Genomic DNA, 55099 nt, shown 5'->3' on the forward strand with positions numbered 1-55099 from the left:
CCTGCTCACCATTGCCGCAGCTGTCATGTGGGCCTGCGGCAACATCGTGACCCGCGCAGTGGGCCGTTACGGCCCCATGAATCAGCTGGCCTTTGTGGTTTGGGCCAGTCTGGTGCCACCGGTGCCGTTTCTGGCACTGTCCGCTTGGCTGGAAGGTACCGATGCGATGCTGCAAGCGCTGCAGCACATCAACCTCGCCGCCGTTGCCTCCATTGCCTATCTGGCCTGGGCGGCCACGCTACTCGGTTATGGCCTGTGGACGCACCTGATGTCGCGCTACCCCACCAACAAGGTGGCGCCATTCACGCTGCTGGTTCCTGTGGTGGGTCTCAGTACGGGCTGGCTGGTGTTTGGCGAGGCACTGCGCCCCATCCACTTTGCGGGTGGCGCGCTACTCATGGCCGGGCTGCTGGTGAATGTGTTTGGCGCCTCACTCTTTGCCCGCCTGAAGGGGGTGGCATGGAAGACCTGACGCTCTCCGTCTACCTGGTCCTGACCCCCAATGTGCTGATGCTGGACTACGCCGGTCCGGCAGAAGCCTTGCGCATGGCGCGTGACATGGGGGCGCCCATTGCGTTGCATGCCTGCGGGCCGCAGTCGGACATCCATACGTCCTTGGGTACCGGCCTCACCGGGCTGGAACCACTGCCCGCGCAACTGCCTCCCCGCAGTCTGGTGCTGATTGTGGGCAACAGCAATGAGGCGGAAGACTACGCCACAGACATGGCGCATCAGGTTGTGCATTGGCTGCGCAATGCCCCGCGCGAGGACACGCGCCTGGCCAGCATCTGCTCCGGCGCGCTTCTGCTGGCGCAGGCAGGTTGCCTGGATGGGCGCCACTGCACCACCCACCACACGCTAATCGCCGACCTGCAGGCCCATGCGCCCACGGCACAGGTAGCCACAGACCGTATCTTTGTAGATGACGGAAGGGTGTTGACCAGTGCCGGCATCACGACTGGCATCGACCTTGCGCTCTACATCGTGGAGCAGACCGCCGGCCCCGAGCTGGCCTCCCGTGTGGCGCGCCGCCTGGTGATGTACCAGCGCCGCAGCGCACACGATCCGCAGATGTCCCCCTGGCTGGCGCACCGCAACCACATGCACCCGGCAGTGCACCGTGCGCAAGACGCAGTGGCGCGTGAACCCGAGCGCAGCTGGACGCTGGAGGCCCTGGCTGCGGTGGCCTGTGTGAGTCCGCGCCATCTGAGCCGCCTGTTTGTGCAGCACACCGGCATCAGCGTGGTTGTGTACCAGCAGCAGCTGCGCATTGCGCGGGCACGGGAGATGTTGACGCACAACCCGACGCTGTCACAAGAACGCCTGGCGCAGGCTTGTGGCTTTGGATCAGCGCGGGACTTCCGGCGGGTATGGCAGCGCTGCGCGCCAGCTGCGGCTACGAACCGAGGTTCTGCGCGATGAGCTTGGGAATTTCGCCGCGTGTGTAGCCGCGTTTGATGACCTGGTTGAACTGTTCCAGCCAGGGCTTCATCTGCAAATTCTTGGGAAAGGCCAGGAAGTTCGGATCGCTGCGCAGTGGCACCGGCAGCACCACCAGCGTCTCGCGCTGGGCTTCTGGCACGCGGTTGCTGCGCAGGGTTTCCTCAAAGCCGGCCTTGCCTGCGTTGAACAGCGCGCAGTCGATGCGGTCCAGCAAGAGCTTGTTGAGGCGCTCCATCGCACCGCCATCCCCGTCCACATTGAACAGATTGGCCTCGCGCGCTTTTTCAAACGCTTCGCCGTAGCTGCCGCCGCGCCCTATGCCCACGCGCTTGCCATGCAGGTCTGCCAGCTCCTTGAAGGCGAACTCCCGGCCCTTGCGTACCACGATGACGACTTCATCCATGTAGATGGGTTCGGAGTAATCAAACAGGGTAGAGCGCTCTTGCGTCCACGACAGCCCCACAATGCCGCCCGCGCCACCGGTGGCCAAGCGGTAGGCGCGCGCCCAGGGATACAACTCGACCTTGAGCTCGTCGCTGCGCAACTCCTGGTCGGCGTACTTGAGGATGTCGATCAGGATGCCGCGGTTCCTGCCTTCCTGCAGAAACATCTTGGGCGGTGAACTGTCGCCACCGAAGATGGTCAGGTCCGCAGACCAGACCGACAGGGCGCAGCCCAAACCCAGCAAGGCGGAGATGATGCGTTTCATTCCATTCTTTTTGTAGTGGCGGGTTTCCAAACGGTATGCAGTATGCAACCTTTTTTACCATTTGTGCGATCGCCACCTACACGCTCCGGCCTGCTCAGGAGCGAAGGTTCTGGGCAATGATTTTGGGAATGTCGCCGCGGGCGTAGCCCCGTTTGATGATTTGGTTGAACTTGGCCAGCCAGGGTTTCATTTGCATGCTCTTGGGAAACGCCAGGAAATTCGGGTCGCTACGCAATGCAACGGGTAGCACCACCAGCGAGTCCCTGTAAGGCATGAACTCCTTGTGGATGCGCAGCGTCTCCTCAAAGCCGGCTTTGCCCACATTGAATAGTGCGCAGTCAATGCGTCCGGCCACCAGTTTTTGCAAGCGCTGTTGCGCACCGTTGTCGCCATCAGCGACAAACAACTTGGCATTCTGTGCGCGCTCAAACGCTTCGCCGTAGCTCGCATCGCGTACCAGCCCTACACGCTTGCCACGCAGGTCGCTCAGTGTTCGAAAGGGAAACTCGCTGCCACGCCGGACCACGACCACCACTTCATCAAAAAAAAGTGGCTCCGAGTAGTCAAAAATTTCGTCTCGCCGCTGCGTCCACGACAGCCCCAGAATGCCGCCATCCCCCGATGAGGCCTGCATGTAGGCGCGTGCCCAAGGGTAGAGCGCCAAGTGCAGACGATCATCCTGCAAGTGCCGCTCGGCGTAGCGCAGGATATCGATCAGGATGCCGCGCTCCTGTCCCTGTTGCAAATACATCTTGGGCGGCGACCCATCGCCGCTAAAGACGGAAATTTCAGCGGCAGCCGCAGAGGCCGCCATCCACAAACCCAGCAACACAAGCATCAGCGGCTTCACACACATCCCTTTGTTCGGTAGGCAAACAAAGCATAACCCGCAAATCTTTCTGTGCACCCCGGTCCGTGTTTCAATAGCCCACTGCACTTGCTTCCTATCTCTGCATGAACCCCGACGCCCTCAAACTCTGGCGCGCCCCGCAATGGGCGTTTTCCATCCTGCTGGCCCTCCTGGGCATGTTGGGCCCGTTCTCCATTGACACCTACATCCCCGCCTTTGCCGGCATCAGCCAGTCGCTGGGCGCCACACCGGTGCAGATGCAGCAAACGCTGTCGGCCTACCTGTTTGGCTTCGCCTTCATGGCGCTGTTCCACGGCTCGTTTTCGGACAGCTTTGGCCGCCGTCCCGTGGTGCTGTGGGGGCTGGCTGCTTTCACCATCGCCTCCATCGGCTGTGCGCTGGCGCAAAGCATTGGGCAGCTCATCTTCTTCCGCGCCATGCAGGGCCTGTCCACCGGCGCGGGCATTGTGGTCTCGCGCGCCGTCATCCGCGATGTGTATCCGCCCTCACAGGCGCAAAAGGTCATGAGCCAGGTCACCATCTTCTTTGGTGTGGCGCCAGCCATTGCGCCCATGGTGGGCGGCTGGCTGCTGGTGCATGCCAGCTGGCACGGCATCTTCTGGTTCCTGACCGGCGTGGGCGTGTTCCTCTGGGTCGCCAATTACTTCCTGCTGCCCGAGACATTGCACGTCTCGCAGCGCCAGCAGTTCCACATCAAGAACCTCATGGCCGGCTACTGGAAGCTGGGCTCCGACCCGCGCTTTGTCTTGTTGGCGCTGGCCAGTGGCATTCCGTTCAATGGCATGTTTCTCTACGTGCTGAGTGCGCCCGTCTTTCTGGGGGACCACTTGGGCTTGCAGCCGCAGCAGTTCTTTTGGTTCTTCATCCTCACCATCAGCGGCATCATGGGCGGCGCCTTTGTCAGCGGCCGCGTGGCCGGCAAGATCAGTCCCAAGCGCCAGATCCGCAACGGGTTTCTCATCATGCTCATCATCGGTCTGCTCAACCTGGCCGCCAACCTCGTCTTCAAGGCGCATGTGAGCTGGGCCCTGTTCCCCATCGCCATCTTCGCGTTTGGCTGGGCCATGATGGTCCCGGTGGTCACCCTGCTGGTGCTGGACCTGCACCCCGACCGCCGCGGCATGGCGTCGAGCCTGCAGATGTTTGTGGGGTCGACGGCCAACGGTCTGGTGGCCGGCGTGGTGTCCCCGCTGGTCATGCACTCCACCGTGGCGCTGGCTGCATCATCGGTGCTGATGATGTGCCTGGGCCTGTGCTCCTGGGTATTTATTCGGCGGAAGTGGCCCGAGATCGGGCAGAAGGTGGACGCGCTGTGAAAGGGCTGGTGTTGCGAAGGGCAAGTCGTGTGTTCTCTCATGCCGGTGCCGCACTCATGGCGGGCGCATTGCTCGTATTGGCCGGCTGTTCATCGGTACCGCTGGAGCCTGCACCGCCGGCACCGCCGCCCCAGCAAGTGGGCCGCCTGACGGTGGATCAGGCCAACGACGTCACCGTCATGGCCATCGGCCTGGTAGGCACGCCGTACCGCTACGGCGGCAACACGCCCGTCAGCGGCTTCGACTGCAGCGGCCTCATCGGCTATGTGTACCAGCAACGTGCTGGTGTCCAGGCGCCGCGCACGACGGGTGCATTGATCGATTGGGGAACCCGCATTGACGCGCAGGCCCTGCGCACGGGCGATCTGGTCGTCTTCACCCAAAGCGGCCGCGCCACGCATGCGGGCATCTATGTGGGGCAGGGGCGCTTTGTACATGCGCCTTCTACGGGCGGCACGGTGCGGCTGGACAGCTTGCAGTCGGCGTATTGGGCGAAGCAGGTGGTGAGTTATCGGAGGCCGTGATGATGGGAGTGTCTAGCAACTGATTTGCTATTTCTCTGATGTTCTCGTTGTGAGATCTGGGCGGCTTCGAATGTGGATGCTGCTGTGATCGAAAAAACTTTTGCAGCGTTGCATTAAGTTGTAGTCAAGAAGAGTCGCTTTTCCCGAACTGCATTTCATCAACATTATCAATTCGGCAAGATCAAACACGTGAAAGTAATCCCCGGTTTCTTGCATTGACTCAACGAGTTTCAGTTCAATATCTTTCCAATCGCCATCGTGCATCAACTCCGTTAGCAGAACAATGCAATGCAGTGGTTTGTCGCGGACTGGGTTAATCGGTTCTCCTTTTGAGTCAAAGATCATCGCGCCGTTCTTGATGTTCTTCGATGCACCGACTAGTTGGCCTATTGCCTTGATAGCTTGCTTTTGAACTCCTGCTGTCCGTCGTTGTTGAAGTCGTTGGTAGCCCGCCTGTAGAACTGAAAGATCTTTTGCTTCAATCAAAAATGCTCCAAATTCATGCCACGCCAAAATGTCAGAAAGTTCTCGTAGTTTTCCCCCAGCTCTGATTTGAGGGGCTTTATATAGGTTTTTTAAAAAAGCCGATTCAAGAGAACCCCAAATTGCCCTCTCCAGCATTTCTCCTTCATTGGTATCTGTCAATTGCAGTGTGTGGTACTCATGCTCTCCGATGAAAGAAATGTGATTGCTGATCCAAGTGTCATATGTAGGGTGAATTTCTAGCAATGGGATCTTTTCGACGTTATCCAAGACCTGTGTGTTATCGCTTGTATAGCAGAAGCAGTCGAGACAGTGGCTTGCTTCTTTCGAGAAATCGCCTACGTATAGTTGTCCAAACTGTCCGATGAAGGTGGATGCGTCTTGTGCAGTTTGCTCTGTGAGATTCAAGTTTGCCCAGGCAACACATACATCCATTTCGTTGAAGAAAAAAGTAGGGGATGTGCGGCGTAGAAGTAATTCCTTTAGTGCCTCATGCTCCTCTGCATAACGTTGGACACCAGAAATAAACAGTGGGTGTTCTGGGACATCAAATATACGGGCTGCCGTGCAAAGAAAGTTGTCGTGCAATCCAAAGACCAACGCCATATCGCAGCCTGCAAGTACTGCTTTGATACTTGTTGTTGGTGCCTTAATAAGTAAAGCGATTTCTGTTCCTTCGTTAGCTGGAACGAACCAAATGCTTGCGGGTTCCGAGCGCATTTCGCGCAACACTCTCTCACTAGGTATATGCATGCTGCGTGATAAAAATTCGCGGGCTGTATTTGCAGTTTGACGATTCTGCTCAGCGGTGGCTATCCCCCATTGGAGTGAATTTCCAAAATTGCGCTCGTGGAATTTCTGTTTTCACTCCACCTTCACCCCCTCCCCAATCACATAAAACTGCCCACCCGCCACATAGTGCAAGGTTCGCAGTTCATCCGGCGCCTTGTCAAACTCCCAGTGCCCGTTGATGAACACGCGGCTGTCCGCCCAGGCCTGGGTGACTTCGCCGATGAAGAGGTCGTAGGTTTGTTGGTTGTGGGGTTCGGGCACCAGCTTGCAAAGCAGCCAGCCGACGCAGCCTTGCACCAGTGGCACTGCGCTGCCGTCCACGGCAAAGGTTTCCATGCCGTGGCGTTGCAGTTTGTCGGGCGTGTCGGTGGCGCTGTCGCTGCCGACGCCCAGCGTGGCTTGGGCCAAGGCGCGGGCCGGGACGTTGAGGGCAAACCAGCCGCCGCCTTCCACCAGCGCACGCGTGCGCGTGGCCTTGTCGATCACCACCGTCACCTTGGGCGGGCTGAAGTCCAGCGGCATGGACCAGGCGGCGGCCATGACGTTGTGCTGGCCCGCGTGGGCGGATGACACCAGCACCGTGGGGCCGTGGTTGAGCAGGCGGTAGGCCTTGTCCAGAGGGACGGGGGTGCAGAAGTCGGGCAGGGTGGCCATAGTGTTTAAAAAGAGAGCTCCCTTCATGCCAAAGGGAGTTCCGTCTGTAGTGCTTTGCTATGGTGGTCATGCAGCTTGATGACGGACTGCAAATCAGGATGTACCTGCCCGGAGCCCAACGACTCTACGAACTGGCAAGCGGCAAAGCCGATGGCATGTTTTTCGTATTGGTTAACCCATGTGTCACGCAAGTGTTGGCGTGATGCATCAATCGGCCAAATTCCGGGCCTTGGTCGCATGTGGTCTGGGATGCCTATGCGCCAGGGTTTGGCAGTAAGCCTTGCGCGGAAACAGTGCTGGTTCAAACACATGCGAATGTAAAGCGGGTCCGTTCCTACTAGATGGAAAAACTTCTGTACGTCTTCAGCGCTTGGGTCGAATGGTCGATGGGTTGCGAGGAGTCGCAGACCTCCGGGCGTTTTGTATATCCGCAAGTTCCAATCTGGATGTTGTTCTAGGTAGGCAAGAACCCGTTGCCGAGCCAAGTGCATAGCACCTCCGCGAGCTGCCACGAGCCCTCGTCGGCACCACAATGCAACAGGCCCAGACAGGAAGAGGGAGATGAACAGCAGTCCCAATGCCCAACCCCAGCGTTGGTACTGAAAGCCAATGCTTGCGCATGCCACCAGCAGTACGCCGAATACAAAGAATGCCTGTTTGCCATTGCTGGGCGAATGGAAGTCAATATCGGCAAACAGTGCGCGTGGCGTGTTTAGGCAATGCGCGCCGTAGCCATTGCGGGTAATCGCCTCCTCTCCGTGGCGCGATAAAACCTCTTCCCGAATGGGAACGCCAACGGCGCCGTTGTAGGCGGTTTTCCGTTCGCGCTTGTCGATTTTTTCTCCCGAAAGTATCCGCTTCAAGGCTTCTGACGCTCTGGATTCGGCCATCTTCTGCGCATCGGACACGCTGTCATTGGACCAACCGAATCGGCGAACGGTGATCTGGCGCTTGCCCTCGCGGTGTTGTTGACGGGCTTCTGCCCAGAAGTCTGGAACGATCATGTGATGTACTTTTGAGACTGCAAGCTGGTTTCACTTAAGCCACCGCCCGTGCCAGATTTTTCCGCGCGCGGGCTTCCAGGGCAGCGTGGAAGTGGTCAGTACCGTAGATACGCGGCCGGGCTGCGAAGGACTGCAGCACTTCCTTGCGTTTGGTGCGAAACACATCCTCGGGCACGAATGCGTATTCCTCGCGGATCTGTTGCTCGTATTGTGCAAAGCGCTGCGCGTCGGCGCCCAGGATCGAGAGGTCGATGTCCACCAGCAGCTGCGCATCGCCAGCGGCGGGCGGGCTGGTGTGGCGGGTGGCCATGACCAGATCAAAGACGCGTTCTGCCACCTCGGCCTGCGCACCGGCAGTGGTGAGCGCCTGCCGGGCCCATGCGGCGCTTTGGGCCTCGTTGTCGTGGCGGTGCACGTCATACACCGCGTCGTGGAACCAGAGCGCCAGCGCCACTTCGGCAGGCCACTGCGCCAGGTGGCGTACTGCTTCGAAGCCGTGCAAACACTCAGCCAGATGCTGGGTGCTGTGGTAGTGCCGCTGCGGCTCGGCGTAGGCCGCCAGCAGCGCGTCGCATAGCGCGGTTCCGTCGGCGTGTGCCCCGGTATCGCGCCAGGCCGATGCAAACAGGGGCTTCAGGGTGGCTATGGAGAGGGCGTTTTGCATGGCTGAATTCTCGCCCACGTGCCCTGGGCTATGCCAATGGGGCGAGGTCTCGTTCTGCAAAAACCTCTTTGGCGGCAAACAGGCCATTGAGTGCCGCAGGAAAGCCCGCATACACCGCCATTTGCATCATCACTTCTACCAGCTCCTCGCGGGTGCAGCCGACATTGAGCGCGCCGTGGATGTGGACCTTGAGCTGGGGTGTGGCGTTGCCCAGGGCCGTCAGGGCTGCAACAACGCTGATTTCCCGGCTCTTGAGGTCGAGCTGGGGCCGGGAGTAAATGTCACCGAACGGAAATTCGATGAGGTACCGGGCGAAGTCGGGGGCAATGTCGGCCAGCGCATCGATGACGCGTTCGCCGGCGTGGCCATCGATCTCGCGCAGCTTTTTCCAACCACGGGAATAGCGGGACGATTCAGAAGTGTTTTGGGCTTGGTTCATGGGGCGGTCTGGGTAGCAGGCGCCGGTGGCTTGGCAAGCATCTGTTGGTAGGTGCGCATTTTTTCGTCAAGCGCACTGGCGCAGGTGGAAAGCTCTTCGAGCTTGCGGCTCAAGTGTTCGCGATGGAGCTTGAGCATCGCCAACCGTGGTTCCAACGTCGCCTCGCCCTGGGCGCGCAGCGCTGCGTACTGCCGGATCTCGGCCAGCGGCATGCCGGTGCGCTTGAGCCTGAGTACGAATTCAAGCCAAAGAACGTCGCCAGGCGGGTAGTACCGATGGCCGCTGGCATTTCGGCCGGCAGCTTGCAGGATGCCCTGCGCCTCATAGAAACGAAGGGTGTGTGTGGAAAGCCCGCTATGGCGCGAGAGTTCCCCAATGGAGAGGGCGTTGTGGGTCACGGTGTGCATGGTGGGAGTTCGAGTGCACTCTAAGTCAAGAGAAACTTTCTGCAGAAAGCCATCCTGGTGCAGCCCTTGTGGGGCGTGTGCCTGTTGTTCTCGATTTTGATAGCAGGGGCGATTTCCATATACTGTTTATAAATACAGTTAACTGGGAAATCCCTTGCTATGGCTAGCGCTGCGCGCATTTCTCCAGGTTCGCCGGACCCACAGGACATCCACGCCGATGTCTGGCACGCGCACGCCTTGGCGGGTAGCCCGCAGGCCGTGCAGCCCACGGGCGAGGCGCTGCTGGACGCGCAGCTGCCCGGTGGCGGCTGGCCCGTGGGCGCGCTGGTGGAGCTGCTGCAGCCTGCCGGGGTGCACAGCGAATGGCGGCTGCTATTGCCCGCGCTGGCGCGTTGCGGGCAGGGGCCGGTGGTGCTGGTGGGGGCGCCCTTTTTGCCGTTTGCGCCGACCTTGGCTGCGCTGGGCCTGCGTGCCAGCCGCTTGCTGGCGGTCGGGGCAATGGGCGCGGCGCAGGACGGCCGGCTCTGGGCTGCCGAGCAGCTGCTGCGCTGCGCCGAGGTGGACGCGGTGTTGGCCTGGCTGCCGCAGGCGCGCAGCGACCAGCTACGCCGCTTGCAGATGGCTGCGGCCGAGCACCACAAGCTGCTGTTCGTGATGCGGCCCGCATCGTTGCAGACCGAGGCCTCGCCCGCAGCCCTGCGGCTGGTGCTGCAGCCCCGCCCGCCCGAGCCGGGCCCCGCTACCGACGCACCGCTGGCGGTGCACATCGTCAAACGCCGCGGCCCGCCGCTGGCCCAGCCGCTGCCCTTGCAGGCCCGTGCGGCACGGCTGGCCACCCTGCTGGCGGCAGGAGCTGCCCATGCACTGGCTGGCGCTGCGGCCCACGCCTGATGCCGCCCCCGCGCCCGAACCCGCCCTGGCCGATGTGCACACCGCGCTGGCCTGGTGGGCGCTGCGCTTCACGCCCCTGGTGGCGCGGGTGGAGGACGCGCTGGTGCTGGAACTCTCGGCCAGCGCACGCCTGTTTGGCGGGCAGGCGGCGTTGGTTCAACAGGTTCTTGATCAAAATTGGCTTCCAGCCCCCGTGGAATGTGCGCAAGGCGCTACGTCTTTGATAGCGCTTGGGCGTTTGTGGGGCGGCCGTGATGTGCCGCCCGAGGCTCTGTCTGCCCACACACTGGCCGCTGCCCGGCCGCACCTGCCCACGCTGGCGCGCCTGGGAGTGCGCAACTGGGGGCAGTTGCGGGCGCTGCCACGCGGGGGGCTGGTGCGGCGCTTTGGCGCAGAGCTGGTGGACGCGTTGGACCGCGCCTGGGGCCAGCGCCCCGAGGTCTACCCCTGGCTCACGCTGCCCGAGGTGTTTGACGCCCCGCTGGAGCTGGCCGCCAGCGTGGACTCGGCCCCGGCGCTGCTGTTTGGCGCGCGCCGCCTGCTGGCGCAGCTGCTGGTGTGGCTGCGTGCGCGCCAGCGCGGTGCGCTGGCGCTGGAGTTGCGCTGGGACCTGGACGCGCGCCGGTCCAACACGCTGCATGTAGACGCCCACCACACGGGCGGCCAGCAGGGCCGGCTGGAGTTGCGCACGGCCCACGCCACGCAAGACATGGCCCACCTGCAGCGCCTGCTGGGCGAGCAGTTGGCTCGCGTGACCCTGCCCGCGCCTGTTCTTTACCTGCGCCTGCGCAGCCTGCAGACGCAGCCGCTGGCCGGCGAAAGCCACAGCCTCTTGCCCGATGACCTGCGCAAGGGCGACAGCCTGCACCAGACCCTGGAACGCCTGGCCGCCCGCCTGGGCGCTGCGCAGGTGCAGTGCGTGCGCCCCCAGGCCGACCACCGGCCCGAGCGCATGCAGCAGTGGGTGCCGTGGCAGGCGGTGGATGGCGCGCAGGTTGCTACCAAAACAGGAGCTGCTCGCGCACTATCCATGGGGGCTGGAGGTATAAAAGACGCTGAATTGCACCCGCAGGCCAGCGTCTGGCCCACCTGGTTGCTGCCTGTGCCGCAGCGCCTGCCGGTGCGCGATGCGTGCCCGCAGTACCAAGGGGCGCTGGCGCTGCTGGTGGGGCCGCAGCGGCTGGAGGTGGGCTGGCTCGACGGCCCGCCCGCGCTGCGCGATTACTACATCGCCCGCAGCCCGCAGGCCGGGCTGGTGTGGGTCTACCGCGAGCGCTTGGGCAGCGGGGGGCGGGATGCGGAGGAGGGCGCGACCTGGTACTTGCATGGGCTCTATGGCTGAGCCTGCGCGCTACGCTGCCTCTAGCGCAGCCTGAACTTGAGCTGCACCACCAGCGCCCCGTCCACCCGGTCCACCGTGGGGATCAGCCCCAGGTTCACGCCAAAGCGCGCGCCCTCGTAGCTGGCCATGGGCAGCGCGGCCAGAAAGGCGCCGCCGTTCTCGATGCCGGGGTAGCCGTTCATCACCCCGGCCACCAGACCCAGCTTCCAGCTGCCCAGCGACAGGGGCAGCCAGTTCACGGCCGCATAGTTGGTGGTCTGGCGCACGCTGTTGTTGAAGGTGCCGGCCATCAGCGCCACGTCGGGCTGCAGCTGGTATTCCAGGCCCAGGCCGACGTTGTTCTCGTTGTAGTCCTTGTCCCGGTTCGCATGGCTGGAGAAGCCACCCAGATTACCCCAGAGCGCGCCGGGTTGCGGTGCCTCTGCCAGCGCCGCACCGGCCCCCAAGGCCGCGCTTGCCAGCAGCAGATACCCGGGCCGGTTCATGCAGGCGGCCCGGCGGGTGGGTACACATGCCAGCCGTCCCAGTCCGCCTTGCCCAGAGGCACGCCCTGCTGGCGCAGGATGGCGTAGACCATGCCGAGGTGGAAGAAGAAGTTGGGCAGCGCGTACTGCTGCAGAAAGGTGGCGCCGTCCAGCGTGACAGTGGTGTTGCCTGCGGGGTCGCTGATCTGGCGCTGCGCGGCCTGCGCAAAGTCGGTCGGGGTGAGCGTGTCCAGATAGGCCAGGCCTTGGGTCACGCGCGCCTGCAGCGTGGCAAAGCTGGCGCGGTGTTCGCCATGCAGCGGCACGGGCTGGCCCGCCAGCGGCGCGCAGGCGCGGAACACAAAGTTCACCGCCACTTCCACTTGCACGGCCAGCGGCAGCATCCCGGGCGCGAGCCGGGCCTGCAGCAGGGCGGCGTGCCCGGCTTCTGGCATATGCTGCGCGCCCTTGTGCAACAGGCCCTGCAACTGCACCAAGTAGCGGCGGAACACGGGAACGCTGGCGTCGAACAGGGGGACATGCATGCGCCCAATATAGCGGGCTTGGTGCTGTGGATTGGTGAAACTCTTACACTTCGCCCCATGAACCTGCCCACCCACCAACTCAGCATGACCGTGCTGATGTCGCCCGACATGGCCAACTTCTCCGGCAATGTCCACGGCGGCGCCATCCTCAAGTTGCTCGACCAGGTGGCCTACGCCTGCGCCAGTCGCTATGCCTCGCGCTACGTGGTCACGCTCAGTGTGGACCGGGTGCTGTTCCTGCAGGCCATCCATGTGGGCGAGCTGGTCACCTTTCTGGCCAGCGTCAACTACACGGGCAAGTCGTCCATGGAGATCGGCATCAAGGTGATTGCTGAAAACATCCGCTCTCAGGAAGTGCGCCATGTGAACAGCTGCTTCTTCACCATGGTGGCGGTGGACGACCACGGCAAGGCGGCACCCGTGCCGCCGCTGCAGCCCGAGACCGATGACGAGAAGCGTCGTTTTGAGGCCGCGCAGATGCGCAAGCAGTTGCGCCAGGAGCTGGAACACAAATTCCGCCAGACCCGCCAGGGCGGTACGGTCTAGGTAAAAACCCTATACTGGTTCGCAGCCGTGGTGTCGTTGCCACCCTTCCAGAAGGACTGCCTGTGAAACAGCCCCCTCCGCGTCGTCTCTCGCCCTCCGTGTCCAGCGGGGTGAGCCTGTTCAAACGCCTGTGGCGCGGCCGTGCGGCGCCCAAAGACACCAGCCCTCCAAAACTCAACCTCGCCCTGCAAGGCGGCGGTGCGCATGGTGCCTTTACCTGGGGCGTTCTGGACGCGCTGCTGCAGGACCCGCGCATGCAGTTTGAAGGGATCAGCGGCAGCAGCGCTGGCGCCATGAATGCCGTGCTGCTGGCGCAGGGCTGGATGGTGGGCGGCCGGGAGGGCGCGCGCCAGGCCCTGACCGACTTCTGGACCACCGTGGGCCAGCAATTGCCTTGGGGCATGCTGACCACGGGCAATGGCGATGCCATCAGCCTGCTGCCCACCACCAAGATGCTCGCAAGCTGGGCGGGCTTCTTCTCCCCCACCGACCTCAATCCCCTGGCGATCAACCCGCTGCGCAGCCTGCTCAAGCGCCAAGTGGACTTTGAGCAACTGCGCAAGAAAAGCCCTTTCAAGCTGTTCATCGGCGCCACGCAGGTCAACACCGGCAAGCTGCGCCTGTTCCGCGAGCAGGAGCTGACCGTGGACGTGCTGCTGGCCTCGGCCTGCCTGCCCAAGATCCACCACACGGTGGAGATCGACGGCCAGCCCTACTGGGACGGCGGCTTTGCAGCCAACCCGGCGGTGTTCCCCCTGTTCTACGACTGCGGTGCCAGCGACATCCTGCTGGTGCTGCTGGCCCCGCTGGAGCACAACGGCGTGCCGCACACGGTGGACGAGATCGAGGCGCGCATGGAGGAGTTGGGCTTTACCTCGCACTTCCTGCGCGAGATGCAGATGTTTGCCCGCGTGCAGCAAAGTGCGCAGGGAGCACAGAGCGGGCAAGTCGGCCTGCTGGAGCAGCGGCTACAGGCGGTGCGCTTTCACATGATCGATTCCAGCCAGCTGCCCAGCCTGCAGCGCAGCGAGACCAAGCTACTGGCCCAGTCATCCTTCCTCACGCTGCTGCACGCCCAAGGCCTGGAGCGCGGCCAACGCTGGTTGGCCCAGCATGGCGCTGCCGTGGGGCAGCGCACCACCGTAGACATGCGACAGTGGCTGGCCTAATCGTTCAAGCGTAGCGGCTGGTCTTCAAACTCGGTGTTGAGCACCACGGTGCTGGTGGTCCGTGCCACGCCGGGGATGGCCTTGATCTGCAGCAGCACAGCTTCCAGGTCGCGCGCATGCGCAGTGCGCACCTTGGCCAGCAGGTCGTACTCGCCGGCAACGCTGTGCAGCTCCTGCACCGCCTCCACCTTGCGCAGGTGGGCGGCGATGTCGCGGCAGTGGGCGCCACCGTCGTTGCGAATGGCCACAAAGGCGGTGAAGTTCAGGTCCACCGTGAGCGGGTCCACGCTGATGGAGAAGCGGCGGATGACGCCGCGCTCCAGCATCTTCTTCACGCGCTCGTGCACGGCGGCGGTGGACAGGCCCACTTCGGCCCCCACCTCGGCGTAAGAACGTCGGCCGTCTTCTCCTAGCGCCGTAAGAATTTTGGCGTCCGTGGAATCTATCTGAATATTTGCTTGCATTGAGCGTTATTTTGAGTAATATCACGCCATGCGGCGCTTGGTGCCGTAAATTTTACGGACAAATCATGAATTCAGCACTCAATATTCAGCAAGGCTGGCGGCTCTCGCCCTTCTGGCGGCTCATGGTGGCGCTGTGGCTGGTCTACATCGTCTGGGGGACGACCTACTTTGCTATCGGCATTGCGGTGCAGAGCTTTCCACCGCTGTGGATGAATGCCACGCGCTTCACGCTGGCCGGTGTGCTGATGTTGGCCTGGGCACTGTGGCGTGGCGAGAAGCTGCCGAGCTGGCGCCAGTGGCGCAACGCCGCCGTGGTGGGCGGGCTCATGGCTTTTGGCGCGATGAACCTGGTGGTGTTCGCGCAGAAGCACGGCATCGGCTCGGGTCTCATGGCCACGGTGGTGACCACCATGCCCATGTGGCTGGCGCTGTGGACGCGGCTGGGTGGTGAGCGCGTGCCGCTGACCAGCTGGGCCGGCCTGGGGCTGGGCGTGCTGGGCGCGCTGCTGCTGGCAATGGAGGGCGACTTCTCGGCCAGCTGGCTGGGTGCGCTGGCAGCCTTTGGCGCACCGCTGTGTTGGAGCGTGGGCTCCTACGCCTCGCGCAAGCTGGACCTGCCGGGCCCGGCCATGGCCTCGGCCACCGAGTGGCTGGCCGGCGGTCTCATGGGTGTGGTGGTGGCTTTTGTGGTGGAGCCGCAAGGCGCGCTGAGCCAGGTGACGCCGCAGGCCTGGCTGGCCTGGTGGTACCTGCTGGTGTTTGGCACGCTGGTGGCGCTCAACGCCTACCTCTGGCTGTTGCAGAACACCACGGCCGCCATGGCAGGCAGCTACTCCTTCGTGAACCCGGCCGTGGCCCTGCTGGTGGGCGTGCTCATCGGCAAGGAACAGCTCACGGGCTGGGTCTTTCTGGCGCTGCCGCTGATTGGTGGCGCATTGGCCATGATCATGTACGGCCCGGCCATCGTTGCCTGGCTGCGCCGAAGGACCAGCCGGGTCTAAAGAGGGTCAGACCGAGGTCATCCCACCGTCTACCGTGTGGGCCAGGCCGGTCACAAAGCCGGCGGCGTCCGAGCTGAGCCACAGCACGGCGGCGGCCACCTCGTCGGCCTCGCCGATGCGGCCAATCGGGTGGATGCCGGCCACCGCCGGACCCACCTTGGGATCGGCCGCCACAGCACGTTCAAACATCACGGTGCGGATCACGCCTGGGCAGACCGCGTTGACGCGGATGCCCTTGCGCCCGTATTCGGCGGCAGCGGATTTGGTGAGGCCGACGACGGCGTGCTTGCTGGCCGCATAGGCTGACATCTTGGGCGCACCGATGAGGCCGGCCACCGATGCCGTGTTGACAATGCTGCCCCCGCCCTGGGCCAGCATTTGCTGGATCTGGTACTTCATGCACAGCCACACGCCCTTCACGTTGACGCCCAGGATGCGGTCAAACGTGGCCTCTTCGCAGTCGGCCAGGCGCATGTGCTCCTCTTCGATGCCGGCGTTGTTGAAGGCGCAGTCCAGCCGTCCGAAATGCGCCACCACTTGCGCCACCATGGTCTGCACCTGCGCGGTGTTCACCACGTCGGCCGCTACAAACAGGGCTTCGGCGCCCAGCGCGCGTACCTGGGCTGCCGTCTCTTCACCGGCCGGCACGTCGCGGTCGGTAATCGCCACCTTGGCGCCTGCGCGCGCAAACGCCAGCGCGCTGGCGCGGCCAATGCCACCACCACCGCCGGTCACCAGCACCACCTTGTTGTCAAAACGCATGTCCATGGTTCGTCCTTCAGCAAACAACCGTTCAAAAAAGCCATCTTAGGAGGCCACGGCTGGCGCTGTCATGCTCTGCGTAACCCATGCGACAGGGGCGCCGGGCTTGGCCTATAGTGGCCGATGACCCATCACAGAGACCCAAGGGAGACCACCATGACGACATTTCGCAGCCGCTTGGTCCTGCCGCTGTGTCTGGCCCTGGGTAGCAGCGCGTACGCGCTGACGCCCGAAGAGCGGCCCTATCTTGGTGGCTACACCAGCGGCTCCGTGGATACGGTGAGCCAGATCATGCTGCTGGATGACCATACCTTCTGCTTCCGTTTCATGGGCGGCGCGCTGGACATGCTGGTGGCCGGCCACTGGAAGGCCTTGCCCGGCAAGGATGCCGGTATTCGCCTGCAGGAAGTGCGCAAGCCGGCGCCGCAGTTTCCGGCCTTTGCCAAGCCCAGGCCGGGCAGTGAGGTGGTCTTCGACTTCCACGGCTACACCCTGGGCGAGGCCCGCTCTCCGGTGTTTGCCGTGTCGGCCACGGCTGCCTGGCCCGTGCAACTGCGTCCCCTGTTTGCGGAGGGGCGGGAGAGCTGGGCCGAGAGCTACCCCTTGCCCGCCATGCCCACTGCCACGGCGCGCTATTTCTACATCGGGCAAGTGGAGGTCGATGCGCGGGGCAGGCCGACTCAGCTGCGGGTGACCCAGTACCAACTGCCTGCGGCTTTGCCGGGCAGCAAGGTGCGCCTGGGCTTCGACACCCAGCAGGCGCGGCCCGCACTGGACATGGTGGCTGTACTCAAAGGGGAGCGCCTGCAGGTGGATGGGCAGCCCTTTGGCAAGCGCGATGCCTTGACGCCGGTGCAAGTGGGTGAGATTCGCACGGCATGCGTGGCCCCGGTATTGAACCCGGGCAAGGGCCGTGCTCCGGAGGATGCGGATGACGGGGAGGATGCACCGCGTGAGCGGATACCGGCGCTGGTGCCGCGTGGCAGCAAGTTGTTGCCGCTCTCCAGTGTGCAGGGGGCGCCCTGGGTGCCTTTGCCTAACCTCTGAGGCGCTTGGCTCAGGCCGCCAGGCCCATCATGTCGGCCAGGTCGTGGCGTTGCAGGGGTTTGGCGAAGGAGCCCAGCACGCGCAGGCCGTCGGAGACGGCTACTTCAGCGGCGATGGAGAGCATGAGGCTGTCGCCGCCGCTGAGCAGGATGATGCCGCCGCGGTAGTGGGCGCGGGCCAGGTGGCCCAGAAAGTCGATGCCGTCGGTGTTGGGCATGACCAGATCGCAGATCAGGTAGTCCGGCGGGGCGGGCATCCTGCTCAGTACATCGGCCCCGGTGCTGCCGTCGCGCGCGGTGTAAACCTCGGCCACGCCCAGGCTCAAGAGCATTTCGCGCAGCACGGTATGGCTGAAATCGTCGTCGTCCACCACCAGCACGCGCAGGGTGCCGCTATAGGCCTCCTGTTGCTGGTTCGCGGCTTCGGCACGTACGGCGGCGGCCTGGCGGCGACGCTCCAGGCTCTCCAGCACTGCGGTCAGCACAAATTCGGAGAGCGACTCCTCCTTGTCGAGCAGGGCCTCAATATCCGCGCGCAGGGCCGCGGTGATGGGGATGGCAGGCAGGGACGACAGTTGCATGCGGCAAGTGTAAGTGAATGTTAATGTTTTACCAGAAATAAGCTGTATATAAATACAGTTATTTGTTATAAATTCATTCCCTGATGCACTGGAACACCCCGCGATGCTTCCAGATTACGCCGAACTGTACTGCCTCTCGTCCTTCAGCTTCCAGCGCGGAGCTTCGCAGCCCGACGAATTGGTGACGCGCGCCCATGCCTTGGGCTACCGGGCGTTGGCCATGACCGACGAATGCTCCGTCGCTGGCGTGGTGCGGGCGCACACCAAAGCCAAGGCGCTGGGTTTGCAGCTGCTGCCGGGCGCCGAGTTTTCGGTGGCGCTGGCCGATGGCAACCACTTCCGGCTGGTGGCGCTGCCGCACAGCCTGTTGGGCTGGGGCAATCTTTGCGAGTTCATCACGCAGGCCCGCATGGCGGCCGGCAAGGGGCAGTACCAGTGCAGCTGGGCTGGCTCGCCTTGGGCCCTGCTGGCGGATTGTGAGGTGCTGCTAAGCTTTTCGGCTGCTATCAAAATGGAAGCTGCTTGCGCAATATCCATGAGGGCTAGATGCCTATTTGGCCGTCATGTCTGGCTGGCAGCCAGTGCAGGGCTGGTGGCGGGGGATGCGCTGCAGCGCCTGCGCGTGCAGCAGCTGGCGGCCTTGAGCGGTCTGCCGGTGCTGGCCACGGGGCAGGTGTGCATGCATGTGCGCTCGCGCAAGCCGCTGCACGATGTGCTGACCGCTGTGCGCCTGGGGCAGCCGGTGTCGGCCTGTGGTTTTGCGCTGCAGGCCAATGCCGAGGGGCACCTGCGTTCGCGGGCCCGATTGGCGGCGCTGTTCCCGGCGGACTGGCTGGCGAATACGCTGACCGTGGCGCAGCGCTGCCGCTTCAGCCTGGACGAGCTGGCCTACCACTACCCGCTCGAAGCCGTGCTTCCGGGCCAGACGGCAGTGCAGACGCTACGCCATTACGTGGAGGAGGGCGCGCGGGAGCGCTGGCCGCAGGGTATGCCCGATAGCATCCGCCGGCGTGTGGAGGATGAACTGGCGCTGATCGAGGAACTGCGCTTCGAGATGTATTTCCTCACGGTGCATGACATCGTGCGTTATGCGCGCAGCGTGCACATCCTTTGTCAGGGGCGCGGCTCGGCGGCCAACTCGGTGGTCTGCTACTGCCTGCACATCACCGAGGCCAACCCGCTGGAGACTTCGCTACTGTTCGAGCGCTTCATCAGCCGCGAGCGCAACGAGCCGCCCGACATCGACGTGGACTTCGAGCACCAGCGCCGTGAAGAGGTGATCCAGTACATCTATAAAAAGTACGGCCGCAGCAGGGCTGCCATTGCCGCCACGGTCATCCACTACCGCCCCCGCAGTGCGCTGCGCGACGTGGGCCATGCGCTGGAGATTCCGGAGGCGCTGATCACCGCCATGGCCAAGGAGCATCCGGGCATGTACAGCCGCGCCGTGCTGGCGGAGCGACTGTCATCTGCTATGGAAAAAGTAGCTGTTGGCGCAGATTTCGCGGGGGCTGGGGTCGAAATTACTTCAGAACGCCGGCTGCAGCTGTGGCTGGCGCTGAGCATGGAGCTGCAAAAGTTTCCTCGCCACCTGAGCCAGCACGTGGGCGGCTTTGTGCTGACGCAGGGCCCGCTCACGCGCCTGGTGCCGGTGGAGAACGCGGCAATGAAAGAGCGCTCCATCATCCAGTGGGACAAGGACGATTTGCAGGATGCGCGCCTGATGAAGGTGGACGTGCTGGCCCTGGGCATGCTCAGCGCCATCCGACGCTGCCTGGAGATGGTGACGCAGCGGCGCGGGCTGGCGACCCCATTTCGCATGCAGGACATTCCGCGCGACGACAAGGCGACCTACGACATGATCTGCGCGGCCGACACGGTGGGTGTGTTCCAGATCGAGAGCCGTGCGCAGATGAGCATGTTGCCGCGGCTCAAACCGCGCAAGTACTACGACCTGGTGGTGGAGGTGGCCATCGTGCGACCGGGGCCGATTCAGGGCGGCATGGTGCACCCCTACTTGAAGGCGCGCAATACGGGTGAGAACAAGTCGCCCTATCCCGCGCTGGAGGAAGCCCTGAGCCGCACGCACGGCATACCGATTTTCCAGGAGCAGGTGATGCAGATTGCCGTGCTCGCCGCCGGTTTCACGCCGGGCGAGGCCGATGCGCTGCGCCGCTCCATGGCGGCCTGGAAGCGCAACGGCAATGTGAGTCAGTACCACGACCGGCTGGTGGGGGGCATGGTGGAGCGCGGCTACCCGCTGGACTTTGCCGAGGCCATCTTCAAGCAGATGGAGGGCTTTGGCGAATACGGTTTTCCCGAGAGCCATGCAGCCAGTTTTGCCATCCTGGTCTATATCAGCAGCTACCTCAAGTGGCACGAGCCGGCCTGCTTTCTGGCGGCCCTGCTCAACAGCCAGCCGCTGGGTTTTTACGGCCCGGCGCAACTGGTGCAGGACGCGCAGCGCCATGGGGTGGAGGTGCGCGCAGTGGATGTGCTGCGCAGCGACTGGGACTGCACGCTGGAGGGCGACGCGGTACGCCTGGGCCTGCGCCTGGTCAGCGGCCTGACGCGCGTCGTGGCCGATCGCATCACCACGCAGCGCCAGGCGGTGTCCTTCACCAGCACCCAAGACCTGGCCCTGCGCTGCCGCCTCGACACGGCCGACCTGCGGGCCCTGGCCAGCGCCGACGCGCTGGCGCCACTGAGCGGCCACCGCCGCCAGCAGGTGTGGGACGCCTCGGCGCTGCTGCCGGCGCCCGCGCTGCTGCAGGGCGTGCCGATTGAGGAGGCCGAGCTGCAACTGCTGCCGGCCGGGGAGGGTGAGGAGGTGACCTTTGATTACGCCGCCGTGGGACTCACTTTGCGCTCGCACCCCTTACTGCTATTGCGCGAGCAGCTATCAAAACAGAAGCTGCTGACGGCGGCGCAGATGCGCAACTACCCCACGGGCCGGCTGGTACGGGCTTGCGGCATCGTCACCGCGCGCCAGCAACCGCAGACGGCCAAGGGCGTGGTGTTTGTGACGCTGGAGGATGAAACCGGCAGCGTGAATGTGATTGTCTGGCGCAACGCCAAGGAGCAGTTCCGCGACGTGGTCTACCGCGCCCGCCTCATGGCGGTCTACGGCATCTGGCAGCGCGATGACGAGAGTGGCGGCGAGGTACGCCATGTGGTGGCCAAGCGCCTGGTAGACCTGACCCACTTGCTGGGCGACCTGGCCACGACCAGCCGGGATTTCCACTGAGGCGTGGCCAATGCGCTAGAACTTGAAGCGCAGACCAAAACTCAGGAAGTCTTCGCCATTGGCACCATGACTGTTAATCAGGTCGTAGATGGCGCAGCGGTGGTGCAGGCGGACAAAGAATTCGGTGTCCGGCGTCTGCGGGCGGGAGAAGGCAGCTTCAACGAACAGGAAGTTCAGTGTGCGCGAGCCCTCGCCGTTGGCGCCACGCTCCATGGGTCCGACTTCGCTGGTGTAGGAAACACCCAGCGGCGCCAGCCGAATATCGATGCGCAACACATCACGCCAGGGAAAACCGCTCCAGCGGATAGCGGGCGCCACCGCGATCTCGGTCAGGCTGGCCATGCCCCACTGCTGGCCGATCATGCCATCCAGTTCCAGCGCCAGTGGCCAGTCCTGGGACTTCCACAGCGTGGTGCTGCCCGTGAGGGCCAGCATGTAGTGCTCGGAATAGTTGGCAGTGCCCGCCAGGGCGCCTGCAGGCTCGGCGTCGTGGTATTTGCCGACGTAGAGGCCCCAGCTGGAGTCGCGCGCCTGCGCATGGGCTTGCCAAGGCAGCGCCAGACCCAGGGCGAGAAGCAGGCAGCGGAGCATGCCCGCATTCTCCCGCCGCACTTGGCGCACACCAAACGGTGCGCGCCAAGTCCCCGGATTCGCTGGGGAGATGCTCAGCCCTGGGCGACGGTGACCGGCAGCCCGGTCTTGAGCGACTCGGTGACTGCCAGTCCGATGCGCGTGGCTTCCAGCGCGTCAGACAGGGTGAGCGTGAGGGCGCGCTCGCCCCGGCAGGCTGCGACGAACTCGGCCATCTCGGCAGCGAAGGCGGCCTCGAAGCGTTCGTAGAAGTCCTTGAGCACGGCATGGCGCACGCCCTGGGTGTCACTGCGCACCACACGGTCGCGCGCGGCGTGTTCTCCCACCAGCAGCTTGCCGGCGGTGCCGATGATTTCGGTGCTGGTCTCATGCCCATGGGCCATGGTGCGCGAGGCGTAGAAGACTGCTTTGGCACCGCCCTCAAAGTCCACGATGGCCAGGCCGTTGTCCACATCGCCAAACTCGCTCAGGCCGGGGTGCAGGGCCACGGTGCCGGTTGCGTAAGCGCGCAGAGCCTTGGGGCGGCCCAGCATCCAGCGCGCCAGGTCGATGTCGTGCACGCTGCAGTCCATGAAGATGCCGCCCGAGGTGGGAGCAAAGCGCACGAAGAAGCCGTCGGGGTCGTTCTGGTCGCAGGTCTGCGATCGCACGATGAAGGGGCGGCCGATCTCACCCGCCTCAATGCTGGCCTGGGCCGCACGGTAGCTGGGGTCAAAGCGGCGCACAAAGCCCACCATGGCCACCAGCTCCGGGTGCTTGGCGGCCTCTGCCACTACGCGTTCGCAATCGGGCACGTTCAGCGCCAGGGGCTTTTCCACGAACACATGCTTGCCGGCCTGCAGCGCGGCAATGGTCTGGTCGGCGTGCAGGGAGGTGGGAGTCACCAGCACCACGGCGTCCACGTCGGGGCTGGCCAGCAGGTCTTCGTAGCGGGAGTAGACCTGTGCAATGCCGAGTTGTTCGGTGGCATACGCACGCTCGGATTCTACCGGGCTGCAGGCGGCGGTCAGCACGCAGTTGCGCGTGCTGAAGGCCAGGGCTTGCGCGTGGCGCTGGCCCAGGCGGCCCAAGCCCACGATGCCAATGCGCAAAGGAGATGTCATGCTGCGCCTCAGAAGGTGATGATGCGGTTGCTGGCTGCGCTCTCGGCGGCCGCGTCGGCCAAGATTTGGGCGTCCACGCCGTCCTGCACCGTGGTGCGGAACGTGCCACCGTTTTGCAGCTGCGTGAAGAAGTGTTCAATCTCCAGGCGGTAGGCTGCGGCGTAGCGCTGCAGGAAAAAGGCTTCGGGGTTGTCTTGCGAGGTGCCCTGGGCCGTAGCCTGGGTCACTTCGCTGGGTTTGTGGTTGCCACATTGCAGCATGCCTTTGGATCCAATGACTTCAAAGCGCTGGTCATAGCCATAGGCGGCGCGGCGCGTGGTGTTGATCTGGCACAGGCGGCCCTTGACGGTTTTGATGGTGACGGCGGTACAGTCAAAGTCGCCGGCTTTGCCGATGGCGGGGTCGGTCAGGCAGGAGCCGGTGGCGCTTAGCCAGGCGGCGCGGTCGCCATCGCCACACAAGATCCAGCGGAACACGTCAAAGTCGTGGATCAGCATGTCGCGGAAGATGCCACCGGATTGCTGGATGTATTCCACGGGGGGGGCACCCGGGTCGCGGCTGGTGATGACCAGCATCTCGGGGTTGCCGATGTCGCCCCGGTCCAGGCGCGTCTTGGCCTCGTTGAAGGTGGGGTCGAAGCGGCGCTGAAAGCCGATCATGCAGGCCACGCCGGCCTGGGCCACCACGGCCGCGCAGGCGCGGGCACGCTCGGCCGACAGGTCCACGGGCTTTTCGCAAAAGATGTGTTTGCCCGCTTGTGCGGCGCGGGTGATCAGGTCGCTGTGCGTCGTGGTGGGGCTGCCGATGACGACGGCGTCAATCGACGTGTCAGCAAAGATGGCCTCCACGCTGTCAACGCGCGCGCCGTGTTCTTGGGCGAGCGAGGCCGCGTTGGCGGCCATCGGGTCACTCACCGCTGTGAGTTCAATGCCGGGCATGGCGGCGAGGTTGGCGGCGTGGATGCGACCGATACGGCCGGCACCAAAGAGGGCAACTTTTTTCATGGGATGGTCAAAGTGAGGGTGGGGAAAAAGACGGAAGGTCCGCGCCTCACGAGGCACGCGGGCGGGTGGGTTGGTATTGCAGCTCCAGCCGGTAGGCCAGCGCCATGAAGAGGCTCTGCACCACGGCCATGGTGTTGGTCAGGGCGCGGAAGCCGAAGACACTGGTTTCATTGACCAGGATCGAGGTCTGTGCAAACCGGGCCATCGGGCTCAGGCTGCTGTCGGTAATGCAGATGATGCGGGCGCCGCGTGCGTGGGCTTCGGCCACGATGCTTTCGGTCTCGGGGGCATAGGGTGCAAAAGAGATCGCCACCATCACATCGCCCGGGCGCAGGCCGCGCAGCTGGCCATCGTGCATGCTGCCCAGCGCGGTGATCTGCTGCACCCGTTTGTCGGTGTGCTGCAGGGCGTAGGTCAGGTAGGTGGAGATGGCAAACGAGCGGCGCGTGGCCATCAGCCACACCGTGTCTGCCCGGAACAGCAGGTCTACGGCTTCTTCAAAGGCCGGCTCCTGCAGGCTGCCTTGCAGCTCTTCCATGCCGGCAATGCCGCCGCCGATGACGGCATGCACGATGTCCGCACTGGTCAGGTCCTTGGCGCCGGACTCGATGGCACTGCGGATGCGCGATTGGTAGTCCCGGCTGGGCGATATCTGGCGTGCCAAGCCGTCCCGGAAAAGTTTCTGCATCTCCGTAAAGCCCGAGAAGCCGAAATGCTTGGCAAAGCGCACTACCGCGCTGGGCTGCACCTCGCAGTGCTCCGCCACTTGCTGGATGGACTGGATGCCCAGTTGGCCACGGTGTTGTTCTACATAGGTGCCGATCTGCTTGAGCTGTCGGCTCAAGCCTGCAAACCCGGCCGCAATGGCGGCGATCAGGGCTTCTTCGCTGTCGGGGGCGCTGGGGGAGGGAGTAGTGCTCATGCAGGACCTGTTTTGGAACAAATTATCCATCAGTAAATTTCTTTGAAAAGAAAATTTATTCTGGGGTTTATACCTATTAGAAAACTATTTCTATTTTTTGCAAGAATCGATAAACTTCTTCGCAGATGCCGGCAAGCCCAGCGTCCGCTGCTTTGCAGTGAAGTTTTCCACGCAAGACATTGACATCAAAAAATTGGAGACCGTATGAAGAACCTGAAGTTGTCCCGCAAGACATTTGCAAAAACCGTGCTCTTGAGCGCCTTGTTGGCGGTGAGCGGCATGGCGGCTGCCCAGTCCAAGATCGCCCTGATCAGCCACGCCCCCGATTCCGACTCCTGGTGGAACACCATCAAGAATTCCGTCAAACATGCCGGTGAAGACTACGGCGTGCAGGTGGACTACCGCAACCCGCCCAACGGCGATTTGGCTGACATGGCCCGCCTGATTGAGCAAGCCGCTGCCCAGGGCTACGACGGTGTCATCGTCACCATTGCCGACTACAACGTGTTGCAAAGCTCCATCAAGAAGCTGGTCGACAAGAAGATCCCGGTCATCACCATCAACTCCGGTACCACCGAGCAGAGCGAAAAGCTGGGCGCCGTGATGCACGTGGGCCAGCCCGAGTACGAAGCCGGCAAGGGCGCTGGCATGCGCGCCAAGGCCGATGGCGTGAAGTCCTTCCTGTGCGTGAACCACTACGCCACCAATCCTGCCTCCTTCGAGCGTTGCCGCGGTTTTGCCGAAGCCATCGGCGTGGACTTCAAGAAGAGCACCATCGACTCGGGCGATGACCCCACCGGCATCGAAGCCAAGGTGTCCGCCTATTTGCGTCAGAACCCCGGCACCGGTGCCGTGCTGACCCTGGGTCCAACCTCCGCCCACCCCACGCTGAAGGCCTTGGAGAAGGCCGGCCTCAAGGGCAAGATGTGGATGGCCACCTTCGACCTGTCGGATGAAATCTCCAAGGGCATCAAGGATGGCTCGGTCAAGTTCGGCATCGACCAGCAACCCTACCTGCAGGGCTACATCCCCGTGGCCGTGCTGGCCACGATGAAGTCCACCAAGAGCTCCGACTTGGCCGCCGTGTCGGCCGCCGTCAAGGGCAACGCCAAGACCACCGCGCGCTTCAATGAGTACGGTCTGGCCCCGGCCTATGGTCCCCGCCACATTGGCTCCGGTCCTGGCTTCGTGACCAAGGAGAACATCGGCAAGGTGGAGAAGTACGCAGGCCAGTACCGCTAAGCGCCTGCACCCGGGACCGGAGCGCGGCAACAGTGTCCGCCGGTCCTGGCGAAGTCCGACGTCCTGAATCTCCTTGCTATTCCCATGATCACCAACGCCCCCACCATGACTTCCATTGCCCCCGTTGACGACCGGGTCCGCGAACTCAGTGTTCTGCGCACCCTGATGGCGCGACCCGAGTTTGGCGCCCTGGCCGGAACGCTTCTCGTCTTTGCCATGTTTGCCTTCAGCGCCGGTGGCTCCGGCATGTTCAACCCCGAAGGCATCATCAACTGGAGCACCGTGGCTGCCTACCTCGGCGTGTTGGCGGTGGGTGCTGCCTTGCTCATGATTGCCGGCGAATTCGATTTGTCCGTCGGCTCCATGATCGGCTTCGCCGGCATGCTGCTGGCCATTCCCGCCCTGTACTGGGGCTGGACCATCTGGTTGTCGGTGGTATTTGCTTTCACCGCTGCCATGTGCCTGGGCTGGCTCAATGGCTGGCTGGTGGTGCGCACCGGCCTGCCGTCCTTCATCGTGACGCTGGCCTTCTTCTTCATCTTGCGCGGCCTGTCCCTGGCCGTCTCGGTCATCTTTACGGGTAAGACCATTCTGAGCGGCAATGGCGACCTGGTCCTGCGCGAAATGATTGCCCAAGACCCGGTGATTTCCTTCCTGTTCAACGGATACACGCTCACTGGTGTTTTTGACGGCCTGGCCCGCATGGGTGTCATTGCCGCACGTGATGACGGCACGGCATTGGCTACCGGCATCCCCAAGGCCGTCGTGTGGTGGATCGTGATGACGGGTGCCGGCGCGTTTGTGCTGGCCCGTACCCAAGTGGGCAACTGGATCCAGGCCGTGGGCGGCGACGCCAATGCCGCCAAGAACGTGGGTATTCCCGTGGCCAAGGTCAAAGTCGGCCTGTTCATCTTCATGGCTTTCTGCTCCACGGTGTTTGCCGTGCTGCAGGTGGCCGACGCGGGCTCGGCTGCCGCTGACCGTGGCCTGCAAAAAGAATTCGAAGCCATCATCGCCGCTGTGATCGGAGGCTGCCTCCTGACGGGTGGTTATGGCTCCGTCATTGGTGCCGCCTTCGGTGCCCTCATTTTCGGCATGGTGCAAATCGGCATCGGCTACACCAGCATCGACAACAACTGGTACCGCGTGTTCCTGGGCCTCATGCTGCTGATCGCCGTGCTCTTCAATAACTACATCCGTTCCCGCTTCGCCGGTGGCCGCCGCTAAACCCCACGCAAGTTCATCATGAGCGACTACATCCTTCAGCTGGAAGACATCAGCAAATACTTTGGCTCCGTCATCGCGCTCGGTGGCGTCACCTTGCGCCTGCGCCGTGGCGAGGTGCACTGCCTGCTGGGCGACAACGGAGCCGGCAAGTCCACCCTCATCAAGACCCTGGCGGGTGTGCACACGCCGGACAAAGGGCAGTACCTGCTGGAGGGCAAGCCCGTGCGCTTCGCCTCGCCCAAGGAAGCGCTGGACGCCGGTATCGGCACTGTCTACCAGGACCTGGCCTTGGTGCCGCTCATGAGCGTGGCGCGCAACTTCTTCATGGGCCGGGAGCCCATCAAGCAGCTCTTCGGCTTTTTGCCGGTCATGGACCACGTCTTGGCAGCCCAGACTGCGGGCGACAAGCTGCGCGACATGGGCATCCGCATCCGCGATGCCAACCAGATGGTGGGCACCATGTCCGGCGGCGAGAAGCAATGTCTGGCCATTGCGCGCGCCATCCACTTTGGCGCCAAGGTCCTCATCCTGGACGAGCCCACCGCCGCCTTGGGCGTGAAGCAATCGGCCAATGTGCTCAAGCTGATCGCAACCGCCCGTGCCCGCGGTATTTCGGTGATCTTCATCACCCACAATGTCAACCACGCGTACCCGATTGCCGACAGCTTCACGCTGCTCAACCGGGGCAAGTCACTGGGCACCTACCTGAAGAACGATGTGAGCAAGGACGAAGTCTTGGACATGATGGCTGGCGGTGAGGAAATGCAGAAACTCATGGCCGATCTCGAAGGCGTAACGATTTAAGAACTCCATGACACATTTGAAATTTCCACAGGGGCGTGACATCGACCTGGCCTGTCTGGGCCGCCTCGCCGTGGACCTGTATGCCGAACAGTTCGGCAGTGCCCTGGAATACGCGCGCAGCATGGCCATGTACCTGGGCGGCAGCTCCGCCAATCTGGCTTTTGGCGTAGCCCGCCTGGGTTGCAAGAGCGCCATGATTTCCCGCGTGGGCAACGAGCAGATGGGCCGTTTTCTCACCTCCACCTTGCAGGCCAATGGCTGCGATGTGAGCCAGGTGCAGGTCGACCCGCAGCGCCTCACCGCTCTGGTGCTGCTGGGCATCAAGGACCGCGACACCTTTCCGCTGCTGTTCGTGCGCGAAAACTGCGCTGACATGGCGGTGGACGCCGCGCTGATTGATGAGTCCTTCATCGCTCGCTGCCGAGCCCTGGCCATCACCGGCACACACCTTTCCACACCGGGCACGCGCGCTGCGTCCACGCGCGCGCTGGAATTTGCCCGCAAGCACGGCGTGGTGCGCGTGCTCGACATTGACTACCGCCCCGTGCTCTGGGGCCTGACCAGCCGCGGCGCAGGCGAAAACCGCTATGTGGCCGACGCTGCTGTGACCCGGCAGTTGCAAGAGATGCTGCCGCAGTTCGACCTGCTGGTTGGCACCGAAGAAGAGTTCTTTATTGCCGGTGGCGTGCCCAACGACCTGATGGCCAGCCTGCGCGCCGTGCGTGCGCTGAGCCAGGCGGTGCTGGTGGTCAAGCGCGGCGCGGCCGGTTGCACCGTGATCGAAGGCGCGATTCCTGGCGCGATTGACGATGCGCCCACCTTTCGAGGTGAACGCGTTGAAGTACTCAATGTGCTGGGCGCGGGTGATGCGTTCCTCTCCGGCCTCATGGCCAGCCTCTTGCAGGGCAAAGACTGGGCGCAAGCTACCCAGACGGCCAATGCCTGTGGCGCCATCGTGGTGTCCCGCCATGCCTGCTCTGCGGCCATGCCCACGCCGCCCGAGCTGGCGCATTGGTTCAGTGGCAGCCGCAACCCGCAGGTCGATGCGGACCAGCAACTGGCCCATCTGCACCGCGTGACCGCGGCGCGCCCGGTGTGGAACGAGCTGTGCGTCATGGCCTTTGACCATCGCAGTCAGTTCTTCGACCTCTGCCGCCAGGCAGGCGCCCCCGAGTCCCGCATTCCGGTGCTGAAGAAGCTGCTGGTCACCGCGGCAGAGCGCGTGGAGCAGGGCAGCGGCTTGCAAGGCGCCACCGGCGTCTTGGTCGATGGCGGCAGCTACGGTGCCGACGCACTGGCCAGCGCCACCGGCCGCGGCTGGTGGGTGGGCCGCCCGGTGGAGTTACCCGGTTCACGCCCTTTACGGTTCGATGGCACCCGATCGGTGGGCAGCGCGCTCACGCACTGGCCCACCCAGCAAGTGGTCAAATGTCTGGTGCACTACCACCCGGACGACCACTACACCTTGCGCCTGGAGCAAGAGCAAAAAGTGCTGGAGCTGTGGGAAGCCACCCGCGCCAGTGGTAACGAGCTGCTGCTCGAAATCATCCTGCCCAAAGCCATCGTGGTCGCGGGTGAGGAAGACGCAGCGGTGCTGCGCGCCGTCAAACGCTTCTACAACCTCGGCGTCAAGCCCGAGTGGTGGAAGTTGGCCCCCATGCAAGAGAGTGGTTGGGCCGAGCTGAAGGCGCTGATCGACGAGCGAGACCCCTATTGCCGTGGCGCCGTGATCCTGGGCTTGAACCAGCCCATCCAGCATCTGGTGGAGAGCTTCAAGCTGGCCACCAATCCGGTGGTCAAGGGCTTTATGGTGGGCCGCAGTCTCTGGGCCGATGCGTCCCTGGCCTGGCTCTCGGGCCGCGTGACGGACGCGCAGTTTGTGAGCGAGGTCGCCCACAATTTCACGATTCTGGTCAACGCCTGGCGCGGCCGGCATGCGGCGGCTACGGCGCCAGTGCGCGCAGCCGCCTGACTTTTGCAGCGAAGAATTTTTTCATGACACGCACCCAACGACTCACGCTCTCGCAAGCCCTGGTCAAGCATCTCGCCGCCCTCAAGGTGGAAATGCATGACGGCAGCATCCAGCCCTACTGCGGCGGGGTGTTCACCATCTTCGGCCATGGCAATGTGGCCGGTTTCGGCGAAGCATTGTGGGCCGAGCGCCAGGCCCTGCCCACGTACCGCGCCCACAACGAGCAGGGCATGGCCCATGCGGCCATCGCTTACAGCAAGGCGCACATGCGCCAGCGCATCATGGCCGTGAGCACCAGCATAGGCCCCGGCGCCACCAACCTGGTCACTGCCGCTGCGGTGGCGCATGTGAACCGCCTGCCCGTGTTGCTGCTGCCCGGCGACACCTTTGCCTCGCGCGCGCCGGACCCGGTGCTGCAGCAGGTCGAGAGTTTTCAGCAGGGCGACCTGAGCGCCAACGATTGCTTCCGCCCCGTCACGCGTTTCTTTGACCGCATCACGCGGCCGGAACAAATCCTCACCGCTCTACCCCGCGCCATTCAGATCATGACGGACCCCGCCGCCTGCGGCCCGGTGTGCCTGGCGCTGCCGCAGGACATTCAGACCCATGCGTTCGATTGCCCGACAAGCTTTCTGCACCCCGAGCTGATCCAGTTCCGCCGCCCGCCCCCCGATGCGCGCGAACTGCAGAAGGCCGTCGCTTTGCTGAAGACGGCCAAGCACCCCCTCATCGTGGCCGGTGGCGGTGTGCTCTACAGCCATGCAGGCGAGGCATTGCGCGCCTTTGCCGAAGCGCATGGCATGCCCGTGGTCGAGTCGCACGGCGGCAAGAGCAGCCTGGCGTGGGACCACCCCTTGAACCTCGGCGCCATCGGCGTGGACGGCGCGCCCAACGCCAACGTGCTGGCCCGCGAGTCCGATGTGGTGTTCGCCGTGGGCACCCGCCTGCAAGACTTCACCACCGGCTCGCACGCCCTGTTTGCCAACGCCAAGTTGCTCAGCCTCAACGTGCAAAGCTTTGACGCCAGCAAGTGGAGCGGCACCGCGCTGGTGGCGGACGCACTGGTGGGCCTGCAAGCCCTGAGCGCCGCACTGGGTGGTTGGGCGGCAGACAGCGCCTGGACTGCACGCGCCAAGCAACAAGCAGCGCTGTGGAACGCGCGGGTCACCGAACTCACTACCGCGGCGCCCCAGCCCGGTGTGTTGCCCTACGACGCCGAAGTGATTGGCGCTGTGCGCGACTCGCTCAACGATGCGGGAGGCGACAGCGGTGTGCACGACGTGGCCATTTGCGCTGCTGGCACCTTGCCTGCCGAGCTGCACAAGCTCTGGCGCGCCAGCCGGCCCGGCAACTACCACATGGAATACGGCTACTCCTGCATGGGCTATGAGATTGCAGGCGGCCTGGGCGTCAAGCTGGCCCGGCCTGAGCAAGAGGTCATCGTGCTGGTAGGCGATGGTTCTTACATGATGATGAATTCCGAGCTGGCCACCTCCGTCATGCTGGGCAAAAAGATCATTGTGGTGGTGCTGGACAACCGGGGTTACGGCTGCATCCAGCGCCTGCAAACCGCGTCCGGCAGTCCCGCGTTCAACAACCTGCTGGACGACTGCATTGGCGAGGGGGGCGAGGCCAGCCGCATCGACTTTGCGCTCCACGCCCGCAGCATGGGTGCAGATGCCGTGCATGTGGCCAACGTGGCCGAGCTCAAAGCCGCCATGGTGAAAGCCCGCGCTGCCAAACGCAGCCAGGTGCTGGTGATCGACACCACCCACACCCGCACCACCGAAGGCGGCTGCTGGTGGGAGGTGGCAGTTCCTGAGGTGTCCGCGCGCAGCGAGGTGCTGGACGCCCACGCCCGCTATGTCGCCGGCAAGCAAGAACAACGTGTTTGATTCTTAGATTCAGAAAGAAGCATTGAAATGACCTGGAACGTCCGCATTGGCATCAATCCCATCTCCTGGTTCAACGACGACATGCCCTCCCTGGGCGGCGAAACCCCTCTAGAGACCGCACTGCGCGAGGGCAAGGAAATCGGCTACGTCGGCTTCGAGTTGGGCAACAAATTCCCCAAGGATGGCCCGTCTCTCAAAGCCAAGCTCGATGAGTATGGTCTGGCTTGCGTGTCCGGCTGGTACTCCGGCTTTCTGGCCGAAGTAGCACCCGGCCAGAGCAATGCCGACGCCGTGGCCGCCGAGATAGAGCGCTGCAAGGCCCACATGAGCAAGCTGCAATACAACGGCGTGAGCGTGGTGGTCTATGGCGAGTGCGCAGGCACTGTGCAAGGCCAGATGGACACCCCCGTCAACAAGCGGCCCCAGTTTGCCAGCGAAGCCCTGTGGCAGGCGTATGCCGAGCGTCTGAACGCGTTTGGCGAACATCTCATCCAGACCTATGGCATCAAGTTGGCCTACCACCACCACATGGGCGCTTATGTGGAGTCCCCGGCCGACATCGACAAGCTGATGACGCTGACCGACCCCGCCAAGGTCTTCCTGCTATACGACACCGGCCACGCCTACTTCGGCGGCGCAGCTGATCCGGTGACCCTGCTCAAGAAGCACGTCAAGCGCGTGGTGCATGTGCACTGCAAGGACGTACGTACCCCGGTGATAGCCCAGGCCCGCAACGACGGCTGGAGCTTTTTACACGGCGTGCTCAACGGCACCTTCACTGTGCCCGGCGACGGCAGCATTGACTACGCCGCCGCGCTCAAGGTGCTGCGCGAGGCTGGCTATGAAGGCTGGCTGGTGGTGGAGGCCGAGCAGGACCCCGCCGTGGCCCCCAGCTACCAATACGCCAAGAAGGGCTTTGACACTCTCAGCGCTCTGGTCAAAAGCATCGCCTGATTCGCAAAGGACACCACCATGGTCAGCCCCCTCTTAGCCAAGGCCGCACCCTCGGGGCGCGAGATTGTCAACGTCACTCCCGAGCGTGCGGGCTGGACGCATGTGGGCTTTCGCGCCGTGCGCCTCGAAGCCGGTGCTGTCGAAATCGTAGCTACCGGCGCACGTGAGTTGTGCGTGGTAGTGCTCACAGGCTCTGTGGATGTGACCGTGGACGGCACCACCTACGCCAACCTCGGCACCCGCGACAGCGTGTTTGACGAAAAGTCCCCCGCTGCCGTCTATGTGCCTGCCGGCAAGACGGTCACGCTGCGCGGAGTGCGCAATGCGGAAGTTGGCCTGTGCACCGCACCTACTGACGCACAAGAACGCACTGTGCGCGTGATCGACCCCGCCACCATGCGCCGCAGTGTGCGTGGCAAGGGCACTAATACCCGTTATGTGTGCGACATCCTGCCGCACGACGACCCCACCGCCGCCCACCTGCTGGTGGTGGAGGTGATGACACCCGCCAGCCACAGCAGCAGCTACCCGCCCCATAAGCACGATGTGGAGCAGCCACCCGTGGAGACGCTGCTGGAAGAAACCTACTACCACCGCCTCAACCCGCCGCAGGGCTTTGCTTTTCAGCGCGTCTATACCGACGACCGCAGCATCGACGAAGCCTGCGCTGTCGAGAACCACGACGTGGTCATGGTGCCCAAGGGCTACCACCCGGTGGTGGCGCCCCACGGCTATGACTCGTACTACCTGAATGTGATGGCGGGCCCCAACCGCTTCTGGGTCTTCAAGAACGACCCCGCCCATGAATGGATGCTGGCCCCTGCTGCCGCTACCTGACCCCTTTAAAGAAACACTTTTCATGTCCCCAATCACTGCCATCTCCCACTACATCCACGGCCAGGTCACCCCCGGCACCAGCGGCCGCGCCCAGGATGTCTTCAACCCCGCCACCGGCCAGGTCACCGGCTCGGTGGCACTCGCCAACGGGGCGGACGTGAATGCTGCCGTGGCATCCGCACAAGCCGCTTTCCCCAAATGGGCGGACACGCCACCGATCCGCCGTGCGCGCGTGATGTTCAACTTCCTGCAACTCCTGAATGAGCACAAGGACGCTCTGGCCCGCATGATCACCGCCGAGCACGGCAAGGTGTTCACCGATGCGCAGGGCGAGGTGTCCCGTGGCATCGACATCGTCGAATTCGCCTGTGGCATTCCGCAGCTTCTCAAGGGCGATTTCACCGACCAGGTCTCCACCGGCATCGACAACTGGACCCTGCGCCAGCCGTTGGGCGTGGTGGCCGGCATCACGCCGTTCAACTTCCCGGTCATGGTGCCTGCGTGGATGTTCCCGGTCGCCATCGCGGCGGGCAACACCTTTGTGCTCAAGCCCAGCCCGATTGACCCGTCCCCCAGCCTCTACATTGCCGATTTGCTCAAGCAAGCCGGCCTGCCCGATGGCGTGTTCAACGTCGTGCAGGGCGACAAGGAAGCGGTGGACGCACTGCTGGTACACCCTGATGTGAAGGCCGTGAGCTTTGTGGGCTCCACACCGATTGCCAACTACATCTACGAGACCGGTGCCCACCACGGCAAGCGCGTGCAGGCCCTGGGCGGCGCCAAGAACCACATGGTGGTCATGCCCGATGCGGATGTGGACCAGGTGGTGGACGCACTCATCGGCGCAGGCTACGGCTCCGCGGGCGAGCGCTGCATGGCCATCAGTGTGGCGGTGTTGGTGGGCGATGTGGCCGACAAGGTCATCCCCAAATTGCTGGAGCGCACCAAGACGCTCAAGGTGCTCAACGGCACCAACCTCGCCGCCGAAATGGGCCCCATCGTCACCCAGGCCGCGCACAAGCGCATCAGCGGCTACATCGACCTCGGTGTGCAAGAAGGCGCCACGCTGCTGGCCGATGGCCGTGGCTTTGATGGCAAGCAAGCGGGTGAAGGCTGTGGCGATGGCTTCTGGCTCGGCGGCACACTGTTTGACCACGTGACCCCCGAGATGCGCATCTACAAAGAAGAAATCTTCGGCCCCGTGTTGGCGTGCGTGCGCGTGCCCGACTTTGCCAAAGCACTGCAGCTCATCAACGACCACGAGTTCGGCAACGGCGTGGCCTGCTTCACGCGCGACGGCAACGTGGCGCGCGAGTTCAGCCGCCGTGTGCAGGTGGGCATGGTGGGCATCAATGTGCCCATTCCGGTGCCCATGGCCTGGCATGGGTTTGGCGGCTGGAAGAAGAGCCTGTTTGGCGACATGCACGCCTATGGCGAAGAGGGCGTGCGCTTCTACACCAAGCAAAAGTCCATCATGCAGCGCTGGTCCGAAAGCATCGGCAAGGGCGCCGAGTTTGTGATGCCAACTGCCAAGTAGTTTTGCAAAGAGTGTGGCTTGGGCGCTTAAGGACTGTGTGCGAATAGCTACTGAATTAATAGCAAAAACCGGCTTCAAGCCGGTTTTGTTTTTGGGGCGAAAAGAAGCGCTGCGACGAAAATCGGGCGTCAATGCAGTTTTCAGTGGCCTGGCGAGGTTCAGGCCGGCGCCCCCACTTGTTGCACAAGTGCCATCGCGAAGCGCCCGTGCCCAACCGACCAATCGGAGTAATCGTTTTCGTGCATGAAGATGAATACGTCGGCAGGAGCCACTTGGGCCATGGATTGGAGATTGCGCGAAATTGCCGCATACAGGGCCCGCTTCATCGCATCGCTACGACCGCGCCTGAGGGTGATCTCGACCACCACGACTGCGTCCGAGCGTGCCACGCCGTTGAAGCTGCGGCTGAACGCGAACTGTCCGGGCGCATAGCCTGTTACCAGGTTGAACAACTCGTCCTCGGGCATGCCAATGCTCTCTACCAGGGCTTGGTGGATGCCCCGCACGATGGCTTCGCGTGTCGTAGTGGGGGTCGAGTCGGGGAGGCTTGTGTGGATAAAAGGCATTTTTATGTTCCGTTTGATCAAAATAGCTAAAACTGTTTTTGGGGTGCTTGGCAAAAGAAATTCTTGGTCAAAGTGCTTTCCGTGAAAAGCGATTTGTTCTCTTCATCTATGTGCAATTTATTCACATAAGATGATCGCCATGCCACGTCGCCTCCCACCCCTGGGTGCCTTGCGCGCCTTCGAATCCGCAGCCCGGCTCGGCCGCATGACGGCTGCGGCCGAAGAGCTTTCCGTATCGCCCGGGGCCATCAGCCGCCAAGTCCGCCAGCTGGAAGATCATCTGGGCCTGCGGCTTTTTGACGGTACCAAAGCGCGCCCCACGCTCACTGCTGCCGCGCGCACGCTGCAGCCTGTGCTGACACAGGCTTTTCAGCAGATCGAGGACACCGTGCGGGCGCTGGCCGATGCGCGCCACGGCCCGCTGGACGTGGCCTGTTTCAGCACCTTCACGGTGAAATGGCTCATCCCGCGACTGTTTGATTTCCATGCTCGACACCCGGGCATCGAGGTGCGTCTGCGCAGCACTGACGCGGGCGTCGATGCGGCGCGGGAAGGCTGCGACTTGCTGATCACTGCTGCAGAGGCAGGGGTGCCTCGTGAAATTGGCACTGCCTTGCCCTTGTTTGCAGAGCGTTTGGGGCCGGTGCTTGCGCCTGCGCTGGCCGCTCGCATCGGCATGCCACAAACGACTGCAGACCTCGCGGGGCAAACCCTGCTGCATACCCGAATGCGACGCAACGCCTGGGACATGTGGGCAGCATCCACAGGTACCGTCCTGCCTGGCGCTGCCACGGCTGCAGGGCCCGTGTACGAGCACTACTACTTTACGCTGGAGGCTGCCGTGCGCGGCTTGGGCATTGCTGTTGCGCCCTGGCACCTGGTGACGGACGATGTGCAAGCGGGCCGATTGGTAGCGCCGCTGGGCTTTACTGCTTCGGGCTATGACTATCTCGCCGTGCGGCGCACGGCGGCTGCGCATCCCCGGTTGGATGTCTTTTGTCAGTGGTTGGTCGCGCAAGCCGCAGCCATGGCCTCCCCTCAATAGGGGCGGTGGGGATCAGAGACCGCCTGATCACTTCTTTTTCTTGTCTCCACAGGCCGTCCGCAGGAACTGCCCGGCCACAAAAATGTCGCGCTCCACGGCGCGGCGGGCGGCGGCGCTGTCGCCTTGCGCCAGGGCCTGTACCAGGTCCTCGTGCGCGTCGTTGAGCACGGCGCTGGCGGCCGGCCTATCAAACAGTCGGTTGGAGATCGGGCCGGCGCGCAGCCACAGGGTGTCAATCATCTGGAACAGCAGGGGCGAGCCGGCGGCCTTGTAGAGCAGCACGTGGAAGTCTTCATTGATGTCCAGGTAGCGCTTGGCATCGCCAGCCTGCAGGGCCGCTGCCATGTCTGCGCTCCAGCCCTGCAGCGTTGCGATCTGTGCCGCATCCAGCCGCAGGCAGCCGCGCTCAGCCGCCTCGCCCTCCAGCAGCATGCGCATCTGCAGCAGGTCGTCAAACTCGGGCACCGATAGGCGCGGCACGGTAACGCCCGCATTGGGCACGTTCACCAACGCGCCCTCGGCCGCCAAACGTTGTAGCGCCGCGCGCACCGGCATCTGGCCCACGCCCATGTCCGCCGCGACGGTACGGATCTTGAGTCGCTCGCCGGGCAGAAAGCGGCCGACGGTAATCCATTGCCGCAGCGTGGTGTAGACGCGGTCCTGCTCAGTGCTGGTGGTGGGGGATGCATCGGTGTCGGTCATGGCGCCTTAGTGTCCAACACAAAGGCGTCCATGGCCGCGACCAGTCTGTCCACATCGGCCACGGTCGTATCCGGGCAGACCAGCATCATGTTGTGGAAGGGCGTGATCACCAGGCCGCGGTTGAGCAGGTAGAGGTGAATGGCCTGCTCCAGCGCCGGGTCCAGGCGGGCGCCGGCCTCGCTGCCATTGCGTGGCGGCGTTGGGCAGAACTGGAATTCGGTGCGCGCGCCGATCTGGGTCACGCACCAGCCCAAGCCATGGCGCGCAATCACGCTGCGCAGGCCATCGGCCAGCCGGGCTGCCAGCGTGAACATATGGGCATAGGCTGCATCGGTCATCACTTCGGCCAGGTTGGCGCGCAGCGCCGCCATGGCAAGCGGGTTGGCGGTCAGCGTGGTGCCTATACCGCTGTGGCCGGGCGGCGCACTGCGCTTGGCCGCCTCGGCACGGGCTGCCGTCTCGGCGCTGAAGCCGTAGACGGCACAAGGCACTCCCCCGGCCACCGGCTTTCCCAGCACCAGCAGGTCCGGCTGCAGGCCGTGGGCGCGGGTGTAGCCGCCGGGCCCGGTGCTGATGGTGTGCGTCTCGTCAATGAGCAGCAGCGTGCCGTAGCGGCGGCACAGCGCCTGCGCCGCCTCCCAAAAGCCGGGCTCGGGCAGCACCATGCCGATATTGGTCATGGCCGGCTCGGCCAGCAGGCAGGCCACCTGCCCTTCGGCCAGTGCGGCCTCCAGCGCAGCCAGGTCGTTGAACTCCACGCTGCGCGTGGTCTGTGTGATGTCTACCACCTGGCCCAGCAGGCTGTCGCGCGTCTGGGGCTGGCCGTCCACCAGGTCCACAAACACATCGTCCACCGTGCCGTGGTAGCAGCCATTGAAGATCAGCACCTGCGTGCGCCCGGTGATGGCGCGCGCCCAGCGGATGGCGAAGCGGTTCGCATCCGACGCGGACAGTGCGAACTGCCACACCGGCAGACCAAAGCGCCGCGCCAGTTCCTCCGCCACCCACACGCCGTCTTCCCCCGGCAGCATGGTGGTGATGCCGCGCGCGGCTTGTACTGCAAGGGCGTGCGCCACCGGGGCCGGGCTGTGGCCAAACATGGCGCCTGTATCGCCCAGGCAGAAGTCCACGTAGTGGTGGCCGTCCACATCGGTCAGGCGCGCCCCTTGGGCGTGCGCCAGGTGCAGCGCAAACGGGGTTGACCAATCGCTCATCCAGTGCAGCGGCACGCCAAACAGCAGGTGCCCCGCCGCGCGTTGCGCCAGTGCTTGGGAGCACGGGTGGGCGGCTGCGTAGTGCGCACGCTCGCGCTCGCACACGGCGTCCAGGCGCTGTGGGTCCAGGGTTGTGTATTGCGCGGTCATACGAGCAACAGCAGGTGTTCGCGCTCCCAGGAGCTGATGACGCGGTTGTAAGTCGCGTACTCCAGCTCCTTCACGGCGCAGAAGGCGTCCACAAAGCCATCGCCCAGCACCTCGCGCACGGGCCCGCAGGCGCGCATGGCGGCAATCGCGTCCTCCAGATGGCGCGGCAGCTCGTGGCTCACATTCCAGGCGCTGTCGGTGGTGGCCGCGCTGGGTTGCAGGCCTTCCGTCATGCCGAGGTAACAGCAGGTGAGGGTGGCGGCCATGGCCAGGTAGGGGTTCACGTCCACGCCGGGCACGCGGTTCTCTACGCGGCGGTTGGCCGGGTTGGACTTGGGGATGCGGATGCCGCAGGTGCGGTTGTCGTGCCCCCAGCGCACGTTGATGGGTGCCGACATGAAAGGTGCCAGCCGCCGGTAGGAATTCACATACGGCGCGAACATGGGCATGAGCTGCGGAATGTAGGTTTGCAGGCCCGCAATGCACTGGCTGAAATGGGGGCTGGCCGAGCCATCGGGCAGGCTGAAAAGGTTGTTGCCGTCGGCGTCCAGAATGCTCTGGTGGATGTGCATGGCGCTGCCGGGCTCTTGCTCCATGGGCTTGGCCATGAAGGTGGCAAAGATGCCGTGGCGCAGCGCCGTCTCGCGCACCGTGCGCTTGAACAGGAAGACGCGATCGGCCAGGTCCAGCGCGTTGCCGTGGCTGAAGTTGATCTCCAGCTGGCCGGGGCCAGCCTCGTGGATCAGCGTTTCCACACCCAACTGGTGCTGCTGGCAGAAGTTGCTCAGCTCCAGCAGAAAGGGGTCAAAGTCGTTCACCGCGTCGATGGAATAGCTCTGGCGCCCGGCCTCGGGCTTGCCGGTGCGGCCCAGCGGCGGCTGCAGCGGCTCGTGCGGGTTTTGCTGGCGCGCCACCAGGTAGAACTCCATCTCCGGCGCCACCACGGGCGTCCAGCCGCGCGCCTCATACAGCTTGAGCACGCGCCGCAGCACCCCGCGCGGCGAAATCTGCACCGGGCTGCCGTCCCACTCCTGGCAATCGTGGATCACCACCGCCACCGACTCCGCCGCCCAGGGCACCACGCGCGCGGTGCTCACATCGGGGATGCAAACCATGTCCGGGTCGGTGTCGCCCACAAAGGGGCCGTTGTCGGGCTGCTGCCCGTTCACCGTGTTGAGCAATACGCTCTTGGGGATACGCATCTCGCCCGCCGCGAGGAACAGGTCGCGCGGCAGGATCTTGCCGCGTGCAATGCCCGTCATGTCGGGGATCACGCACTCCACCTCGTGGATGCGGTGTTGGGTCAGAAAGCTTTCGATGGCGCTGGGTGTGGACATGCGGTGGGCCGGTAGTGGAGATGCCCAAATTCTAGTGCGTCATTTAATTTGTGATCACAAATATTGGTTTCAATCGCCTTTTGGTCGAATTTTTCAAGCTTTGTGATCGTAAGAAGTTCCGGCCTCTCAATACATGCTAAACCTGGATTCATGAAGAAATTGGCCTCTAGCCCCCGTGGAATTTGCGCAAGCAGCTACGTTTTTGGTAGCAGATTTGGTGTTTCAGCGGCATCCGCAATGGGGGATTGCTAAGCCCAGGTAAAGCAAGGGTTAACCCTAGTAAATCCACTTGTGATCGTAGGTGCATAGGCCTATAACGGAGTCGGTTGCAGCGCTTTTGCACCCACTGCAACCAGCCTCTGGCAGACGCCCGACGCCACAGAGACATCACAACAGCGTGCTGCTTGGAAAGGTTCCCATGTTCGACGGCTCACTCCCCACCTTCCGCTTCCCCGCCGGTACCCATATCGTCCAGGTCCAGCCGCCGCAGCACGGCCCCGTGACCCTGGATTCCCCGGCGATCGAAGTGTTCACCGACCTGGCCCAGTACCGCGCCGCCACGGTGCAGCCCCAAACCTCGCTGGTCCAGGCCGAGCTGAAGATGATTTACCAGGGCGTGCGCCTGCTCTTCGTCGTGTCCGACATGCCCTCGGTCGACGGCATCCTCACCGCTGCCGACATCGCTGGCGACAAGCCCATGCGCCTGGTCCACCAACGCGGCCTCAAACACGACGACATGACTGCTGCCGACGTCATGACCCCGCTCTCCCAACTCGACACCATCACCTTCGCCGCACTCCAGCGCGCTACGGTGGAGCAAGTGATCGCCACCCTGGTCCGCTGCGGTCGCCCGCACCTCTTGGTTATCGACTCCGACACCCCCGACCGCACCCCGCGCATTCGCGGGCTGGTCTCGCAGACGCAGGTGGAGCGCCAGCTGGGCCGTGCACTGCCGGTCAGCGCCAAGGCACATACCTTTTCGGAGGTGGAGCAGGTGTTGGCGGGGCACTAGCCGCGCCGGCGAGTTGGCGATCTGTGGATAGACTTTGCTGTATTCAGCCCGGTGGCAACCGTCACCGGGCTCATCAGCACCAGCCATGAAACACCTTCGCCAACTTTTTGCTCTTTCCGTCGCCGCTGCTAGCCTCCACGTTGGCGCACAGACGACCAGCGCTTCGCCCGAGTCCATTGCGGCATCCAACGCGGCGGTTTTCAAGGCCTGTGCGGCCGCCCCGAAAGGCAGCGGAGCGTGCCCGCTCGATGCTGTCTTCGGGCTGTTCAAGCTGGCCAAGAACAACGATGTGTTGGACTTCAAGGTTGCCAACACCGTCCCTCTGGTGGTCGACCAGAACTACGGATGGGTCATGAAGCTCAACCAGAAGATCGGCAAAGTCCGCGTGCTCGAGCGCATGACATTGCCCGAAGCCCCGAAGGTGTGGGGCACCGGCGGCCAGGCGTTTGGCACCTCGGCAGACCGCAAGGTGATGTCGATGGACGTGACGCTGACCGTCTACAACGGCACCATCTCCAAGTCCTGGGACGTGGTGAGCGGCGACCCCGCCGGCCATTACCAGATCACCGTGTTCGTCGAAAACTCGGCGCCTGTGCAGTTTGAGTTTGATGTTGTTGATCCGCAGTGATCAATCGTCAGAGACTGGTTGGTTGCGGCTGGCATAAACCGGGTCGACCTCCGCTATTGTCGGAGGCCAAGCCCAGCATCAAGCTGTCTCGTCTGGACTCGTGCCTTCGACACACGTGTGGGGGCCACCAAGCCTCGGGCTTTAAACGGTCGGAACCGTCCCGCCATCTATCACGTGCTCGGAGCCCGACACAGACGCCGCGCGCGGAGACACAAGGAACGTGATCAGGTCTGCCACCTCCTGGGGCTTGGCGGGCCGACCGATCGGAATTCCACCGAGCCAGTCCATGACAAGCTTCTTGCCGCCCTCGTAGTCTGTGCCTGCTTGGGCCCCCATTCGTTCGGCGAATGCAACCGAAGCCTCGGTCTCAATCCAGCCGGGTGAGACACGCAGAACGCGAACACCCTTTGGCGCGACCTCCTTCGACAGCGATTTGCTGTAGGTGGAGAGGGCACCCTTCGCCGCCGCGTAGGCAGTAGTCGACTCCGGAAGCGGGAGCACGCGCTGGATCGACGTCACGTGCAATATGACACCCGCGCCCTTTGCCAACATGGCGGGCAGCAGCGCACGGTCAAGACGAACTGCGGACATGAAATTCAGATTCAATTCGTCGAGCCATACAGCGTCGCTCAGGGTCGCGAATCCGCCCGCCGGCGCGTTCGAGCCGCCGAGGCTGTTGATCAAGATGTCGACGCCGCCCCAACGCTCAGTGACCACGCGCGCCAGCTCGGTCACGCCTTCAGCGGTTGCCAAGTCAGCCTGCACGTATGTAACACTTTCCAGCGGTTTCTCGGGAACAGAGCGGGCGGTCGTCATCACTTGCACTCCGGCATCCTGGAGGCTCTTGACGAGCGCGGCGCCCAAGCCTTTGGTGCCGCCCGTCACCAGCGCACGTTTGCCCTTCAGTTGAAGATCGAAGCTCATGCTGTGATCTCCAACGATGCAATCAGGCCGCGTTCCAGGCGGAAGCGGTAGGTCAGATCGATCGGGCTGCCAGGGAAGTTGCCTGCAACATGGGTGCGGACGACTTGAAAGCCCTCCTCGCGCTCGAGGGCGAAGGGCGTGGTTGTCGCGTTGTACTGGACCGATGCCGCATCCTGCCAAGCCTTGATGGCGTTGATGCCTGTGTGGGTGTGGCCGTCGTCCTTCACAACGGCTTGCGCTGTGAAGCAGTGTGCAAAGGCCTCGGTGTTGCTGTGGGCGGCAGCGAAGTACGCGGCAATCGGCTCGGGGAGTGTCGGGGTGCTCATGATGAAGCTCCTTGTGGTTGAAGAAGCCCGTAGGATGCGCGCCGCAGTAAATTTAGTGAATACTCTAGAATCAGTATTGGTTATGTAAATGGGAGTACATAATGCGCGGATCCGAATTCGCAGAGCTGAAAGCTTTCGCTGCCGTCGTTGAACGCGCGAGCTTTGCCCGGGCGGCAGAGTATTTGGGGCTGTCGCCTTCTGCACTTAGCCAAACCATTCGGCAACTGGAAAACCGGATTGGGGCACGCCTCCTGATTCGCACGACACGCAGCGTGGCGCCTTCGGCAAGTGGCGAGCTGCTCTATCGGCGTATAGCACCGTTGTTTCGAGAAATGGCTGTCGCCGTCGCAGAGGCCAGTGAGGCCGCAGGACAGACCACCGGCACGCTTCGTATCAATACGCTGGGTATCGCAGCGAGAACCATCATTGCGCCCAGGCTTGCGCGCTTTCATCAGGCCTACCCGGATGTGGTGCTCGACATCGTGGTCGATGACGCACTGGCCGATATCGTCGTTGGCCGCTTCGACGCGGGCATTCGCGTGGGTGGACGGCTTGAGAAAGACATGATTGCCATTCGCCTCACGCCAGACTTGAATATGGTTGCCGTGGCGTCTCCCGACTACCTCGCACGCCGAGGCATCCCCAAGACACCTGCCGAGTTGCATAGCCACGCGTGCATCAACTGGCGGCTGCAGATGGACGGCAGGCACTACCGTTGGGAGTTTGAGAAAAGGGGGAAACGACTCGAAGTCGCGGTGGACGGCCCTGTCGTAACCAACCACGCCGACATCGGTGTTGCTGCAGCGCTCAATGGGCTCGGCATTGCCTATCACTTCGAGCGAGATGGTGTGGGTGAACTCTTGGCACAGGGACGGTTGGTCCAGGTCCTCGCGGACTGGTCCATCTCGCGCCCGGGGTTGTTTCTCTACTACCCGAACAGGCAGCATCGACCAGCCCTACTCGGTGCATTCATCGACTGTCTGTTGGACAAGGATTTGGAAGGAGACTCTCCTAGTCCCCTGATCGCCAAATCCGCTTGGTAGTCAGAACGAATCATCTGCAGCGCAGACTGGATCAAGCAGGTATTTGAATATCGCGGTTACGGGGATATTTAGAGTGGCACACACATTGACCACGTCAACGAGTGCGCCGAAAGCGCATCTTTGAGCGTGACCGTTCATGGTCCCGAGCAGACCGCAATACAAAGAACAAGGCTCCGAAACAAAGAAGGCCCCGCAAGCATTCACCCGCGAGGCCGTTGTCTTTCCGCTGTCTAGCGGATCAACTCAGATATAGCTGTTCAAGAGGTTTTCAATCCGCTCCTGCCGTCCCGACACCGGCGCCGTATCCACGTTCTTGTCGAGCACGCGCTGGGCCACCGCGTCCAGGCCCAGCTTGCCGTCCAGCACTTGCTGGCCAAAGCTGTCTTTCCAGCCCGCATAGCGGTCGGTGACGATTTGGGCCAGCTTGCCGTCGGTGATCATCCTCTCGGCGATCAGCAGCGCGCGCGCGGTCACGTCCATGCCACCAATGTGGCCGTGGAACATGTCTTCGGGGTCGATGGACTGGCGGCGCACCTTGGCGTCAAAGTTCACGCCACCGTTGACGAAGCCACCCCCCTGCATGATGGTGTACATGGCCAGCGCGGTCTCGGGGATGCTGTTGGGGAACTGGTCGGTGTCCCAGGCGCATTGCATGTCGCCGCGGTTCATGTCGATGGAGCCGAAGATGCCCAGGTCCACCGCCGTGGCGATTTCGTGCTCGAAGCTGTGGCCGGCCAGGGTGGCGTGGTTGGCTTCGATGTTGACCTTGATCTCTTTCTCTAGGCCGTAGCGGCAAAGGAAGCCGTAAACAGTGGCGCTGTCAAAGTCGTACTGGTGCTTGGACGGTTCGCGTGGCTTGGGTTCCAGCAGGATGGTGCCCTGGAAGCCGATCTTGTGCTTGTACTCCACCACCATGTTCAGGAAGCGACCCATCTGGTCCAGCTCGTGGCCGATACGGGTGTTGAGCAGAGTTTCATAGCCTTCGCGGCCGCCCCACAACACGTAGTTGGCGCCGCCCAGCTTCAGCGTGGCGTCCATGGCTTCTTTCACCTGCAGGGCGCCCAGGGCAAAGATTTCGGGGTTGGGGTTGGTGGCCGCACCCGACATGAAACGGCGGTGGCTGAACAGGTTCGCCGTACCCCACAGCAGCTTCATGCCGGTTTGCGCCTGCTTGGCGGCCAGCACGTCCACCATCTCGCGCAGGTTGTTCACGCTGTCACGGGGGGTGGCGCCTTCAGGCGCGACGTCGCGGTCGTGGAAGCAGTAGTAGGGAGCGCCCAGTTTGCTGAAAAATTCAAACGCCACGTCGGCCTTGGCCTTGGCGGCGGCCATGGGGTCGGCCATGTGCTGCCAGGGGCGCTGGAAGGTGTCGCCGCCAAATGGGTCCAGCCCGTTCCAGCAGAAGCTGTGCCAATAGCAGACGGCGAAGCGCAGCTGCTCTTCCATGCGCTTGCCCAGCACGATGCGGTCTTTGTCATACCACTTGAAGGCGAGCGGGTTGTCGGACTGGGGGCCTTCATAGGCAATGGGGCCAACGTTGCTGAAATAGGTACTCATGGTGATGCTCTCCGGTTGTTTAGTTGTGTGGTCGAATTAAATAAAGGTGCCGAGCCCCGTAGGGCATGGCGTTTCAGGTGCTGTGGTACAGGCTGCGGAAGGTGGCGTAGCGTTCCAGCAGCAGAGCTTGTTCGGCCGCTTCGGGGCGGTAGCTGGCGTGCACTTCGGGGCTCAGGCAGACCTCGGCCGCGGACGCGCCCGTGGCCAGCCAGCCCAGGCGGGCTGCGCCCAGCGCACCGCCCACGGCGGAGCTGCCATGGGTAACGATTTCAACGTCCAGCGCCGAGGCCAGTTGCTGCGCCCAGAAGGCACTGCGCGCACCGCCACCCACCAGGGAAAGGCGTTGCACGGTGCTGCCGGCGGCGTTGAGTGCGGCGAGCCCGTCTTTCAGGCCGAAGGTCACGCCTTCGATGACGGCGTAGCCCAGGCGTGCGGCGTCGGTGTCAAAGCTCAGGCCGTGGAAACTGCCACGCACGTTCGCGTCGTTGTGCGGCGTGCGCTCGCCGCCTAGGTAGGGCAAGAACAGGGGCGCGGCGGCGCGGTCGGCAGCGGGCAGGGCGGCGGCCTTGGTGGCCACCTCGCCCGCGTTGGCTGCGCCCAGCAGGTCGGTCACCCACTGCAGGCTGCTTGCGGCCGAAAGCATCACGCTCATCTGGTGCCACTGGCCGGGCACGGCGTGGCAGAAGGCATGCGTGGCGCTGGCCGCGTTGGGCTGGTAGCTGGGTGTAACGACGAAGAGCACGCCGCTGGTGCCCAGCGACAGAAAACCCTGGCCGGCCCGCACTGCACCCATGCCCACGGCGCTGGAGGCGTTGTCGCCTGCGCCACCGGCCACCACGATGCCCGCATTCAAACCCAAGGCCTGCGCGATATCGGGCTTGAGGAAGCCACCGGGCGCGCTGCCTTCCACCAGGCGGGGCATTTGCGCCTGCGTCATGCCGGTGAGCGCGAGCAGCTGGTCGGACCAGGCGCGCTTCTGCACATCCAGCCACAGTGTGCCGCTGGCGTCGGACATGTCGCTCACGTATTCGCCGGTCAGCATCAGGCGCACATAATCCTTGGGCAGCAGCACCTTGGCCACTTGCTTGAACACTTCGGGCTCGTGTTTGGCCACCCAGCGCAGCTTGGGCGCGGTGAAGCCGGGCATGGCCAGGCTGCCGGCGAGGTCGGCCAGGGTGGGCAGCTCGGCCATCATCTCCGTGCATTCGGCGGCGCAGCGTGTGTCGTTCCAGAGGATGGCGGGGCGCAGCACGTTGTCCCTGGCGTCCAGCAGCACGGCGCCATGCATCTGGCCGGAGAGACCTATGCCCTGAACGGCCGCGAACTCGGTAGGGTGGACATTGCGCAGCTGCGCCAGGGCGGACTGGGTGGCCGCCCACCAGTCGCGCGGGTTCTGTTCGCTGTGGCCGGGGTGCGGGCGCGACACCGTAAGTGCGGTGCCGGCTGAGCCGAGCACGCGGTGATCCGGCGCCAGGAGCAGTACCTTGACTTCAGAGGTGCCAATGTCGATTCCGATAAACATGAAGGGCGTTCTTAAAAAGGTTCTTAGACGGTAAGGGTGGAAGAAATGGGTTCGGCTACGTCCTGCATGCGCGGGGCGCTGGCCGTGGGCGCGCGGGTGTGCATGGGGCGCAGGTCGTGGTGCAGCACCAGCGCGGCCGCGCCCACCGCAGAGGCCAGCAGGCCGTAGCGCGCAGCGCGCACGGTAGGCGCCGCCATGCCGGCGCTGTCGGCGTAGCTTTGCAGTGTGGTTTGCGCCACCTGCACGATGCCGGGGTAGCGGTCGCACGAGGGGCCACCCACCACCAGCATGCTGGGGTTGAAAGTGGTCCAGAGGTTTTGCAGCACCACGCCCAGGTGGTGGCCGCCTTGCGCGGGGTCATGCAGCTTGGCCAGCGTACGTGCGCCGAAGAAGGTTTCGGCGCAACCGCGCCGGCCGCAAGAGCACAGCGGTCCGTCGATCTGCAGGATGCTGTGGCCGATTTCACCCGCCATGCCCTGCATACCGGTGAACAGGCGGTCGTTGAGCACAATGCCCGCGCCCACACCGGCGCCGCAGGTCACGAAGATGAGCGAGTCGCGCGCATCGCCTTCGGAAAATTCGTATTCGCTCAGGGCCGCCGTGTCGGCTTCGTTCTGCACGTGCACCGCCACGGGCGGCACGCCAGCCTGCGCCAGCGCCTGGGTGATCTGCGGCACAAAGTCCACATTGCGCCAGCCCAGGTTGGGCGCAAAGCGCAGCATGCCGGTGGCCTCGTCAAATGCCCCCGGCAGGCCCACGCCCACGCCCGAGAGCTGCACGCTGCGCTCCCGCAGCAAGGCATGGGTGCGCGCTACCAGGCGAGCGGTCTGGCGGCAAACCTCATCAGGTGCCGTGCCCTTGAGCGGCTCTTCCATTGCGCACAGCACCTGCCCCGTGAGCGACACACCCACCACGCGCAGCGCCTCCACCGCCACTTCCACACCAATCATGCCGCGGCGGCGGCTGTCGATATGCAGCGGGGTGGAGGGGCGGCCCAGGCCGGGGGCGGCGGTCACGTCGGTTTCGGTGATCCAGCCCTCGTCAATCAGCTCCCGTACCAGCAGGCTGACCGTGGATTTCGTCAGTCCGCTTTCCAGTGCGAGCTGGGCGCGTGAGAGCCCGCTCTGGCTGCGCAACAGCCGCAGCAACACGCTGCGGTTGATGCGTTTGACAAGTTGTTGGTCGCCGGTGGTTTTCATGATGTCGCGGAAGGGGGGGATTCGCGGGCTCACAGGGTGTGGGTCTGCGCTTTTCCTTCGGGTTGCTTTCCAGCGATGATCATGCCAAGAACTTCGTCCTCCACAACGTCTGTCGTGCGATAAGTGCCTACTAATTTGCCGTTTTTCATCACGGCTAGGCGGTCGCTGAGGCCAAACACGTCGGGCATGTCGTGGGTGATCAGGAAAATCCCTACCCCTTCTGCTTTGAGTTGGCGCACCAGATTGCCCACCATCGCGGTTTCCTCCGGGCCCAGGGCCGCGGTCGGCTCGTCCATGATGAGGATCTTGGCGTTGAAGTAGATGGCGCGCGAGATCGCCACCACCTGGCGCTGCCCGCCCGAGAGGCGGCGCACCGGCGTGCGCACGTTCTTGAAGTTCTTGTTCAGGCGATGGAAGACTTTGCGGGCGTCCGCGTCCATGCGGTGGTCGTCCAGCGTGTTCCAGCGGGTCAGCAGCTCGCGCCCGAGGAACAGGTTGGCTACCGCGTCCAGGTTGTCGGCCAGGGCCAGTGTCTGGTAGATGGATTCGATGCCACAGCGTTGCGCGTCCACGGGGGTACGGATGTGCACCTTCTCGCCGTCGATCAGCACTTCGCCGCTGTCGATGGGGTAGGCCCCCGCCAGCATCTTCATCAGCGTGGACTTGCCCGCACCGTTATGGCCCAGCAGGGCCACCACTTCGCCGGGGTAGAGGTTCACGCTCACGTTGTCCACGGCGTGCACGCCGCCGAAGGACTTGCCAATGTTGCGCATCTCGACGAGCGCCTGCTTTGCGTTGCCCGCGCTCATACGGTGTCTCCTGTCAGGCGGCGATAAATCACGTCAAACACCACCGCTGCAATCAAAACCTGCCCGATGATCACGTAGCGCACCCCGATGGATACGTCCAGCAGCAGCATGCCGCTGTCAATGCTCTGCATGATGAGGGCGCCCAGCACGGAACCCAGAATGGATCCGCTGCCCCCGGCCAGTGCGGTACCACCGATCACGGCGGCCGCAATCACATACAGCTCCATGCTGGTGCCCAGCGAGTTGGTGCCGGCGTTGAGCCGGGCGATGGACACGATGGCGGCAATGGTGATGAGCACACCCAGCAGCGCAAACAGCATCAGCGTCACGCGCTTGACTGGAATGCCCACGAGCGCTGCGGCCTCGGGGTTGCCGCCCATGGCGAAGATGTAGCGACCAAAGCGCGTGCGGTGCACGATGAAAGACAGCACCAGCGCCACGGCGCCCCAGATCAGCACGGGGATGGGCACGCCCTGGGGCGCGTCCTTGCTGGGGATCTTGTAGGCGTTCATGGCGGTGACAAAGCCCAGCACGATCAGCACCGGCACAAGCACGATGACGGCATCCAGCCACAGCGGGTTGTTGGGCACCTCGTACCTGGCCTTGGCGCGGCGCTTGGCCCACATCTGCAGCACCAGGGCCAGAACGATGAGCGCGGCCAGCAGCCAGCTGGCACTCGCACCGATGGCGCCGTCAAAGCCGCCACCCAGGCGCTGGAAGAAGGCGTCGTTCACGGGTTGGGTCTTGCCGTCGGCCACCAGAAAGGCTGCGCCGCGAAAAGACATCAGACCGCCCAGCGTGACGACGAAGGAGGGCACGCCCAGCTTGGCGGTGAGTGCGCCCTGGTAGAGCGACACGGCGATGGCCACGGCCAAGCCGGCCAAGGAGGCGGTCACCCAGTGCCAGCCGCCGGTGTACATGAGTGTGGCGATCAGCACGCCCACAAAGCCCATGACCGAACCCACCGAGAGATCGATATGGCGCGCCACGATGATGAGTACGACGACGGTGGCGACGACACCGACCACGGCCGTCTGCTGGGCGATGTTGTAGAGGTTTTCAGGGGACAGAAACAGGCCGCCCGAGAGGACGTTGAACACGAGGGCTATAGCTGCCAGCACCGTGCCCATCATCACCAGGCGCCAGTCGATACCGGCCTGTTTCAGGGAATTCAAAAGGGGATTCACATGCGTTCTCCGCAAGACACAAAAAACCGCGGGCTGTTAGAGCCCAGAGCACCCGCGGAACTGGCTCTGCCAGGCCGCCGGGTGCGCCCCCCTCCCGCCGCAGGCGAGAGAGGGGGGAGCCGCGCAGCGGCTCAGGGGGTGATGCTTACTTACAAGCTGCGGGGGCTTTTGCAGCGTCCACGCCCTTGCAGAGCTCATCCTTCTTGATCCAGCCAGCCTTCACAACCACGTCGAGGTTCTTGGCGGTGATGGGCACGGGCTTGAGGAACTGGGCCTGTAGGGCCACTTTCTTCTCGCCGCCGTTCCAGGTCTGGGCGGCTGCCACTTTTTGGCCCTTGGCCAGCACCACGGCAGCAGCGGCAGCGTCACGGCCCAGGTCACGGGCGTCTTTCCACACCGACACGGTCTGGCTGCCCAGGGCCACGCGGTTCAGCGCAGCGTGGTCACCGTCCTGGCCGGACACGGGGATGCCCTTGATGCCCTTGGCGGTCAGAGCAGCCACCACACCGCCGGCCGTGCCGTCGTTGGAGGCCACCACGGCGTCTACCTTGCCACCGGTCTTGGTGAGGATTTGCTCCATGTTCTTCTGGGCCACTTCTGGCTTCCAGCCGTCGGTGTATTCCTCGCCCACGATCTTGATGTCGCCCTTCTTCACGGCGGCATCAATGATCTCCTGCTGGCCACCGCGCAGGAAGTTGGCGTTGGGGTCGGTGGGGGAGCCCTTGATCATCACGTAGTTGCCCTTGGGCTTGGCTTCCAGGATGGCGCGGGCCTGCATGCGGCCCACTTCCACGTTGTCGAAGGTGATGTAGAACACACCGGGTGCTTCGATCAGGCGGTCATAGGCGATTACCGGAATCTTTTGCTGGTTGGCCTTGTTCACGGCGGGCAGGATGGCGTCCTTGTCCATGGCAAGAACGATGAGCGCCTTGGCACCCTTGGCGATCAGACTGTCGATGTCGGCCAGTTGCTTCTCGGGAGAGCCGCCGGCGTCGGCGCTGATGTAGGTGGCGCCGTCCTTGGCCAACTGGGCCTTGATGGCGGCTTCGTCGGTCTTCCAGCGTTCTTCCTGAAAGTTGGACCAGCTCACGCCCACGACTTGGGCAAATGCGCCCGCAGCGGCCAGGCTCAGGGCCAGTGCGGTCAGGGTTGTCTTCAGTTTCATCAATGTCTCCGGTAGGTTGTTGGTGTTGAAAGGGCCTGAAACAAGCCCGTCGTGCTGCCTTAAATGCAACACGCTGCATTTAGTAAGGACGACAAACTAATTATCAGAACGCCCTTGGATAAAGCGAATAGGGGGAAACCCGACATAGTTTATTGATCGAACTTAATAAGATCACCGCCACCATTCATTTTTCACAAAGGATTCCAGCGTGCACCCTCTGGATTGGATTTCGCGCCGCGCTGCGCGTGCCACGGCGCTGGGCCTGTGTCTTGCGCAGCTGGCGCTCGCGGCCGATGTGCCTGGGCCGGGCATTCCCCGTTTTGTCGAAGAAACCGACACCGCCGGCCTGCAAAGCCGCTTTGAAGGCGAGGGCGAGTACATGGTGGGCGGTGGTGTGGCCACCTTCGATTGCGATGCCGACGGCCTGCCCGAGGTCTACGTCACTGCGGGGGTCAACAAAGCCAAGTTTTACCGCAACCGCAGCGCCCGCGGCGGACTGCTCAAGCTGCAGGAAGAGCGCTCCGGCCTGGAGCTGACCAATGCCATTGGCGCCTACCCGCTGGATATTGATGGAGACGGGCAGACGGACTTGGTGGTGCTGCGCGTGGGCGAGGTGCAGGTTTTCAAGGGGTTGGGCCAGTGCAAGTTCGAGAAGGCCAACGAGGCCTGGAACATCCGCACCGGCAATGGCTGGCACACCGCCTTCTCGGCCACCTGGGAGCAGGGCCAGCGCTGGCCCACGCTGGCCTTTGGCACCTACACCGACCGTAGCAAGCCCGAGTTTCCCTGGGGCAGTTGCACCCCCGGCTTGCTGCTGCGCCCCAAGGAGGGCGGCGGCTACCAAGCAGCCACACCGCTGGTGCCGGGCCACTGCGCGCTGTCCATGCTGTTCTCGGACTGGAACCGCTCGGGCACGGCCGCGTTGCGCGTGAGCAATGACCGCGAGTACTACAAGGGTGGCGAAGAGCAGCTCTGGCAAGTGCCAGCCGGTGCGGCGCCGGTGCTCTACACCGCCGCCCAAGGCTGGAAGCCGCTGCAGATCTGGGGCATGGGCATAGCGAGTCAGGACCTGGATGGGGACGGTTACCCCGAGGTGTTTCTGACCAGCATGTCCGACAACAAGCTGCAGACCCTGGACGCCGGTGCTGCCCAGCCGCACTACAAGGACATTGCCTTCAAGCGCGGCGTGACCGCGCACCGGCCCTATGTGGGTGGCGATGTGCACCCCAGCACCGCCTGGCATGCACAGTTTGCCGACATGAACAACGATGGTCTCGCCGATCTGTTTGTGGTCAAGGGCAATGTGTCCACCATGCCCGATTTTGCAACCCTGGACCCCAACAACTTGCTGCTGCAAAAAGCCGACGGCAACTTTGTGGAGGCTGGCAGCCAAGCTGGGCTTGCCAGCTTCAAGCGCGGTCGTGGCGGCATGGTGGTGGACCTGAATGGCGATGGCCTGCTGGACGTGCTGGTGGTCAACCGCTGGGACAAAGCCCAGCTGTGGCGCCAGCTGAACAGTGGTGCCCCCGCCGAAGCCAGCCGCTGGCTGCAATTGCGTCTGCAGCAACCCGACAGCAACCGCGATGCGGTGGGCGCTTGGGTAGAGGTGAAACTGGGCGAAGGTGATGCCGCCCGCGTGATCCGCCAAGAGCTCACCGTGGGTGGCGGCCATGCCAGCGGCCACCTGGGCTGGATGCACTTTGGCTTGGGTGCTGCCAGCAACGTGCAGCTGCGCGTGCAATGGCCGCATGGCGGTTGGAGCGACTGGATGCCCGCCAAGGCCGATGCCTTCTACACCCTCAGCCCCCAAGGCCTTGCGAACTGGAAAGCCCCATGAAACACCGATTGCTCTCCCTGTGCCTGGCCGGTGCCTGCGCCTGGTCCAGCGCGCTCTTGCCCGCGCAGGCGCAACAGGCCTCACCCACTGCCCGGCCGGCCAGCGCCTTCAGCACCAGTGTGGCCAACGAATGGTTCAGCCTGGCCCTGCTGCTCACGCAGCAAACGCCGGGCTTCAGCCCGCCGGTCGCGTCCCGCGCATTTGCCTACATGGGGTTGGCCTTGTACGAGTCGGTGGTCCCCGGCATGCCGCAGTACCAGAGCCTGGCCGGCCAGCTCAACGAGCTGCAGTCGCTGCCCTGGGCCCAGCCCGACGAGGTGCTGCACTGGCCCACGGTGGCCAATGCGTCATTGGCGACGATGACGCGCATGATGTTTCCCACCGCCAGTGCCGAGAACAAGGCCCGCATCGACCTGCTGGAGCGCAGCCTGCCGCTGAAATACAGCCAGGACTTCGACCCCAACACGGTCACGCCAGAAATCACCAACCGCTCGGAAACCTTTGGCAAGCTTATGGCCATGGCCATCATGACCTGGGCACGCACGGACGGCGGCCACGAGGCCTGGGGCCCGTTGCGGCGCAGCCAACAAAACTACGTGCCGCCCAGTGGCGAGGGGCAGTGGTCAGCCACGCCGCCCGCGTTTGCGCCAGCGCTCCTGCCCTGGTGGGGCGATGTGCGTCCCTTTGTGCTCAAGACCAGCAGCGCCTGCGCCGCACCCCCGCCGCCGCCGTATTCCGAAAGCCCCAGCTCCGCCTTCTACAAGGAGGCCAACGAGGTCTACCAGGTCAGCAACAAGGCCACGCAGGAGCAGCGCCAGGTGTCGCTCTACTGGGCGGATGACCCCCTCAAGACCCCCACGCCCGCCGGCCACTGGGTCTACATTGCCAACGACTTGCTCAAGCAACAAAAAGCCGACCTGGCCCAGGCTGCCCAAACCATGGTGCGCCTGAACATGGCCATGGCCGATGCCTTCATTGCGGGTTGGAAGACCAAGTACACCGTGAGCCTGCTGCGCCCGGTGACCTACGTGCAACTGGTGATCGACAGCAACTGGGTGCCCACGCTGATGCACACACCGCCGTTCCCGGAATATCCGTCGGGGCATTCGGTGCAGTCCAGTGCGGCGGCCGGCATTCTGGAGGCGGCCTTTGGCGCCAACAAGCCGTTTATCGACAACACCCACAACGACCGGGGTTGGGGCCCACGCACCTTTGCTAGCTTCCGCGTGGCGGCCGACGAAGCCGCCATCTCGCGCATGTACGCCGGCATCCACTTCCGCAGTGGCATTGAGGGCGGCAAGGTGCAGGGACGTTGTGTGGCCCAGCAGGTGCTGGCGCTACGGCTGACGCGCTGAGGCAGCCCCGGCTCAGGCCTCGCCCACGCCAATCGGCGCTGGCGCCCGCATCACGATGCGGGTGAACAG

At 63.7% G+C, this 55099-nt stretch carries 55 protein-coding genes (2 of these 55 cut by a window edge); 25 read left to right on the forward strand and 30 right to left on the reverse strand.

Going from position 1 to position 55099, the window contains the following annotated elements:
- On the forward strand, positions 1-472 hold the 3' portion of the coding sequence (locus AC1RNN_RS12100; protein ID WP_493089487.1) for an EamA family transporter. It extends 440 nt beyond the left edge of the window; 472 of the gene's 912 nt are visible here — the last part of the coding sequence; the start codon falls outside the window, past its left edge; its stop codon occupies positions 470-472.
- Complete coding sequence (locus AC1RNN_RS12105) at positions 460-1422, forward strand: GlxA family transcriptional regulator (protein ID WP_493089046.1); 963 nt, start codon at positions 460-462, stop codon at positions 1420-1422. Before AC1RNN_RS12100 ends, AC1RNN_RS12105 begins: the two co-directional genes overlap by 13 nt.
- Here the strand turns inward: AC1RNN_RS12105 and AC1RNN_RS12110 are convergent.
- A complete protein-coding gene (locus tag AC1RNN_RS12110) occupies positions 1397-2152 on the reverse strand; it encodes a substrate-binding periplasmic protein (protein WP_493089045.1) in 756 nt (251 codons plus the stop codon). The two genes, AC1RNN_RS12105 and AC1RNN_RS12110, sit on opposite strands and share 26 nt — an antisense overlap.
- A gap of 94 nt (positions 2153-2246) precedes the next feature.
- The gene (locus AC1RNN_RS12115) at positions 2247-3089 is read right to left on the reverse strand and encodes a substrate-binding periplasmic protein (RefSeq protein WP_493089043.1); all 843 of its coding nucleotides are present in this window, start codon (positions 3087-3089) and stop codon (positions 2247-2249) included.
- 17 nt (positions 3090-3106) lie between these two features.
- Between AC1RNN_RS12115 and AC1RNN_RS12120 the strand changes: the two genes are divergently transcribed.
- Both AC1RNN_RS12120 and AC1RNN_RS12125 read left to right on the forward strand, forming a co-directional pair.
- Positions 3107-4339, forward strand: a complete 1233-nt coding sequence (locus AC1RNN_RS12120; protein ID WP_493089041.1) for a multidrug effflux MFS transporter — start codon at positions 3107-3109, stop codon at positions 4337-4339.
- Between the two features lie 29 nt (positions 4340-4368).
- Entirely contained in the window at positions 4369-4863 is a 495-nt protein-coding gene (locus AC1RNN_RS12125; RefSeq protein ID WP_493089039.1) for a C40 family peptidase, read from the forward strand.
- 27 nt (positions 4864-4890) lie between these two features.
- On the opposite strand, the gene AC1RNN_RS12130 is transcribed toward AC1RNN_RS12125, so the two are convergent.
- The 6 genes from AC1RNN_RS12130 to AC1RNN_RS12155 all read right to left on the reverse strand — a co-directional run bounded on the left by AC1RNN_RS12130 (position 4891) and on the right by AC1RNN_RS12155 (position 9306).
- Positions 4891-6066 carry a hypothetical protein gene (locus AC1RNN_RS12130; RefSeq protein WP_493137417.1) on the reverse strand — a complete coding sequence of 392 codons (1176 nt, stop codon included), beginning with the start codon at positions 6064-6066 and terminating at the stop codon, positions 4891-4893.
- Positions 6067-6210: 144 nt separating this feature from the next.
- The gene (locus AC1RNN_RS12135; RefSeq protein ID WP_493089036.1) at positions 6211-6792 is read right to left on the reverse strand and encodes a flavin reductase family protein; all 582 of its coding nucleotides are present in this window, start codon (positions 6790-6792) and stop codon (positions 6211-6213) included.
- Between the two features lie 23 nt (positions 6793-6815).
- Positions 6816-7796 carry a hypothetical protein gene (locus tag AC1RNN_RS12140; RefSeq protein WP_493089034.1) on the reverse strand — a complete coding sequence of 327 codons (981 nt, stop codon included), beginning with the start codon at positions 7794-7796 and terminating at the stop codon, positions 6816-6818.
- 34 nt (positions 7797-7830) lie between these two features.
- Positions 7831-8460, reverse strand: coding sequence for an HD domain-containing protein (locus AC1RNN_RS12145; RefSeq protein ID WP_493089032.1), 630 nt, complete (start codon positions 8458-8460; stop codon positions 7831-7833).
- Between the two features lie 28 nt (positions 8461-8488).
- A complete protein-coding gene (locus AC1RNN_RS12150) occupies positions 8489-8899 on the reverse strand; it encodes a carboxymuconolactone decarboxylase family protein (protein WP_493089030.1) in 411 nt (136 codons plus the stop codon).
- Positions 8896-9306 (reverse strand): MerR family transcriptional regulator, encoded by a 411-nt coding sequence (locus tag AC1RNN_RS12155; protein WP_493089028.1) that lies wholly within the window; start codon positions 9304-9306, stop codon positions 8896-8898. Before AC1RNN_RS12155 ends, AC1RNN_RS12150 begins: the two co-directional genes overlap by 4 nt.
- A gap of 159 nt (positions 9307-9465) precedes the next feature.
- On the opposite strand from AC1RNN_RS12155, the gene imuA reads away from it, so the two are divergent.
- Both imuA and AC1RNN_RS12165 read left to right on the forward strand, forming a co-directional pair.
- Complete coding sequence (gene imuA / locus AC1RNN_RS12160) at positions 9466-10197, forward strand: translesion DNA synthesis-associated protein ImuA (RefSeq protein ID WP_493089027.1); 732 nt, start codon at positions 9466-9468, stop codon at positions 10195-10197.
- Positions 10166-11539, forward strand: a complete 1374-nt coding sequence (locus AC1RNN_RS12165) for a Y-family DNA polymerase (protein ID WP_493089025.1) — start codon at positions 10166-10168, stop codon at positions 11537-11539. Before imuA ends, AC1RNN_RS12165 begins: the two co-directional genes overlap by 32 nt.
- 20 nt (positions 11540-11559) lie before the next feature.
- Here the strand turns inward: AC1RNN_RS12165 and AC1RNN_RS12170 are convergent, their stop codons facing one another.
- Entirely contained in the window at positions 11560-12024 is a 465-nt protein-coding gene (locus AC1RNN_RS12170) for a hypothetical protein (protein ID WP_493089023.1), read from the reverse strand.
- Complete coding sequence (locus tag AC1RNN_RS12175; protein WP_493089022.1) at positions 12021-12548, reverse strand: DUF1993 domain-containing protein; 528 nt, start codon at positions 12546-12548, stop codon at positions 12021-12023. The genes AC1RNN_RS12170 and AC1RNN_RS12175 overlap by 4 nt, the downstream gene beginning before the upstream one ends.
- 57 nt (positions 12549-12605) lie before the next feature.
- Between AC1RNN_RS12175 and AC1RNN_RS12180 the strand changes: the two genes are divergently transcribed.
- The gene (locus tag AC1RNN_RS12180; protein WP_493089020.1) at positions 12606-13094 is read left to right on the forward strand and encodes an acyl-CoA thioesterase; all 489 of its coding nucleotides are present in this window, start codon (positions 12606-12608) and stop codon (positions 13092-13094) included.
- Positions 13095-13156: 62 nt separating this feature from the next.
- The gene (locus tag AC1RNN_RS12185) at positions 13157-14263 is read left to right on the forward strand and encodes a patatin-like phospholipase family protein (RefSeq protein WP_493089019.1); all 1107 of its coding nucleotides are present in this window, start codon (positions 13157-13159) and stop codon (positions 14261-14263) included.
- On the opposite strand, the gene AC1RNN_RS12190 is transcribed toward AC1RNN_RS12185, so the two are convergent.
- Positions 14260-14727 carry an Lrp/AsnC family transcriptional regulator gene (locus tag AC1RNN_RS12190; RefSeq protein ID WP_493089018.1) on the reverse strand — a complete coding sequence of 156 codons (468 nt, stop codon included), beginning with the start codon at positions 14725-14727 and terminating at the stop codon, positions 14260-14262. The two genes, AC1RNN_RS12185 and AC1RNN_RS12190, sit on opposite strands and share 4 nt — an antisense overlap.
- A gap of 65 nt (positions 14728-14792) precedes the next feature.
- Here AC1RNN_RS12190 and AC1RNN_RS12195 point away from each other — a divergent pair, with 65 nt between their 5' ends.
- Positions 14793-15728: an EamA family transporter gene (locus tag AC1RNN_RS12195; RefSeq protein WP_493089016.1), complete on the forward strand. Its 936-nt coding sequence runs from the start codon at positions 14793-14795 to the stop codon at positions 15726-15728.
- A 6-nt stretch (positions 15729-15734) separates the two neighbouring features.
- Here the strand turns inward: AC1RNN_RS12195 and AC1RNN_RS12200 are convergent, their stop codons facing one another.
- The gene (locus tag AC1RNN_RS12200) at positions 15735-16496 is read right to left on the reverse strand and encodes an SDR family oxidoreductase (protein ID WP_493089015.1); all 762 of its coding nucleotides are present in this window, start codon (positions 16494-16496) and stop codon (positions 15735-15737) included.
- Positions 16497-16646: 150 nt separating this feature from the next.
- On the opposite strand from AC1RNN_RS12200, the gene AC1RNN_RS12205 reads away from it, so the two are divergent.
- The gene (locus AC1RNN_RS12205; protein WP_493089013.1) at positions 16647-17537 is read left to right on the forward strand and encodes a hypothetical protein; all 891 of its coding nucleotides are present in this window, start codon (positions 16647-16649) and stop codon (positions 17535-17537) included.
- Between the two features lie 10 nt (positions 17538-17547).
- Here the strand turns inward: AC1RNN_RS12205 and AC1RNN_RS12210 are convergent, their stop codons facing one another.
- The gene (locus AC1RNN_RS12210; RefSeq protein ID WP_493089012.1) at positions 17548-18117 is read right to left on the reverse strand and encodes a YlcI/YnfO family protein; all 570 of its coding nucleotides are present in this window, start codon (positions 18115-18117) and stop codon (positions 17548-17550) included.
- 103 nt (positions 18118-18220) lie between these two features.
- Between AC1RNN_RS12210 and AC1RNN_RS12215 the strand changes: the two genes are divergently transcribed.
- Positions 18221-21364: an error-prone DNA polymerase gene (locus AC1RNN_RS12215; protein WP_493089010.1), complete on the forward strand. Its 3144-nt coding sequence runs from the start codon at positions 18221-18223 to the stop codon at positions 21362-21364.
- Between the two features lie 15 nt (positions 21365-21379).
- On the opposite strand, the gene AC1RNN_RS12220 is transcribed toward AC1RNN_RS12215, so the two are convergent.
- From AC1RNN_RS12220 to AC1RNN_RS12235, 4 genes are all read right to left on the reverse strand, one after another.
- The gene (locus AC1RNN_RS12220) at positions 21380-21955 is read right to left on the reverse strand and encodes a hypothetical protein (protein WP_493089008.1); all 576 of its coding nucleotides are present in this window, start codon (positions 21953-21955) and stop codon (positions 21380-21382) included.
- A 74-nt stretch (positions 21956-22029) separates the two neighbouring features.
- Entirely contained in the window at positions 22030-23058 is a 1029-nt protein-coding gene (locus tag AC1RNN_RS12225; RefSeq protein WP_493089006.1) for a Gfo/Idh/MocA family oxidoreductase, read from the reverse strand.
- 8 nt (positions 23059-23066) lie between these two features.
- A complete protein-coding gene (iolG, locus tag AC1RNN_RS12230; RefSeq protein WP_493089004.1) occupies positions 23067-24062 on the reverse strand; it encodes an inositol 2-dehydrogenase in 996 nt (331 codons plus the stop codon).
- 46 nt (positions 24063-24108) lie between these two features.
- A complete protein-coding gene (locus tag AC1RNN_RS12235) occupies positions 24109-24984 on the reverse strand; it encodes a MurR/RpiR family transcriptional regulator (RefSeq protein WP_493089002.1) in 876 nt (291 codons plus the stop codon).
- Positions 24985-25188: 204 nt separating this feature from the next.
- On the opposite strand from AC1RNN_RS12235, the gene AC1RNN_RS12240 reads away from it, so the two are divergent.
- The 8 genes from AC1RNN_RS12240 (at position 25189) to AC1RNN_RS12275 (ending at position 35452) form a co-directional block, all read left to right on the forward strand.
- The gene (locus tag AC1RNN_RS12240) at positions 25189-26226 is read left to right on the forward strand and encodes a sugar ABC transporter substrate-binding protein (protein WP_493089000.1); all 1038 of its coding nucleotides are present in this window, start codon (positions 25189-25191) and stop codon (positions 26224-26226) included.
- Positions 26227-26310: 84 nt separating this feature from the next.
- Positions 26311-27453 (forward strand): ABC transporter permease, encoded by a 1143-nt coding sequence (locus AC1RNN_RS12245; protein ID WP_493088998.1) that lies wholly within the window; start codon positions 26311-26313, stop codon positions 27451-27453.
- A gap of 18 nt (positions 27454-27471) precedes the next feature.
- Positions 27472-28257 carry an ATP-binding cassette domain-containing protein gene (locus AC1RNN_RS12250; RefSeq protein ID WP_493088997.1) on the forward strand — a complete coding sequence of 262 codons (786 nt, stop codon included), beginning with the start codon at positions 27472-27474 and terminating at the stop codon, positions 28255-28257.
- 7 nt (positions 28258-28264) lie between these two features.
- The gene (locus AC1RNN_RS12255; RefSeq protein WP_493088995.1) at positions 28265-30229 is read left to right on the forward strand and encodes a bifunctional 5-dehydro-2-deoxygluconokinase/5-dehydro-2-deoxyphosphogluconate aldolase; all 1965 of its coding nucleotides are present in this window, start codon (positions 28265-28267) and stop codon (positions 30227-30229) included.
- Positions 30230-30252: 23 nt separating this feature from the next.
- A complete protein-coding gene (iolD, locus tag AC1RNN_RS12260) occupies positions 30253-32124 on the forward strand; it encodes a 3D-(3,5/4)-trihydroxycyclohexane-1,2-dione acylhydrolase (decyclizing) (protein ID WP_493088993.1) in 1872 nt (623 codons plus the stop codon).
- A gap of 27 nt (positions 32125-32151) precedes the next feature.
- Entirely contained in the window at positions 32152-33078 is a 927-nt protein-coding gene (gene iolE, locus AC1RNN_RS12265; RefSeq protein ID WP_493088991.1) for a myo-inosose-2 dehydratase, read from the forward strand.
- Between the two features lie 18 nt (positions 33079-33096).
- The gene (gene iolB / locus AC1RNN_RS12270) at positions 33097-33915 is read left to right on the forward strand and encodes a 5-deoxy-glucuronate isomerase (RefSeq protein WP_493088989.1); all 819 of its coding nucleotides are present in this window, start codon (positions 33097-33099) and stop codon (positions 33913-33915) included.
- Between the two features lie 22 nt (positions 33916-33937).
- Positions 33938-35452, forward strand: a complete 1515-nt coding sequence (locus AC1RNN_RS12275; protein WP_493088987.1) for a CoA-acylating methylmalonate-semialdehyde dehydrogenase — start codon at positions 33938-33940, stop codon at positions 35450-35452.
- A 158-nt stretch (positions 35453-35610) separates the two neighbouring features.
- Here AC1RNN_RS12275 and AC1RNN_RS12280 read toward each other — a convergent pair whose 3' ends face one another.
- Positions 35611-36018, reverse strand: coding sequence for a tautomerase family protein (locus AC1RNN_RS12280; protein ID WP_493088986.1), 408 nt, complete (start codon positions 36016-36018; stop codon positions 35611-35613).
- 139 nt (positions 36019-36157) lie between these two features.
- Here AC1RNN_RS12280 and AC1RNN_RS12285 point away from each other — a divergent pair, with 139 nt between their 5' ends.
- The gene (locus tag AC1RNN_RS12285) at positions 36158-37063 is read left to right on the forward strand and encodes a LysR substrate-binding domain-containing protein (RefSeq protein ID WP_493088984.1); all 906 of its coding nucleotides are present in this window, start codon (positions 36158-36160) and stop codon (positions 37061-37063) included.
- A 27-nt stretch (positions 37064-37090) separates the two neighbouring features.
- On the opposite strand, the gene AC1RNN_RS12290 is transcribed toward AC1RNN_RS12285, so the two are convergent.
- From AC1RNN_RS12290 to AC1RNN_RS12300, 3 genes are read right to left on the reverse strand one after another with little or no spacing between them, the layout of a single operon-like run.
- Positions 37091-37765 carry a GntR family transcriptional regulator gene (locus tag AC1RNN_RS12290; protein ID WP_493088982.1) on the reverse strand — a complete coding sequence of 225 codons (675 nt, stop codon included), beginning with the start codon at positions 37763-37765 and terminating at the stop codon, positions 37091-37093.
- Positions 37762-39129, reverse strand: a complete 1368-nt coding sequence (locus AC1RNN_RS12295; RefSeq protein WP_493088980.1) for an aspartate aminotransferase family protein — start codon at positions 39127-39129, stop codon at positions 37762-37764. Before AC1RNN_RS12295 ends, AC1RNN_RS12290 begins: the two co-directional genes overlap by 4 nt.
- Positions 39126-40466 carry a glutamine synthetase family protein gene (locus AC1RNN_RS12300; RefSeq protein ID WP_493088978.1) on the reverse strand — a complete coding sequence of 447 codons (1341 nt, stop codon included), beginning with the start codon at positions 40464-40466 and terminating at the stop codon, positions 39126-39128. The genes AC1RNN_RS12295 and AC1RNN_RS12300 overlap by 4 nt, the downstream gene beginning before the upstream one ends.
- 418 nt (positions 40467-40884) lie before the next feature.
- On the opposite strand from AC1RNN_RS12300, the gene AC1RNN_RS12305 reads away from it, so the two are divergent.
- Together AC1RNN_RS12305 and AC1RNN_RS12310 are read left to right on the forward strand one after the other, a co-directional pair.
- Positions 40885-41478, forward strand: coding sequence for a CBS domain-containing protein (locus AC1RNN_RS12305; RefSeq protein ID WP_493088976.1), 594 nt, complete (start codon positions 40885-40887; stop codon positions 41476-41478).
- A gap of 85 nt (positions 41479-41563) precedes the next feature.
- A complete protein-coding gene (locus tag AC1RNN_RS12310) occupies positions 41564-42106 on the forward strand; it encodes a PM0630 family protein (protein WP_493088974.1) in 543 nt (180 codons plus the stop codon).
- Between the two features lie 141 nt (positions 42107-42247).
- Here the strand turns inward: AC1RNN_RS12310 and AC1RNN_RS12315 are convergent, their stop codons facing one another.
- Positions 42248-43030 carry an SDR family oxidoreductase gene (locus tag AC1RNN_RS12315; RefSeq protein ID WP_493088972.1) on the reverse strand — a complete coding sequence of 261 codons (783 nt, stop codon included), beginning with the start codon at positions 43028-43030 and terminating at the stop codon, positions 42248-42250.
- Entirely contained in the window at positions 43027-43356 is a 330-nt protein-coding gene (locus AC1RNN_RS12320) for a nuclear transport factor 2 family protein (RefSeq protein ID WP_493088970.1), read from the reverse strand. Before AC1RNN_RS12320 ends, AC1RNN_RS12315 begins: the two co-directional genes overlap by 4 nt.
- 101 nt (positions 43357-43457) lie before the next feature.
- Here AC1RNN_RS12320 and AC1RNN_RS12325 point away from each other — a divergent pair, with 101 nt between their 5' ends.
- Positions 43458-44399, forward strand: a complete 942-nt coding sequence (locus tag AC1RNN_RS12325; RefSeq protein WP_493088969.1) for a LysR family transcriptional regulator — start codon at positions 43458-43460, stop codon at positions 44397-44399.
- A 243-nt stretch (positions 44400-44642) separates the two neighbouring features.
- On the opposite strand, the gene xylA is transcribed toward AC1RNN_RS12325, so the two are convergent.
- The 6 genes from xylA to xylF all read right to left on the reverse strand — a co-directional run bounded on the left by xylA (position 44643) and on the right by xylF (position 51838).
- Complete coding sequence (gene xylA, locus AC1RNN_RS12330) at positions 44643-45956, reverse strand: xylose isomerase (RefSeq protein WP_493088967.1); 1314 nt, start codon at positions 45954-45956, stop codon at positions 44643-44645.
- 73 nt (positions 45957-46029) lie between these two features.
- Positions 46030-47478 (reverse strand): xylulokinase, encoded by a 1449-nt coding sequence (gene xylB, locus AC1RNN_RS12335; RefSeq protein ID WP_493088965.1) that lies wholly within the window; start codon positions 47476-47478, stop codon positions 46030-46032.
- Between the two features lie 23 nt (positions 47479-47501).
- Entirely contained in the window at positions 47502-48677 is a 1176-nt protein-coding gene (locus tag AC1RNN_RS12340) for an ROK family transcriptional regulator (protein WP_493088963.1), read from the reverse strand.
- A gap of 29 nt (positions 48678-48706) precedes the next feature.
- Positions 48707-49486, reverse strand: a complete 780-nt coding sequence (locus tag AC1RNN_RS12345; RefSeq protein WP_493088961.1) for an ATP-binding cassette domain-containing protein — start codon at positions 49484-49486, stop codon at positions 48707-48709.
- Positions 49483-50661 carry a sugar ABC transporter permease gene (locus AC1RNN_RS12350; protein ID WP_493088959.1) on the reverse strand — a complete coding sequence of 393 codons (1179 nt, stop codon included), beginning with the start codon at positions 50659-50661 and terminating at the stop codon, positions 49483-49485. Before AC1RNN_RS12350 ends, AC1RNN_RS12345 begins: the two co-directional genes overlap by 4 nt.
- A gap of 157 nt (positions 50662-50818) precedes the next feature.
- Entirely contained in the window at positions 50819-51838 is a 1020-nt protein-coding gene (gene xylF, locus AC1RNN_RS12355) for a D-xylose ABC transporter substrate-binding protein (RefSeq protein WP_493088957.1), read from the reverse strand.
- A 208-nt stretch (positions 51839-52046) separates the two neighbouring features.
- Here xylF and AC1RNN_RS12360 point away from each other — a divergent pair, with 208 nt between their 5' ends.
- Positions 52047-53675 (forward strand): CRTAC1 family protein, encoded by a 1629-nt coding sequence (locus AC1RNN_RS12360; protein ID WP_493088956.1) that lies wholly within the window; start codon positions 52047-52049, stop codon positions 53673-53675.
- Positions 53672-55030, forward strand: coding sequence for a vanadium-dependent haloperoxidase (locus AC1RNN_RS12365; protein WP_493088954.1), 1359 nt, complete (start codon positions 53672-53674; stop codon positions 55028-55030). The genes AC1RNN_RS12360 and AC1RNN_RS12365 overlap by 4 nt, the downstream gene beginning before the upstream one ends.
- Positions 55031-55042: 12 nt before the next feature.
- On the opposite strand, the gene AC1RNN_RS12370 is transcribed toward AC1RNN_RS12365, so the two are convergent.
- Positions 55043-55099, reverse strand: partial view of a hemerythrin domain-containing protein gene (locus AC1RNN_RS12370; protein ID WP_493088953.1) — the end only. Its footprint extends 528 nt past the window's final position; 57 of the gene's 585 nt are visible here — the last part of the coding sequence; its start codon lies off the right edge, out of view; the stop codon is at positions 55043-55045.

The sequence above is a fragment of the Rhodoferax sp. GW822-FHT02D07 genome, from assembly GCF_058802405.1.

What these genes read in the sequence shown, in the direction of transcription:
- AC1RNN_RS12105 (WP_493089046.1), top strand. Translation starts at nt 460, where the DNA reads ATGGAAGACCTGACGCTCTCCGTCTACCTGGTCCTGACCCCCAATGTG.
- AC1RNN_RS12110 (WP_493089045.1), bottom strand. Translation starts at nt 2,152, where the DNA reads ATGAAACGCATCATCTCCGCCTTGCTGGGTTTGGGCTGCGCCCTGTCG.
- AC1RNN_RS12120 (WP_493089041.1), top strand. Translation starts at nt 3,107, where the DNA reads ATGAACCCCGACGCCCTCAAACTCTGGCGCGCCCCGCAATGGGCGTTT.
- AC1RNN_RS12130 (WP_493137417.1), bottom strand. Translation starts at nt 6,066, where the DNA reads ATGCGCTCGGAACCCGCAAGCATTTGGTTCGTTCCAGCTAACGAAGGA.
- AC1RNN_RS12135 (WP_493089036.1), bottom strand. Translation starts at nt 6,792, where the DNA reads ATGGCCACCCTGCCCGACTTCTGCACCCCCGTCCCTCTGGACAAGGCC.
- AC1RNN_RS12140 (WP_493089034.1), bottom strand. Translation starts at nt 7,796, where the DNA reads ATGATCGTTCCAGACTTCTGGGCAGAAGCCCGTCAACAACACCGCGAG.
- AC1RNN_RS12145 (WP_493089032.1), bottom strand. Translation starts at nt 8,460, where the DNA reads ATGCAAAACGCCCTCTCCATAGCCACCCTGAAGCCCCTGTTTGCATCG.
- AC1RNN_RS12150 (WP_493089030.1), bottom strand. Translation starts at nt 8,899, where the DNA reads ATGAACCAAGCCCAAAACACTTCTGAATCGTCCCGCTATTCCCGTGGT.
- AC1RNN_RS12155 (WP_493089028.1), bottom strand. Translation starts at nt 9,306, where the DNA reads ATGCACACCGTGACCCACAACGCCCTCTCCATTGGGGAACTCTCGCGC.
- imuA (WP_493089027.1), top strand. Translation starts at nt 9,466, where the DNA reads ATGGCTAGCGCTGCGCGCATTTCTCCAGGTTCGCCGGACCCACAGGAC.
- AC1RNN_RS12165 (WP_493089025.1), top strand. Translation starts at nt 10,166, where the DNA reads ATGCACTGGCTGGCGCTGCGGCCCACGCCTGATGCCGCCCCCGCGCCC.
- AC1RNN_RS12170 (WP_493089023.1), bottom strand. Translation starts at nt 12,024, where the DNA reads ATGAACCGGCCCGGGTATCTGCTGCTGGCAAGCGCGGCCTTGGGGGCC.
- AC1RNN_RS12175 (WP_493089022.1), bottom strand. Translation starts at nt 12,548, where the DNA reads ATGCATGTCCCCCTGTTCGACGCCAGCGTTCCCGTGTTCCGCCGCTAC.
- AC1RNN_RS12180 (WP_493089020.1), top strand. Translation starts at nt 12,606, where the DNA reads ATGAACCTGCCCACCCACCAACTCAGCATGACCGTGCTGATGTCGCCC.
- AC1RNN_RS12190 (WP_493089018.1), bottom strand. Translation starts at nt 14,727, where the DNA reads ATGCAAGCAAATATTCAGATAGATTCCACGGACGCCAAAATTCTTACG.
- AC1RNN_RS12195 (WP_493089016.1), top strand. Translation starts at nt 14,793, where the DNA reads ATGAATTCAGCACTCAATATTCAGCAAGGCTGGCGGCTCTCGCCCTTC.
- AC1RNN_RS12200 (WP_493089015.1), bottom strand. Translation starts at nt 16,496, where the DNA reads ATGGACATGCGTTTTGACAACAAGGTGGTGCTGGTGACCGGCGGTGGT.
- AC1RNN_RS12205 (WP_493089013.1), top strand. Translation starts at nt 16,647, where the DNA reads ATGACGACATTTCGCAGCCGCTTGGTCCTGCCGCTGTGTCTGGCCCTG.
- AC1RNN_RS12210 (WP_493089012.1), bottom strand. Translation starts at nt 18,117, where the DNA reads ATGCAACTGTCGTCCCTGCCTGCCATCCCCATCACCGCGGCCCTGCGC.
- AC1RNN_RS12215 (WP_493089010.1), top strand. Translation starts at nt 18,221, where the DNA reads ATGCTTCCAGATTACGCCGAACTGTACTGCCTCTCGTCCTTCAGCTTC.
- AC1RNN_RS12220 (WP_493089008.1), bottom strand. Translation starts at nt 21,955, where the DNA reads ATGCTCCGCTGCCTGCTTCTCGCCCTGGGTCTGGCGCTGCCTTGGCAA.
- AC1RNN_RS12225 (WP_493089006.1), bottom strand. Translation starts at nt 23,058, where the DNA reads ATGACATCTCCTTTGCGCATTGGCATCGTGGGCTTGGGCCGCCTGGGC.
- iolG (WP_493089004.1), bottom strand. Translation starts at nt 24,062, where the DNA reads ATGAAAAAAGTTGCCCTCTTTGGTGCCGGCCGTATCGGTCGCATCCAC.
- AC1RNN_RS12235 (WP_493089002.1), bottom strand. Translation starts at nt 24,984, where the DNA reads ATGAGCACTACTCCCTCCCCCAGCGCCCCCGACAGCGAAGAAGCCCTG.
- AC1RNN_RS12240 (WP_493089000.1), top strand. Translation starts at nt 25,189, where the DNA reads ATGAAGAACCTGAAGTTGTCCCGCAAGACATTTGCAAAAACCGTGCTC.
- AC1RNN_RS12245 (WP_493088998.1), top strand. Translation starts at nt 26,311, where the DNA reads ATGATCACCAACGCCCCCACCATGACTTCCATTGCCCCCGTTGACGAC.
- AC1RNN_RS12250 (WP_493088997.1), top strand. Translation starts at nt 27,472, where the DNA reads ATGAGCGACTACATCCTTCAGCTGGAAGACATCAGCAAATACTTTGGC.
- AC1RNN_RS12255 (WP_493088995.1), top strand. Translation starts at nt 28,265, where the DNA reads ATGACACATTTGAAATTTCCACAGGGGCGTGACATCGACCTGGCCTGT.
- iolD (WP_493088993.1), top strand. Translation starts at nt 30,253, where the DNA reads ATGACACGCACCCAACGACTCACGCTCTCGCAAGCCCTGGTCAAGCAT.
- iolE (WP_493088991.1), top strand. Translation starts at nt 32,152, where the DNA reads ATGACCTGGAACGTCCGCATTGGCATCAATCCCATCTCCTGGTTCAAC.
- iolB (WP_493088989.1), top strand. Translation starts at nt 33,097, where the DNA reads ATGGTCAGCCCCCTCTTAGCCAAGGCCGCACCCTCGGGGCGCGAGATT.
- AC1RNN_RS12275 (WP_493088987.1), top strand. Translation starts at nt 33,938, where the DNA reads ATGTCCCCAATCACTGCCATCTCCCACTACATCCACGGCCAGGTCACC.
- AC1RNN_RS12280 (WP_493088986.1), bottom strand. Translation starts at nt 36,018, where the DNA reads ATGCCTTTTATCCACACAAGCCTCCCCGACTCGACCCCCACTACGACA.
- AC1RNN_RS12285 (WP_493088984.1), top strand. Translation starts at nt 36,158, where the DNA reads ATGCCACGTCGCCTCCCACCCCTGGGTGCCTTGCGCGCCTTCGAATCC.
- AC1RNN_RS12290 (WP_493088982.1), bottom strand. Translation starts at nt 37,765, where the DNA reads ATGACCGACACCGATGCATCCCCCACCACCAGCACTGAGCAGGACCGC.
- AC1RNN_RS12295 (WP_493088980.1), bottom strand. Translation starts at nt 39,129, where the DNA reads ATGACCGCGCAATACACAACCCTGGACCCACAGCGCCTGGACGCCGTG.
- AC1RNN_RS12300 (WP_493088978.1), bottom strand. Translation starts at nt 40,466, where the DNA reads ATGTCCACACCCAGCGCCATCGAAAGCTTTCTGACCCAACACCGCATC.
- AC1RNN_RS12305 (WP_493088976.1), top strand. Translation starts at nt 40,885, where the DNA reads ATGTTCGACGGCTCACTCCCCACCTTCCGCTTCCCCGCCGGTACCCAT.
- AC1RNN_RS12310 (WP_493088974.1), top strand. Translation starts at nt 41,564, where the DNA reads ATGAAACACCTTCGCCAACTTTTTGCTCTTTCCGTCGCCGCTGCTAGC.
- AC1RNN_RS12315 (WP_493088972.1), bottom strand. Translation starts at nt 43,030, where the DNA reads ATGAGCTTCGATCTTCAACTGAAGGGCAAACGTGCGCTGGTGACGGGC.
- AC1RNN_RS12320 (WP_493088970.1), bottom strand. Translation starts at nt 43,356, where the DNA reads ATGAGCACCCCGACACTCCCCGAGCCGATTGCCGCGTACTTCGCTGCC.
- AC1RNN_RS12325 (WP_493088969.1), top strand. Translation starts at nt 43,458, where the DNA reads ATGCGCGGATCCGAATTCGCAGAGCTGAAAGCTTTCGCTGCCGTCGTT.
- xylA (WP_493088967.1), bottom strand. Translation starts at nt 45,956, where the DNA reads ATGAGTACCTATTTCAGCAACGTTGGCCCCATTGCCTATGAAGGCCCC.
- xylB (WP_493088965.1), bottom strand. Translation starts at nt 47,478, where the DNA reads ATGTTTATCGGAATCGACATTGGCACCTCTGAAGTCAAGGTACTGCTC.
- AC1RNN_RS12340 (WP_493088963.1), bottom strand. Translation starts at nt 48,677, where the DNA reads ATGAAAACCACCGGCGACCAACAACTTGTCAAACGCATCAACCGCAGC.
- AC1RNN_RS12345 (WP_493088961.1), bottom strand. Translation starts at nt 49,486, where the DNA reads ATGAGCGCGGGCAACGCAAAGCAGGCGCTCGTCGAGATGCGCAACATT.
- xylF (WP_493088957.1), bottom strand. Translation starts at nt 51,838, where the DNA reads ATGAAACTGAAGACAACCCTGACCGCACTGGCCCTGAGCCTGGCCGCT.
- AC1RNN_RS12365 (WP_493088954.1), top strand. Translation starts at nt 53,672, where the DNA reads ATGAAACACCGATTGCTCTCCCTGTGCCTGGCCGGTGCCTGCGCCTGG.